This is a genomic window from Acinetobacter sp. ANC 5414 (genome assembly GCF_013004295.1).
GTDB lineage: Bacteria > Pseudomonadota > Gammaproteobacteria > Pseudomonadales > Moraxellaceae > Acinetobacter.
This window is the reverse complement of the sequence record NZ_JABERM010000008.1, coordinates 1-40,660: the sequence shown is the minus strand read 5'-3', so window position 1 is coordinate 40,660 and position 40,660 is coordinate 1. Positions and strand designations below refer to the sequence as shown.

32 protein-coding genes and 6 pseudogenes are annotated in these 40,660 nt (G+C 38.3%); 13 read left to right on the top strand and 25 right to left on the bottom strand.

The annotated features are described in order from the left end of the window. Window positions 1-214: 214 nt before the first annotated feature. The 10 genes and pseudogenes from tagF to HLH18_RS04790 form a co-directional block, all read right to left on the bottom strand. Window positions 215-721: pseudogene (gene tagF / locus HLH18_RS04835) on the bottom strand (type VI secretion system-associated protein TagF); the annotation flags it as partial. Window positions 722-770: 49 nt separating this feature from the next. Next, on the bottom strand, window positions 771-4,589 hold the full coding sequence (tssM, locus tag HLH18_RS04830) for a type VI secretion system membrane subunit TssM (RefSeq protein WP_171545964.1): 3,819 nt from the start codon (window positions 4,587-4,589) through the stop codon (window positions 771-773). Between the two features lie 35 nt (window positions 4,590-4,624). Then, on the bottom strand, window positions 4,625-6,052 hold the full coding sequence (locus HLH18_RS04825) for a hypothetical protein (RefSeq protein ID WP_171545963.1): 1,428 nt from the start codon (window positions 6,050-6,052) through the stop codon (window positions 4,625-4,627). Then, window positions 6,049-7,044, bottom strand: coding sequence for a type VI secretion system baseplate subunit TssG (gene tssG / locus HLH18_RS04820; protein WP_171545962.1), 996 nt, complete (start codon window positions 7,042-7,044; stop codon window positions 6,049-6,051). The genes HLH18_RS04825 and tssG overlap by 4 nt, the downstream gene beginning before the upstream one ends. Then, window positions 7,008-8,816: a type VI secretion system baseplate subunit TssF gene (tssF, locus tag HLH18_RS04815; protein WP_171545961.1), complete on the bottom strand. Its 1,809-nt coding sequence runs from the start codon at window positions 8,814-8,816 to the stop codon at window positions 7,008-7,010. The genes tssG and tssF overlap by 37 nt, the downstream gene beginning before the upstream one ends. A gap of 11 nt (window positions 8,817-8,827) precedes the next feature. After that, entirely contained in the window at window positions 8,828-9,304 is a 477-nt protein-coding gene (gene tssE / locus HLH18_RS04810) for a type VI secretion system baseplate subunit TssE (RefSeq protein WP_171545966.1), read from the bottom strand. A 79-nt stretch (window positions 9,305-9,383) separates the two neighbouring features. Continuing rightward, window positions 9,384-9,887 (bottom strand): Hcp family type VI secretion system effector, encoded by a 504-nt coding sequence (locus HLH18_RS04805; protein WP_086193152.1) that lies wholly within the window; start codon window positions 9,885-9,887, stop codon window positions 9,384-9,386. A 51-nt stretch (window positions 9,888-9,938) separates the two neighbouring features. Beyond that, window positions 9,939-11,420, bottom strand: a complete 1,482-nt coding sequence (gene tssC / locus HLH18_RS04800; protein ID WP_171545960.1) for a type VI secretion system contractile sheath large subunit — start codon at window positions 11,418-11,420, stop codon at window positions 9,939-9,941. Further along, window positions 11,413-11,916 carry a type VI secretion system contractile sheath small subunit gene (gene tssB / locus HLH18_RS04795; RefSeq protein WP_171545959.1) on the bottom strand — a complete coding sequence of 168 codons (504 nt, stop codon included), beginning with the start codon at window positions 11,914-11,916 and terminating at the stop codon, window positions 11,413-11,415. The genes tssC and tssB overlap by 8 nt, the downstream gene beginning before the upstream one ends. A gap of 15 nt (window positions 11,917-11,931) precedes the next feature. Further along, complete coding sequence (locus tag HLH18_RS04790; protein WP_171545958.1) at window positions 11,932-12,549, bottom strand: hypothetical protein; 618 nt, start codon at window positions 12,547-12,549, stop codon at window positions 11,932-11,934. A gap of 485 nt (window positions 12,550-13,034) precedes the next feature. On the opposite strand from HLH18_RS04790, the gene tssH reads away from it, so the two are divergent. The 6 genes and pseudogenes from tssH (at window position 13,035) to HLH18_RS04760 (ending at window position 20,245) form a co-directional block, all read left to right on the top strand. After that, a complete protein-coding gene (gene tssH, locus HLH18_RS04785; protein ID WP_171545957.1) occupies window positions 13,035-15,689 on the top strand; it encodes a type VI secretion system ATPase TssH in 2,655 nt (884 codons plus the stop codon). 62 nt (window positions 15,690-15,751) lie between these two features. Then, entirely contained in the window at window positions 15,752-16,879 is a 1,128-nt protein-coding gene (tssA, locus tag HLH18_RS04780) for a type VI secretion system protein TssA (RefSeq protein WP_171545956.1), read from the top strand. 5 nt (window positions 16,880-16,884) lie between these two features. Continuing rightward, window positions 16,885-18,246: pseudogene (tssK, locus tag HLH18_RS04775) on the top strand (type VI secretion system baseplate subunit TssK). A 15-nt stretch (window positions 18,247-18,261) separates the two neighbouring features. Then, window positions 18,262-19,068 (top strand): type IVB secretion system protein IcmH/DotU, encoded by an 807-nt coding sequence (icmH, locus tag HLH18_RS04770; RefSeq protein ID WP_171545955.1) that lies wholly within the window; start codon window positions 18,262-18,264, stop codon window positions 19,066-19,068. Window positions 19,069-19,080: 12 nt separating this feature from the next. Next, complete coding sequence (locus HLH18_RS04765; protein ID WP_171545954.1) at window positions 19,081-19,293, top strand: hypothetical protein; 213 nt, start codon at window positions 19,081-19,083, stop codon at window positions 19,291-19,293. Further along, window positions 19,290-20,245: pseudogene (locus HLH18_RS04760) on the top strand (M15 family metallopeptidase). The gene HLH18_RS04765 and the pseudogene HLH18_RS04760 overlap by 4 nt, the downstream one beginning before the upstream one ends. Before the next feature lie 50 nt (window positions 20,246-20,295). On the opposite strand, the gene HLH18_RS04755 reads toward HLH18_RS04760, so the two are convergent. The 5 genes and pseudogenes from HLH18_RS04755 to HLH18_RS04735 all read right to left on the bottom strand — a co-directional run bounded on the left by HLH18_RS04755 (window position 20,296) and on the right by HLH18_RS04735 (window position 24,150). Then, window positions 20,296-21,060, bottom strand: a complete 765-nt coding sequence (locus HLH18_RS04755) for an alpha/beta fold hydrolase (RefSeq protein ID WP_171545953.1) — start codon at window positions 21,058-21,060, stop codon at window positions 20,296-20,298. A gap of 273 nt (window positions 21,061-21,333) precedes the next feature. Then, window positions 21,334-22,114 (bottom strand): annotated as a pseudogene (locus HLH18_RS15945) (MBL fold metallo-hydrolase). 351 nt (window positions 22,115-22,465) lie between these two features. After that, window positions 22,466-23,218 (bottom strand): ATPase, encoded by a 753-nt coding sequence (locus HLH18_RS04745; protein WP_171545952.1) that lies wholly within the window; start codon window positions 23,216-23,218, stop codon window positions 22,466-22,468. Window positions 23,219-23,222: 4 nt separating this feature from the next. Further along, window positions 23,223-23,480: a hypothetical protein gene (locus HLH18_RS04740; protein ID WP_171545951.1), complete on the bottom strand. Its 258-nt coding sequence runs from the start codon at window positions 23,478-23,480 to the stop codon at window positions 23,223-23,225. A gap of 319 nt (window positions 23,481-23,799) precedes the next feature. Further along, entirely contained in the window at window positions 23,800-24,150 is a 351-nt protein-coding gene (locus tag HLH18_RS04735) for an immunity protein Imm33 domain-containing protein (protein ID WP_067724283.1), read from the bottom strand. 125 nt (window positions 24,151-24,275) lie between these two features. On the opposite strand from HLH18_RS04735, the gene HLH18_RS04730 reads away from it, so the two are divergent. Then, the gene (locus HLH18_RS04730) at window positions 24,276-24,884 is read left to right on the top strand and encodes a LexA family protein (protein WP_171545950.1); all 609 of its coding nucleotides are present in this window, start codon (window positions 24,276-24,278) and stop codon (window positions 24,882-24,884) included. A 149-nt stretch (window positions 24,885-25,033) separates the two neighbouring features. Here HLH18_RS04730 and HLH18_RS04725 read toward each other — a convergent pair whose 3' ends face one another. Further along, a complete protein-coding gene (locus tag HLH18_RS04725) occupies window positions 25,034-25,192 on the bottom strand; it encodes a hypothetical protein (protein ID WP_165541349.1) in 159 nt (52 codons plus the stop codon). Window positions 25,193-25,512: 320 nt separating this feature from the next. Here HLH18_RS04725 and HLH18_RS04720 point away from each other — a divergent pair, with 320 nt between their 5' ends. From HLH18_RS04720 to accC, 4 genes are all read left to right on the top strand, one after another. Beyond that, window positions 25,513-26,829, top strand: a complete 1,317-nt coding sequence (locus HLH18_RS04720) for a Y-family DNA polymerase (protein ID WP_171545949.1) — start codon at window positions 25,513-25,515, stop codon at window positions 26,827-26,829. A gap of 236 nt (window positions 26,830-27,065) precedes the next feature. Then, window positions 27,066-27,521, top strand: coding sequence for a type II 3-dehydroquinate dehydratase (gene aroQ / locus HLH18_RS04715; RefSeq protein ID WP_067724286.1), 456 nt, complete (start codon window positions 27,066-27,068; stop codon window positions 27,519-27,521). A 16-nt stretch (window positions 27,522-27,537) separates the two neighbouring features. Beyond that, entirely contained in the window at window positions 27,538-27,951 is a 414-nt protein-coding gene (locus HLH18_RS04710) for an acetyl-CoA carboxylase biotin carboxyl carrier protein (RefSeq protein WP_131292152.1), read from the top strand. Window positions 27,952-27,968: 17 nt separating this feature from the next. After that, window positions 27,969-29,336, top strand: coding sequence for an acetyl-CoA carboxylase biotin carboxylase subunit (gene accC, locus HLH18_RS04705; protein ID WP_171529934.1), 1,368 nt, complete (start codon window positions 27,969-27,971; stop codon window positions 29,334-29,336). A 79-nt stretch (window positions 29,337-29,415) separates the two neighbouring features. On the opposite strand, the gene HLH18_RS04700 is transcribed toward accC, so the two are convergent. Beyond that, window positions 29,416-29,898, bottom strand: coding sequence for a hypothetical protein (locus tag HLH18_RS04700; protein WP_171545948.1), 483 nt, complete (start codon window positions 29,896-29,898; stop codon window positions 29,416-29,418). Window positions 29,899-30,390: 492 nt separating this feature from the next. Here HLH18_RS04700 and HLH18_RS04695 point away from each other — a divergent pair, with 492 nt between their 5' ends. Further along, the gene (locus tag HLH18_RS04695) at window positions 30,391-31,881 is read left to right on the top strand and encodes an amidase (protein ID WP_171545947.1); all 1,491 of its coding nucleotides are present in this window, start codon (window positions 30,391-30,393) and stop codon (window positions 31,879-31,881) included. A gap of 30 nt (window positions 31,882-31,911) precedes the next feature. Here the strand turns inward: HLH18_RS04695 and HLH18_RS04690 are convergent, their stop codons facing one another. After that, on the bottom strand, window positions 31,912-33,069 hold the full coding sequence (locus HLH18_RS04690; protein WP_171545946.1) for an MFS transporter: 1,158 nt from the start codon (window positions 33,067-33,069) through the stop codon (window positions 31,912-31,914). 512 nt (window positions 33,070-33,581) lie between these two features. Between HLH18_RS04690 and HLH18_RS04685 the strand changes: the two genes are divergently transcribed. Further along, window positions 33,582-34,787, top strand: coding sequence for an alpha/beta fold hydrolase (locus HLH18_RS04685; RefSeq protein ID WP_171545945.1), 1,206 nt, complete (start codon window positions 33,582-33,584; stop codon window positions 34,785-34,787). A gap of 40 nt (window positions 34,788-34,827) precedes the next feature. On the opposite strand, the gene HLH18_RS04680 is transcribed toward HLH18_RS04685, so the two are convergent. The 7 genes and pseudogenes from HLH18_RS04680 to HLH18_RS04650 all read right to left on the bottom strand — a co-directional run bounded on the left by HLH18_RS04680 (window position 34,828) and on the right by HLH18_RS04650 (window position 40,631). After that, entirely contained in the window at window positions 34,828-35,595 is a 768-nt protein-coding gene (locus HLH18_RS04680) for an N-acetylmuramoyl-L-alanine amidase (protein ID WP_171545944.1), read from the bottom strand. Further along, window positions 35,592-35,873, bottom strand: coding sequence for a phage holin family protein (locus HLH18_RS04675; RefSeq protein ID WP_171545943.1), 282 nt, complete (start codon window positions 35,871-35,873; stop codon window positions 35,592-35,594). The genes HLH18_RS04680 and HLH18_RS04675 overlap by 4 nt, the downstream gene beginning before the upstream one ends. Before the next feature lie 59 nt (window positions 35,874-35,932). Beyond that, complete coding sequence (locus HLH18_RS04670) at window positions 35,933-36,166, bottom strand: hypothetical protein (RefSeq protein ID WP_171545942.1); 234 nt, start codon at window positions 36,164-36,166, stop codon at window positions 35,933-35,935. Next, window positions 36,159-37,350, bottom strand: a pseudogene (locus HLH18_RS04665) (hypothetical protein); the annotation flags it as partial. The pseudogene HLH18_RS04665 and the gene HLH18_RS04670, both read right to left, overlap by 8 nt. After that, complete coding sequence (locus tag HLH18_RS04660) at window positions 37,328-37,633, bottom strand: hypothetical protein (RefSeq protein WP_250852373.1); 306 nt, start codon at window positions 37,631-37,633, stop codon at window positions 37,328-37,330. The gene HLH18_RS04660 and the pseudogene HLH18_RS04665, both read right to left, overlap by 23 nt. Window positions 37,634-37,686: 53 nt before the next feature. Beyond that, window positions 37,687-38,654, bottom strand: a pseudogene (locus HLH18_RS04655) (hypothetical protein). Between the two features lie 9 nt (window positions 38,655-38,663). Further along, entirely contained in the window at window positions 38,664-40,631 is a 1,968-nt protein-coding gene (locus HLH18_RS04650; RefSeq protein WP_171545941.1) for a hypothetical protein, read from the bottom strand. Window positions 40,632-40,660 lie beyond the last annotated feature (29 nt).

Genomic DNA, 40,660 nt, shown 5'->3' with positions numbered 1-40,660 from the left:
GTGATGTACTGAAAAGGCTGCCGACACATAAAGTGACCCAAATAGAAGAATTACTGCCACACCGTTGGAAACCTGAACCCCGTTAAAACATAGCAATGGGGTTCAGCGGATGCTTACTGTTTAAATAATTTCATACCTTAATTTAAGCTGAATTGGCGTTCACTTAAAGATTGTTCTAAAGTTGCTAAACCGGCTTGAAATCCAATCAATAATTTAACTGTGAAAATGAATGAATCGTATGATGTTCATAAAATGCTGCGCTTTCCGTATTGATAAATATATGAATTTCATTACTTAATTTACCTAATTTATCCAGCAAAATCTCAGAATCACGTATGGCATGCATCTCCCGATTTTTTTGAAATAAATCAGTTAATGTCTGTTTATAGCGATATGGTGCATACAAAATATTTTCATATGGTGTACCTATTTCCAATAAATGACTGAGCACCATTGGAAACTTTCGACCTGAACTATCTTCACTAGTGATCAAGTTAGCCACCAAAAACTGGGGCTCTTGCGGATTAGCAATAAAGAAATCTAATGCAGATAGTTCTGCATACAGGGTATTGAAATCCGCTGACTGCATGGCATATTCAAGTGCTTCAGTAATCCATTGATCTATCAATTTAATTAAAGCAGACTGACCACGGGTTTTCAGGAAATCGCCATGTGCAGGACATTTACCATAATAAAGTGGCAAGGTTTTCATTTCATGCATCAAAACACTCCTGCCCTTTTTATTGTTTTGATGATTAGTCTTTTATCCATCATTGTGTTGCTCCATTAAGATCTGTTAATGGAGACATTGCATTGGCTTTAACTGTCGTTACCGCTGTCGGTGCTGCTTGAGCAGTGACAACACGTATGGATTTATTATTTACTACCTGATCAACCAACTGCATGCCAGCATAGCCTCGGCTTGAACCAATCTGTCCTGAATTACCACTAATCAAACGGAAATTCATTTTCACAGCCAAGTTCGGATTTTGTTGATCTTTCCAAATCATTTCAAAACTACCACTGCGTTGGGTACGCTGTGCACTATCAATTAAGCGGTTAATGCCATATTCACCCGGCTCATCAAAAATCGTATGAATCTGTCCTTCCAAATCTACGGCTGTAATACGCGCACCAGGAATAGATCCTTGATTTGGCCAGACAAAATTTACCCATTGTTGAATGCCATTTTTGTAAACCATTCTTTGTCCATCAATATCAATGGTATAAGAAAGTAGCTGGCTATTTTCCAAGGGATAAAATTGGAAGTTTGATTGATTCGTTGCAGCGGATGCTGACGTTGGACTCAATTCTCCTGTCGCTATTCCATTACTCGGTGCAACATAGCTTTGGAAATTCATGACAAATTGAGGATTCAAGCTCAGCCCTAAATCCTTCCAGGTTTTAGAGGTCAAGGTATAACCACGACGAATCACCAATGGATCAAGATTCTCTTTCACAAAGCGTGCAATGCTGCCATTTTCACCCAAAATTCGGCTAATTTCATGACTGGTTGCTTGTAAGCTCGCAGAAGAATTAAAGGGATATTTTTGACTTAAATTCGCTGTAAAAGGTTGATTGGCTTGCAGCATCCATAACTTATTAAGCTCATCCTGAGCAGGAATCAATAAACTATCAAATGACTGTGTTAAAGGAGTCATCAATAATTTGTGTAAAATCTGTTGATCCAGTTCATTCAGCCCAACCGATATTTTTTCATCAATAATTTTTTGAGTACTATTAAAGACTGAATTTTGATCACTAATGGTTTGCTTGACTAAAGTCATCGCTGAAGGACCAATATCCCCTGCACTTTTTAGATCATTAAACTTGCTACGAACTTGGGCAAGTGATTGCATATACTCATCTAATAACGATTTGTTCTGTTGATCATCACGCTTACGTACCATTTGATAGAACATCTGAAATTCTTTTGAAATCACGCCCTGTGCCTGATTCGAGGTTTGTTGTGCGGCTTTAGCTTCATCATGACTTAAAACTTTAGCTTTAAACCATGCCATAAAACCTGTTTGCGATGCAGCAAGTTCTGCTTGAACGACTGGATTATCCCAGCTAGTTTCTTTCGCAATATGATTGACAATAGAACGAATAGGTGAATTTTCTGGTTCGCCTAATAATTCAATATTTTTTGCTTGTTGTTTGAAATCATTGGTTTTTGCATAATGAATACCATTCAAGAATTTACGCCATTCAGCGATATATTCCTGTTTATACAGTGCAGTTAATTGCTTGCGAACCTGGTCTGGACTTCCACTAAAAGTCAGGTCATCCGATTGTGTACTGTTTAACACCCAATCCTTACTATCTGTTGGCCGATTTGCAGCCTCATCAATGGCTTTTTCCACGTAGTCCGACCATGCTTTATAAGTAAATATGCCAGGTAAGGCATAACTTCCCAGGACTGTATTTTGGCTATTTCCCCCGACTAACTGCTTCATCGTGACTGCTGGATAACGAACTGCCGCACGCATTTTAATTTCATTATAAACACGGTCACGTGCAGGCATGCCGCGAATGACAGACAATAAAACCTGGCGTGTTTGATCAACCAGCAAAGTATCCGATTCAAGAAGAGGAAATTTCTGCTCATTCGTTAGCGTCATGCTATAGGATAAAATTTGCTCTGCTTTCTGAATCATTTCACCACGCGGCACTTGCCCTCGGTTTGAATCTAGCCAGGAGCGCCAGAAGCGTGTCACTTGATCCCTTAAATGACTTGCCTCCATATACTGTGCGTTGCTCATCATCAAATAAGCCTTTAATGCATTATAAGCATCTTGAGGATTGGTTTCAGACGGCTCTAAATATTGTTGATTTTTAACGACCTGTTTTATTTCCACATTGACATGATTGGCTTTTAAGGTCGTTTCATTGCTTTTTACCCGTTGTAAATACTGGGTAATATTTTGCTGTGTCGGCAGTAAAACAATTTGCTTCACCCCTTTTAAATATTCCGCTTTTAACTTGTCACGCAACTCATTGCCTTGATACAAACCAAAGCCAAATTGTATAGGCTGATCTTCCTCAAATTGATCAAGCTGTTGCATACGTTCTTGCAAAATCAACAAAGCATTCAATTGGGTGGATAGTTCTTGTCCAGGTTGTTTTTCAAGTTGCACAACCTTGTCCAGATCAGCCTGAACATCAGCAATCAGCTGTTGATTATTACGATATGACCATACCCATAAACTGAGAATAATCGACACGCCCAATAATGCGGCAATAAATGCAAGATAACGCTGTTTCTTACGTCCCGGATTAATATGCTGTTTAACGAGATTCTTATCTTTCAAAATCACATCCGAAAATAAACCTTTCAGGAAGTAACCATGATTTTGGGCAATCGAATGGGTCGGTATGCCATTTTCACTCTCTGGGCTTTTAGATAAATTAAAATCCTGTGCGAGCTGTTCGGTCATTGGACTTTCAATCCTCCCTTCTTGCAAGGCACTGGTGAAATAAAAGCCCCGGAAGACCGGTTTAAACTGATAGGGATTTTCTTCAAATAAAGTGCCAATAAAGGTTTTTAGGATCGGTTTGAGGCTCTTAAACTCCAAAGGAAATGTCATTACACTCGGTGAGATATTTTGCGAATGATGTCGACTGAGATGTGTAGTACTTAGTCCCTTTAAACCGTCATATAAAACAGAATAGTGTTGCTCAAAAAGCTCAACGGCATTATTTGCAGAATTCGGATCATACTTTAAGGTTGCACCCCAAACTTGATCAAATTCATTAACTTCATAACATTCAAAAAAATCAGTAAATCCTGCAATCAAATCCATTTTGGAAAACACCAAATAGACCGGTGTAAAAATCTCTAAACGTTCGGTTAAGTCTTGAATCCGTGCCCTTAAATTTTTCGCCAGTTTGATTGATTTTTCCGGACTTTGGCTCACTAGCTCCGCAATACTGACAATCACGATCAAACCATTAATCGGTGCTTTAGAACGGCTTTTCTTTAATAAACTCAAAAAACCTAACCATTCTGAATGATCTTCAGTATAAACCGAATAACGCCCAGCCGTATCAAGTAACACCCCTTCGGTCGAGAAAAACCAATCGCAGTTTCGTGTCCCACTTAAGCTTGAAGAAACCATTTTTTGATGTGATGCTTCAAAGGGGAATTTCAGCCCTGAATGATAAATAGCCGAACTTTTACCTGCAGCAGGATTACCAATCACCATATACCAAGGCAACTCATATAAAGCTGCATTGCCCTTCTTATCTCCCAGCTTTGATTTACGAATCAACTGAATCGATTCCTTCATTTGCTGATTGATCAGCTGTAATTCATCTTTATCTTTCTGCTTGCCATATTTAGCCTGAGTATCGTGTTGAATGGCTTTAGCAAGGAATTCTCCTTGTTGAGCATGACGATATCTTTGAATCAGCCAATATATGCCATAGCCGATGAGTGCCAAAACATAGGTTGTGACTAACGCCCAAAAAATATTTCGGGGAATGATGTTATATGAAGAAACCAATGCCACTAAAAATGATAGTGCAATGATGGCTTTAGGATGGGTTACATACTGCCAGACATAACCTAAAATGGTATAAAACATGCGATTCTCGTTATTCTTTTAATTTCTATTAATATTTAAATGACTTGTTCTTCGAACTGATTTGATTCAGCAACCGTTTGAAAAAAACCATGGGTGAAAGCTTGATCCGTACTGTATATCATTGCTGTCAGTTCCTCTGGCAGATGCATGCCCAGCATAAATCCAAAAATTTTTTCGAGTGGTTGTGTATGACCAAAATTTTTTTTTATATATAAAAAATGATGTATTTCTATTAAAGTCTGGGCAAATATCTGGTTGTTTTTCTTAATCACTTTGATATCAGTTGCATCATCTAAAACCAGTACAAAAGGCTGTTGCTGCTGGATCTGTTCCGTGTAATTAGGCATAGTTTCATTTAGACAATTCACTAAATCATGGACATTGAGTGCAACTTTAAGTGTCTTGATGGCTTCGACATAGTTAATCTCCACATTTTGAGCGGCTACGCACCAGCTGGATGCAAATTCTGCAGCCAAATAATCATTCGACAACCCCATTTTTTCATCCAGCAATTCTTGATCAATTTCAGAATCTACATTGATCACTAATGACACTTCATGTAATTGGGTTGATATTTGACCTAATAAATCCAGCCAATTTTTATAGGAACTTTGCTGATTTATAAAATGATATTCAATGTGTATTTGCTGCGAAATAATACCTAAAGACTGCATAAAATTGAGCAGCATTTCATTGCTTGAATTCTCATCCCAAACATTCAATAAATTGTCTGATAATAAAATATGAATATTCAATCGATTTAGACGCGGTACTTGTTCAATCTGAACTTCCTGTTCATGTTGTGCTTGACCATCTGGGTCGATCCATGCAGGATGCATACGATATTGGTATGCCAATTCACTATCATAAAAAAATGCAGACTGTTTTAAGTGTTCAGCCACTTGCGATAGAATGTCACTTTTCTGCTCTAACTGGTGTTGAATTAAGGCTTTGATTCGTTGCAAACGCCCCTGCTTCTCTTCTATATCGTCATCATCGTCCTGTTGTTCCAAGAGATTATCCAAGTCGGTAATTCTGTACGACAACATAGGTAAGCCATAACCATTGGTTAGGTACTGATCCAATTCAGGACTTTTAAAGTTTTTTAATGCATTAATAATACTTTCATTTTCACCGAATGCACTGAATACCGTTGATGAGAAGATATTTAAATTCAGCCATTTAATATCTTCAACTTTTTCATTCGTTTCTGGTATTTCTTTATTCGCTTGTTCTAATAAAGCTGTTTCTCGTTGCTGTTTACGCTTTTTATATGCATGGCAAGCTTGATAAATTAAATAAGGTGAAAGCAGGATTAAAGATAAAACTAAAGGTAAAACAATAAAATATGACAATAAATCCATACTAGAGGGAGCATATTGAACATCACGCCAATAATAAATAATCGCTATGCTGACCATTAGAAAAATACTGGTAAACGTTCCCAGAATGACTTTAATCATTGCATATCCCCCAATAATGCATAACAGGTTTCTGCATTATGTTCAGCAAGTTTAGGCATTAAAAAAGCCCCCTGTGCCAAGCCAAGCTGTGAGCTGGAATTTAGGCAAAGAGACTGTATGTCTTCTTTTTTTAGAATTAAACGTAAATCCACCATTAAGGTTGGACTACACCAAGTCGACAGAATTTTTTTTAGTTTTTCACTCATTTTTTGCTTGGGTAAAAAATTGAGATAATCGGTTCTAGACAATGGACCAATTTGAATTTCTATTTTTCCGTCGATTTGTCGAATACTTTCACCACAGAAAGTATTGATACCTAATAAACTTGTGCTTAAACCGTCTAGACTTGTTTTTTGCGTATCTTCTAATTTGAATTTTTCTTTAATAAACTCTTTTATTTGAAAATCAGCTTTAAAAATACAATTTAGCATTGTCCTTAAAGCATAAGCTGTATTATTTTGCCCCTGCATTAAACCTGAAAATTCAGCGAAATAATCATCCAATTCAGATTGCTCTTGTTGCGAACTGACATAACCATTTAACGCATGCAGAATATCAAGATAATCATTTTCTTGTTCAATTTCATAACGTACCGGCAAATGATAGGTTAAGCTTGCATCTACATATTGTGCGGTGAGCTTATGATTGAACAATCCTAGAAAGTTAATGGTTTCTACTTTTTGCTGCCGGGTACTATGTTTAATTTTATGACTATAGGTATAAGGTAAAGCTCCTTGCATACCGGTTAAACCGACAATCAGATTGGTAAAATGAATATGTTCATTGTCCAGCTTTAATGTTTCAATTTCAGAAACAGGAAAGTTAAGATTTAAAGAACTGTGAAATTTAAAGTCATTCGCCCAATACTGAGTTTTGAATGAATCAGGCACATGCCGTAACAAACGTGTCGCCTGAATAAACTCATAAGCTGTAGGTGTGGTCATCAGATCATCAATTACAGAAGCTTCTTGCCACCAACGTTCTGCACGCATTGGTATAACTCCTGTTGGTTATTTGAATCACTGACAATGACATCTACATAACTATTCATCTGAACTTTTAAATTAAAAACATGACTTAAAAGCTGAGTAAATATATATAGGCTATGCCCTCTAAAAACTTGTGCATCAATGGCTAAATTGACTTTAATGCCCCGCACAAATAATGGAAAAGGTTTGGCCTCAACCAGCTTTTGGGTCAAAGAAAAATGGATATTTTTAATCGAATCGATAATGAGATGATTTTCTTTTAGTTTAGATAAATTATAGAGTTCTAAAAGTCCTTTAATATGACTGACAGCATCGTCTTTCATTAATGACAAGGTATTCAAAGACAAATGCGAGATAATGCGCCATTGTTCTTTCTTATTTTGCTCAAAATAATAGGGCTTGCTGGGTCGCTTTAATACCAGTGCGCGCCGTGCCAAATTACTATCATTCAAAGTCAGGACATTATTGGCCTGACTTAAAGCCTCATATGGTAAATCTCGATTGCAACACAATAACCTGGTACTGATAAAATCAGACTTTATGTTATGTGGCGATAAGTGTTTTGAAATAATAGAGTAGCCTGTTTCAACAGATTTATTTTGTAATTGCGTTGGACTGACACTATAGAAAAATTGAACGTCATCCTGATGATAATGGCTCATGGCGAAAAATGGAAAAATAGGAAAAGAGCTCTGATCTTGATTACTTTTTTCCCGAATCATATTCATCTCAAGGATTGAATAAACTTGATAAAATTCGGGATGATGAGCATCTGTCACCAAGGGATATTCCAATTGTTTATGATTGATTTTCTGGGGTTCTGCTTGCTTATTAAATAAATTAACCACTGGCGCTGAAAACAACTTAAAGTTAGCGACATTTAATTCAGCATAATTTCGAATACAAGCTTGATCGTTCAGATTTAATTTTAAATGAATCATCACTTCAAATTTGTTTTGATCGCCTAGTAAATGCTTTAAGAAATTTAAATTCAGATTTAGATAATTAAATTTTTCAGGAAAGCAAAAATATTCCATTAACAAACGATAGGCATGATGAGTATGCTGATCGATAGGTAATAAACTTTCTGTCTCATCAAAACCCACCATTTCAAATGGATTGGTGATTTCAATAAAATCATTCCCCATTTTTAATGAAAATCCAGTACTTTTACTGAAGACATTATCTAAAACCTGTAATGGGAAATTGGAAATTGCATCCAAATAAATCGGTAATTTTTCATGAATTAACTGTTTAGTACTTTGATTGAAAATTTCAAAACCTAAACTCAAGGTCGCATTTTGATTTAAATGCATATGCGCACTTGGATTAGTCTTAAAGTTTAAATGATTCAATGAAATAGGCAGTAATCTAACTGGTCTCGTCGTCGTAAATTCACACTGTACCCCTTTAAAACTACGCGACTTTAACGCTGTTGATTTAGGAATCTCATGAACTTCAGTCAGTTGTTTAATCTTGCTGATATCCTCAAAACTCACCACTGAACATGCAGGGAAAGGTTTAAGGTATTGAGGAAACATCACCTCGAATAATGAACGGGTAAAAATGTCATAACTGTCCGCCAGCTTTTTATCAATACGCGCAGCAACCAAGGAAAAAGCCTGAATCAAACGCTCAATATGCGGATCATCAATTTGTTCCTGATTGAGCGACAAGCGCTGAGCAATTTTTGGATATTTTTGTGCAAATTCACGCGATTGTTGCCCAAATTCTTGTAATTGCTTTTCATAATACGGTAACAGTTCTTCAATCACAGAAAACCCACTTAAGATCGTGCGGAAATAACATATTGTTGTGTTGTTGGTTTTAATAAAGCATCAAAAACAATCGGTTCAAACAAAGGGTGAATGTTTAAATAGGCTTGAATGCTTAAACATAAGGCTCCCATATTATGACCATCGAGCAACATCTCTACTTTAATTTGTCTTAACCTGGATTCATGAGCTGCAATAGACTGCTCAATCGATTGACAAATTTTGTCTCGATCGTTTGGATTAGCTGTAGATAAACCAACAAAATCGATAATCCCAAATTGCAAAATAGATTTTTTTGCTAAAGGAAAATCATCAATTAAATCATCCAATTTAGCCATGCGGCTATTGAGTAAATCCTCGAGATCAGAGGCAATAGATTCCCGTAGTTGTTGAAGCGATATTCCCTGATAATTTTTCTCAGTTTCAGGCAATAAACGCTCAAATAAAGTTGTTCTAAAACCATATGGATATAATTGATCTAGATTCATATTTTTCTTATTTATTAATATAATTATTTCATTGAGAAATAGAGGCCAACATCGGTTAGCCACTATTTTTATCACCCAATTATGCAGCGTAAGATGCTGTATTATTTGAAAGTGACCATTTCTTAGTGACTGCACCTTTTTGTGTGCCGTTAATATCTTGTTGATTATAAGTCCACTCTACTGCTGCATATTTCAAACCGAATGATTCAGTAGGTACACCTTCTTCATTTACATGTGGCGTTACGCTTGATACAAGAACATGTTTTAGTTTTATTTGAAGATATTTAATACGTTTATCACCATTTGCGCGATAAAAATCGATTTGAACTTCATCAAAGGTATAACCGGCTGAACAAGCTTCCCAAAGTTTTGGACTGGTTGCATCCAGATCTTTAACAAACAGCATATCTGAATGTTCAACACGTTCAGCAGTATGACCACCAACACTTGAAGATGTTGCAGATTTTGGTTGGCGGATATTGTGCGCCCAAGAGTTCACTTCTAGCCAATCTTTATGCTCTGAGTCACGAGATTCGCCATCAACTTTATATTTCCCTCGAAATTGTACGTATATATCTTTCATTTTTATAAATTTTCCTATTTTAATTTTAAGTTATTATAAATTGCACTCTGATTAATGAGAGGACTGAGGTAACTCAGTTACAAGTCGTAAAGAAACTGACAACTCATCCAATTGAAAATGTGGTCTTAAAAAAACCACAGACTTGTAGTGTCCAGGTTGAGCTGGGTTCTCTACAACTTTTACTGAAGCCTCACGAAGCGGATATTGTGCTTTCGCTTCTTGCGAGGCTCCATCGTCTAACAAAACGTATTGCGATAACCACTCATTTAAAAATGCTTCAACATTTCCAGCAGAGGCAAAACTACCGACTTTGTCACGCATCATGGCTTTTAAATAATGGGCAATACGAGAAACCGCCATAATATATTGAATCTGGCTAGATAAAGCAGAATTGGCATTTGCGGTATCGCTATCATATTTCTTCGGTTTTTGAGTCGATTGTGCGCCGAAGAAAGCGGCATAGTCTGTATTTTTACAATGCACCAGCGGAATAAAGCCTAAATCACTGAGTTCTTTTTCACGACGGTCGGTAATGGCAATTTCAGTTGGACATTTAAAAACAACTTCACCATCATGGGTTTTAAAAGTATGCACCGGTAAACCTTCAACCAAGCCCCCACCTTCAACACCACGAATGGCTGCACACCAACCATGCATATCAAAAGCATTGGTTAAGCGTGTTGCAAATGCATAGGCCGCATTCATCCATAAATATTCATCATGGTTTTGACCAGAAACTTCTTCTACGAAGTTAAATCCTTCAGTTGCAGTACCCTCTTTAGGATGATATGGCAGACGACCTAATACGCGTGGCATGGTTAATGCGACATAGCGTGCATCATCACTTTCACGGAATGAACGCCATTGCACATATTCAACCGTTTCAAAAATTTTAGAAACATCACGTGGCCGATCAATGTCAGTAAAAGATTCAAGTCCAAGCATATTAGGACTTGCCGCTGAAATAAATGGCGCATGTGCCGCAGCTGCAACATGAGAAATTTGCTCCAACAAATACATATCTGATGGTGTGCGATCAAATTCAAAATCACCAATTAAAGTTGCATATGGTGCACCACCAAATGAACCATATTCTTCTTCATAGATTTTTTTAAACAATGTGCTTTGGTCAAAATCTGTCGCACCCTGAAAATCTTTGGTCAGTTCTTTTTTGGTCGTATTGAGCATACGAATTTTAATTAAAGAATGTGAGGGTGTTTCCTGGCAGAAATAATATAAACCACGCCATGTAGATTCAATTTTTTGAAATTGTTCATGATGAATAATTTTGCTTAACTGGTTTGAAATTAAGGCATCAATTTCTGCAATTCGTTTATCAAGCGACAAAGTCATGTTTTCAGAAACGGTAATCGTTCCTGCCATGACTTCTTTGGCTAATTCGCCAATCAAGCTTTTTGCGCGGTCATGTTCTTCACCATTACGGGCAATACGGCTTTGCTCCACAATAGAGTCCAGCAAAGTAAATTCTTCAACATCGGTATTGGTCGCATGAGCAGTTTGCAAATTATTCATGTCCTGCCTCCGCACTTAATTTACGTACTTGATCGGTATTTTGTAAAACTTCATCTAATAAATCTTCAAGACTTTCATTATTCGAAATTTTGTTGCGTAAATCGGTTAAACGCTCCCGTGCTTCAACCAATTTACGTAAAGGATCAACTTGCTGTACTACATTTTCCGGACGGAAATCTTGCATTGAGTTAAAAGTTAAATCGACTGACATACGTCCGCCTTCTTCAGTTAACGTGTTTTCGACCTGAAAAGTTGCCCGGGGCGCAAGTGATAGAATAACTTCATCAATATTATCCAAATCAACATTAATGAATTTCTTATCTTTTAATTTCGTTTTTTCTAGTTCAGATGCCGCCGAAAAATCACCTAATACCCCAATGACAAAGGGTAATTCTTTTACCTCTTTACCCTCACCCACTTCTACATCGTAGGTCAGTTGGACACGGGGTGGACGAATTCGCTGTAATTTCTTTTGCACACTTTCACATTTAGTCATGGATGTTGTCCTATTTTAGTTTTTATTAAATGAAGCAAATGGGCTTGAACCAGAAGTTGTCGTATTGCCATTTTTTGATTTGGTTGCTGCTATCGTGTTTCGTGTAGGTGCTTTCACTGTTTTGGGTTGTGCATTGATATTTTTTGGGTGATTCACCTGAGTGGTTTTATAAGCCGAACGGTTCAAGGAAGCACTTTTATTGAAAGTGGTTTTTGAGATTTTTTTTTGTTTAATAGACGTATCCGTAATGGCCTGAGTCTTGGATGTATCAGGTTCAGGTAATGAGAGATGAATATGATCCGACAATTTTTTAGCTGCGGGATAAGTCGTTTGTGCATTCAAATAACGTACTTCATTAGAACGCATAAGCTGCAAATAACTCTCGGCAATACCTACCCCTGCAAGAAAAGCAACATCCGTAAGAGCAGTACGTTGAACATTTTGTTGACTTAAACTTTCAATCAACTGTAATGCTTTCAGATTCTTCCCAAGTTGTTGATATTTTTGTGCAGCTTGAATCAATAATTCATTTTGCAAGGCAATATTTTTCTTATTCTTTTTATCGCATATCTGGCTATAAATATTGAGTAAGTCTTGGTCAGTTTCGCCAGTAACTAAAGGATAATCTTTCATACACCCTTTTTTTAGTTCGACCGGCTTTTGATTAGCAAAAGTAAATTGACTCACCGAGATCATTACAATCAAGGGGATAAAAAATATATTTTTATTCAAAAGATGCCTCTAGATTATTCTAATTTTAAATTTTATTGTTTATCTGAGTTAAATCATATTCCGTGATTTTCTCAATTTAGCTTAATTTTTATGACTTCAAATCAACGTTGCGAATTTAACAAAAAATAACCACTTCAAGTCAACAGGAAATTAACAGTAACCTGCACCATTTGTCATGATTTATTGTTTATTTATGTAAAAGCACCTAATTTTTATCAAATATTTTTTAACATTTCGAAAGAAATGTGTAGAATGTGCCAGATGCTTTAACACATAAAAACATAAAACATTGTTTTTAATAATAAATTTATAAATATAAGTTCTGATCAATTCAGGATTGAAATAAAAATAAAAAATGATTGTTCTTTTAGAATGTTGAGTGACATATGAATAATTTAAAAATTTTGATCACAAAATTATCTTCCTGTGCCCGCCTGGCACTGGAAAAATCTGCGAATACGTGTATTTCTCAACACAATTATGAAATAGAAATTGAACATTTCTTTTTAGAACTTCTACAGAATGCTTCAAAAAATGATTTACAGTTGTTATTAGAAAAATACAAAATTTCTACTGATGGTTTAATTGATGATTTAAAAAACAGTATTTCACAATTACCTAAAGGCAATGCACGAACCCCTATTTTTGCAAAATCAATTGTACGTCTATTAGAACAAGCTTGGTTGTTGGCTTCGGCAGAACAAAAACCACTCATTCGTAGTGGGCATCTACTGGTCGCATTATTGACTACATCTGATCTTTATCAAATTGCAGTCCGTGCTTCCAGTTTATTTGCATTGTTCCCGATTGATACCATGAAACATAAGTTCTTAGAGGTATGTTCACACAGCGTTGAGCAAGAATATGAACAAAATGAACATCTTCAAGATGCAACAATATACCAACAGCAATTAGAACAAACATCGAAAAAAACACCTGCTCTGGATCAATACACTATTAACTTAACTGAAAAAGCAAAAAATGGTGCGATTGACCCTGTGATTGGCCGTGAGTTTGAAATTCGCTTGATGCTGGATATTTTAATGCGCCGTCGTCAGAACAATCCGATTTTAACGGGTGAACCTGGAGTCGGAAAAACCGCAGTCGTGGAAGGTTTAGCCCTTAAAATAGCCAAAAATCAAGTTCCTTCTGCCCTAAAAAATGTACATATACATACACTTGATATGGGGCTGTTACAGGCAGGAGCCAGTGTTAAAGGTGACTTTGAAAACCGTTTAAAACAAGTCATTCAGGAAATTCAAAGCTTAAGCCACCCCATTATTCTATTTATTGATGAAGCACATACCTTAATTGGTGCGGGTGGTCAGGCGGGTCAAAATGATGCGGCCAATTTACTCAAACCCGCTTTGGCTCGCGGTGAATTACGAACTATTGCGGCAACGACTTGGGCGGAATATAAGCAATATTTTGAAAAGGATGCTGCATTAAGTCGTCGCTTTCAGGTAATAAAAGTTGAAGAGCCAACGGAAGCTGTAGCAATTGAGATGCTACGCGCCATGATTCCTGTAATGACCAAGCATTTTAATCTGCAAATTGATGATGAAGCGATTGTTACAGCAGTACATTCTTCACATCGTTATATGAGTGGTCGTCAACTCCCGGATAAAGCGATGAGCGTACTTGATACTGCAACCGCTCGTGTGGCACTCACGCAGAATGCTCAACCAGTCAAGCTAGACCAACTCCAAGCGCAACTGCATAATTTAAATCTTGAACGCGATATTTTGGAAAACGAGCATAAAAATCTACCTATTCATCATGAACGTTTAGAAGCGTTAGGTCTGAACATTGAATTCCTTGCATCTGAAATTATAACTACAGAACAACAATGGCAATCTGAACTTAAACTTGTTCAAAACATTCAAGCGCTTGAACACAAAGATCAGTTAGTTGAATATTCAGATCAAAATACACGCACGATTTCAGCCCTTCGTCAGCAATTGGCTGAGATCCAAGGAGTATCCCCCTTGGTTTATGAATGCGTAAATGCACAAATAATTAATGAAATTATTTCAGACTGGACCGGTATTCCTGTAGGGAAAATGGTCAATGATGAAATTAAACAGATTCTGACTTTAGAAGAAAAGTTGGCTGAACGCGTCATGGGACAAGACTATGCATTACAGCAACTGGTTCAGGGCATCAAAACTTCGAAAGCAAAACTAGAAGATCCCAATAAGCCCCAAGGTGTATTTTTATTGGTGGGTCCAAGTGGCGTAGGTAAAACTGAAACAGCTTTAGCTCTTGTTCATGAATTATATGGGGGTGAGTCTCACTTGATTACGATCAATATGTCTGAATATCAGGAAGCGCATACGATTTCATCGCTTAAAGGTGCTCCTCCTGGTTATGTCGGATATGGTCAAGGAGGTATTTTAACCGAAGCGGTACGCCGTAATCCCTATAGTGTTGTCTTGCTTGATGAAATTGAAAAAGCACATCGGGATGTTCAGGAATTGTTTTATCAGGTTTTTGATAAAGGCATGCTTGAAGATGGTGAAGGTCGTTTAATTGATTTTAAAAACACCACAATCCTGTTGACGTCTAATGCAGGCTCAAGTGCCATCATGCAAGCCTGCTTGAACTTACCTGTTGAGGAATGGCCAACGGCAGAAGAATTAATCGATCATTTGAAGCCAAGTTTATATCAACAGTTTAAACCGGCATTTTTAGGTCGTATGCGTATTATTCCTTATTTTCCTTTACATGATGAATTGCTGCTACGCATTATCAAACATAAATTGGGCAAAATTACTGCACGTTTAGAACAACAATACACAACCCAAGTTATCTATAGTGAAGATCTGATTGAATTACTACTCAGCCGTTGCACCGAAGTGGATAGTGGCGCACGCAATGTTGATAACATCCTGAATGCATCGGTATTGCCTGCTTTAGCCACACAGATTTTAGTTTGCCTGGCAGAACAGAAGCTACCTAAACAAATCTATATTGATGTTCAGAATGATGAAATTGTTTATCAACTTGACCCTGTTGCAAAAACCACAAAAAACGTATGAAGAAAACCAAAGTTATAGAAGCATAATTTTAAAAAACTTTAAAAAAATGAGAAAGGCACAACATGAGTTTAGAACTCGAAGCATTATTAAAAGAAATTTCAGATGAAGCCCCGTGCGGGATTGATTGTTCATTTTCCAATGAGTTTCATGCCATTAAGAAAGCAAAAACTCAGGATGACCTGCTGTTAGATCAGGGTGATTGGATTGCTGATCCCAAGCAGGCCGATTGGAACTTTGTAAATGTCAAAGCAACTGAATTGTTGACTGAGAAAACTAAAGATATTCGGCTATATACCTGGTTGATTGAAGCATGGTCAAATCTGTATGGTTTTGAAGGTGTAGCCAAAGGTTTGGAATTAACTCAACGGAGCTTAAGTAACTTCTGGATATTGTTGCATCCCGAAATTGAAGAGAATGATCTGGATCAACGTCTGGGTCTGCTGCAAGGACTGAGTAATCAATTGCCAGTTTTAATTAAACATATTCCTGTGGTGAATGCGTCACCTTTTTATTCTTTAATTGATTATGAGGCTTTATTACATCAACAAAATTTACGCCGTAAACATAGTGAAGAGCATGAAGATATTCAGGTGAATGCATCTACTGAGCAATTTGAACAAGCACTGTTTAATAGCTCTAAATCTTTTCAATCTCAGAATTATCAGTCATTTCTAGAAATTTTGAAACAGTGGAATATTTTAAAAGATATACTGGATGGCTTAATGGGGCTAGACGCTCCAAGTTTTGCTGCCATAGATTCACAACTGGAATCTATTCATAACAATCTGAAAAAAATATATAAAACCGATGCCTTTAGTTTACAAGCAACTGAAATAAGTCAGCCCTATTCTGTTTCAGAAACAATGAAATCTGCTAGACCCACTCAAACCTCTCTTGATTTGGCAGCGACAATGACAACAACCAGTCAGCAAGATTTTCAACTACAGTCTCAAAATCATTTGGCAAATCGACAACAAGCCATGCAAGTCTTACAAGAAATTGCTGATTATTTTCAAGCCAATGAACCGCATAGTCCGGTGAGTTATATGCTGCAAAAAACCATTAAATGGAGCCAGATTCCGTTACATGAATGGCTAAGCCAAGTCATAAAAAATGAAAATCCATTAGAAACTGTACATGAGCTTTTAGGTGTACAAAAAAATAATCATGACACAAATAACGATTGGTAAATTAAATGTTTAAAGCTGAAAAAATTCTTTGGGGCGAAGGCTTGTTTTTACGTCCACAACATTTTCAATTACAGGATGCCTATCATGAACAGCGCTTGAATCATACGATTCGTTCGACCATTCCTTTTGCTTATGGTGTGCAATCAATTCAGTTTGATGAAGTGCAATTAAGCACTCATGTCCTGGCTTTAGAAAAAGTGAATATGATTTGGCAAGATGGTGATATTTACCAGGCACCTGCTCGTGACTTATTGCCCCAACCCATTCAGCTGGATGAGTTAAATTTACGTGGTGAAGTGATGGTTTATTTGGCCTTACCAATGATTTAGCCAAATAAACGTAATGTAGCGTTTGAAGCAAGTACCCAGCCTAGTCGCTATCATTCACACCTTACTGAAACACATGATTTGTTTACCGATGCCACTACAGCAGATATTACGTTATTACGACGCCGTGCCGAATTTAAATTATTTGAATCCAGTATTGAGCCGAATCACGAATTGGATGGCTTTTTATATTTACCTGTAGCGAAAGTTAAACGTCAAAGTTCTGGAAATTTTGAATTAGACCGTAAGTTTATTCCACCAATTTTGCATATTGAAGCATGCGAAACGCTGATTTCTGGTTTAAAACGTACCTTGAATGTAATTAAAGCCAAGATTAAAACCATTCAAAGTAACAATCGTGAAAATGAGCAAAAACTGATTGAATTCCGTTCAGGCGATATTGTCTCTTTTTGGTTGGTCAATGCCTTGAATACTGCACATGCCACCCTGAATCATCTGTTGCAGTATCCGCATATTCATCCGGAACGATTGTTCTTTGAATTATTACGCTTAACCGGATCATTACTGACTTTCTCTACAGCATACGAAGTTGATCAATTGCCGCAGTATAAACATCATCATTTGCAAGAGAGCTTTTCCCAGTTAGATGTCATTTTACGTGACTTACTCGATACTATTATTTCCAATCGCTATATCAGCATTGCCTTAAAAGAAGTCCGTCCATCTTATTGGATTGGAAGTCTGGAGTCCGACAAAATTACCCGTGATACGCGACTTTATATCGCAGTTTCTAGTGGCATGATGCAAAGCCATGAACTGGTTCAGTTGGTACCACTGCGTTTTAAAGTCGGCAATACCGTGGATGTTGAACAGCGTGTAGTTGCCGCTCTTCCGGTCATTCCTTTACATCACTTAATGCAGGTACCAACTGCAATTCCAGTGCGTTCCGGTGTGAGCTATTTCGAAATTGAACCGAATAATGAACTATATCAACGGATGCTAGAAGCGGAATCGATTTGTATTTATACCTCTGCAGGATTTCAAGATATTTCGATTGAGCTGATTGCAGTGATGCAATAGTTAAGGATCATTACAATGACTATAAATAATCATGCACCTTCACTATTTGAGAATGGGCAAATTGGGAGGGGTTTGAACCCAACTACAACTCAATCTAAAGTCACCAGTGCGACTAATCTTGTCGATTTATTACATGACGGTTTCTATATTGTTTTTTTACTCAAGAATCAATATGTCCCCGTCAATGCAGATGAATTCCGTGACAAGATCTTGAATCTGTTAAACCACTTTGAAAATCAGGCGCGAAAGCTTCAATTTTCAGCAGATGATATTCATGATGCCAAATATGCCTATTGCGCATTACTGGATGAAACTATTGTCACACAACAAGATGTACAATTTTTTGAGTTGCAGAATCACTGGATGATTAGTCCATTACAGTTAAGTCTTTTTGGTTCACAACTGGCTGGCTATCGTTTTTTTGAAATCCTAGAATCACTTCGTAGTCACGGTAAAGAACGACAGGCGGCACTGGAAGTCTTTCATTACTGCATGCTGCTGGGTTTTCATGGAAAATTCAGAATTGAGTCTATACAAAATTTAAGTCATCTAGTGGCACGTGTTGGAGATGAAATTGACTTTTTAAAAGGCAAAAAAACCGCCTTTTCTCCATTTTCAGCCTTGCCCGATCAAATTAAGCACATTATTCACCGCGAATTGCCATTTTTTTGGATTTTAATCTTTCTGGCAATTTTTGCCTTACTGTCATTTATTGGCTTAAATCTTATGCTTTCAAATCAAAATAATAAATCATTGGCAGCTTACCAAAACATTATTAGTCCATCTGCTGAACAAGCATATATCACCATTCATTTACCATAAAGAAAATAAAAAATGGCAAAAGAAAAACAGACTTCTTTAAGAATATTACGGTCCACAAAAATCTACCCGCATCGTATGGAATTTGAGGAAAATCCGGTTGAACTTCCTCAATCTCAATCGGATGAATTAAGTAAAGCATTTATACATCAAGGTCAATCCAAGCCTGTGGCAAAAAGCCAAAATAAAACACCAGTAGTAGCCAAAGAAACCGCCGTGGCTCCATGATTCTTACTATCTTTATTTGTTTCATATGGATAGCTTGCAGCCTGGCGTTGTTATTTTCTTATGAATTACGCGCTAAAGTACAGCAGTATTTTTTGGTGCTTATTCCTCAAAGCAAGAAGCAATTACATTCTATCCGGCAATTTACTCAACAGTTAAATGCTGCCGCAGCTCCTGAACAGATCCAGTCGCATTGGCATTTACAGCAATGGTGGATTCTGGTTGCCGGCTTTTTTCTATTTGCCAGTATCTTGATTTTTGCTTTTACCCACCCTATTAGTCCGACCAAAATTGAAGCCGATTATTTAAGAGATGTAGATCCTCAAATTTATGCTTTGCTTGAGGGACAAATGCTTTCACCTCCGCCAGAAGTGGAAGACTCATTAGTTGAAGAAGCCATTATTGCTGCGACGAATATTGAGTCTGCTCAGCCCAGTATTCAGGCAGAGGTATTTAATCCAAATATTGAAGATGTTCATATGCAGCATTCACATGCTGATCTGACCTCGGCTGATCGCAAGTGGCACAAAATGAATCCACGTTATAAACAGCGTTTACTGATGGTGTTTAAAATAATGCAGGAACGTCATGGTTATGAAATAGTGTTATTAGAGGGTTATCGCGCAGTCCCGAGCGTCAAAATTCCTTGGCCGGTAATAGCAATATTACCCGTGCCAGAGGTTTTCAAAGTTATCATCAATTTGGTTTAGCTGCCGATCTTGCCTTTAAGCGCAATGGCAAAGTGGTTATTTCTGAACGTGACTCATGGGTAATGCAAGGCTACCAATTATATGGAGCAGTTGCAGAATCGGTAGGTTTGACTTGGGGTGGCCGCTGGAAATCCATTCAGGATTATGGTCATACAGAATATCGTATGCCAGGACTTAGAAAAACTGCTGAAATGGCTGAACAACTCACCTCTGAAGGTCAACTGCTAGCAAATAATATAAATTAATTTACAGTAGCAGCTGAATTAAATTTAGCTGCTACTTTCGATATTTGAAACTAGTTTAAGTATTTATTCATTTCATCAATGACTTGTTGAGTTTTCTCTGCATGCAACCAATGCCCGGCCTCTTCTATCACGACAATTTTGGCATGGGGAAATTGCTGCTGGATCGCAGCAAAATGTTCATTTTTACTTATATATGCAGATTTACCGCCACGAATAAACAATGCTTCTTTTTGCCAAGGCTGAATCACATCCCAATCGATAATATCCGGATAATGGTTAAATAAGGCTTCAATATTAAATAGCCATTGTCCCTTGTTAAAGGATTTCATTAAAAATTGAATCACCATTTCTTCGCGCAAATATTCACGCATGATCTGCATCGCTTGTTGTCGGCTTTCAATCTGCGCATTTTGTACCGCAAACAAGGCTTTAAAAATTTGATCGTGATGACTTTCTTGATATGCAAATGGCGCCATATCCAGAACGACCAATTGTTCTAAACGCTCCCCTGCGCTATTCGCCAATTGCATGGCAATTTTTCCACCCATCGAATGACCAATCACAGAGAATTTTTGAATATTTAAAGCATCCAGTGTTTCCAGAATATCTTGTGCCATCACGGCATAATTCATTTCGAGTGAATGGGCTGACTGTCCATGATTACGGACATCAATTTGAATCACTGAATGTGACTCATAATATGCGCGTGCCAGCATACCCAAATTACTTAAACTGCCAAAAAGACCATGAATAAATACCAGCGGTGTTTTTTCTGTAGCATTTTCATTAAGGTACATTTGATGATTGAGAATCATGAATTTCTTTCATTACTTTTTTAGATGGAGATATGTTTATTGATAATTGAGATTTAATCAATTGCCATTTTAAAAAATGTATTATTGCTTAGGCTATTTGGGGATTATAAAAATGGACATAAAAATATTCCTCCTCCTCTACAAGATCATTCAACTTTGGATAATTTTTAAAATCAAGAAATACACGCGGTTAAATTTATAACAATATATTTAAAAACATATATTTATATTCGTAATCTTACAGGATTGATTCTTAGCTATATTTAGACCTTTCTATAAAATTGGCAATTTTAGATAGTGAATGCCATTTGCTTCAGTTTTTGGAAATTTCCCGCCTCTCATATTGATCTGGATTGCAGGTAAAATCAGTTTAGGCATAGACAAAGTGGCATTACGGCGGTTTCGTATCTCAATGAATTCGGCTTTTGATATACTCTCATTAAGGTGAATATTGGTATTTTTTTGCTTGGCAATACCACTTTCACAGCAATATTCCTGACGCTCTTTGAGTAAATAATCATGACAGAGGAAAACCCGGATATTTTCATCTAATTGATAGAGCTTTTTGACTAAATCAGCAGCACTACCCTTCGGAAAAATCATAGCGAGCTGTTCCATAGTTCGGTATAAGGTATTCTCCGACAAATACCGCATCACCAATCACATAGCCTTAGACAAGCAGATGTATGCCCTGGCGTTGGGATGTTATAAGCTGCCAATTCACCAATTCTAAACTGTTCGCCATCTTCAAATAAATGATCAAATAATTGATGTGCATTTAAGTACTTGAGGTCCAAGTTATAAATTGAACCAAACGTTTCCTGCACAATCGCAATCTTTTTGCTCATTGTGATTTTACTACCTAATTTTTTTAAATACTGCGATGTTGTGAGATGGTTTGGATGAATATTAGTTTCTAAAACTAATTCTATGCTTAGGCTATTTTGATGTATATAATTGATAATCTGATCTGCATGCGTAGTCTTTGTTATCGATGACGGCGCATCATAATCCCCAAAACACTATCGATATACGTCTTACACGGCGTAGTAATCTAAAGTACGGTTAAATCTTGTTTAATTTATTGCAGATCTTTTAGAAATCCAGACTGATCCCACTCACTACGTCTCCTAATACATCAATTAAATCACTGCCTACTTCTGCTGCCAAATCAAATATATCTAATCCTGAAGTCACATCGGTATTGTTATTCTTGTCTTGTTGCTCTTGCTCAATCTATTGTACTTCAAGATCTACATCTTTTGTTTCTATTTTTTCAGAAGGTTGAATATTTTCCATTTTTATCTAAGCCTTTGTTATTGATTTCGTAGTTATTATTCAGTTTTATAAACTACATCTTATAATATACACAATGTTATTTTTTAAAGATAATCTTTAGAATTTTTTATTCTGCTGCGAAATCCTTAAGGACTTTTTCTGCAAACCACCATGGCAATTGCTGAACATCAGGATTCATTTTCAAAGTTTCTGCAGATTGAATTTCCGCAATAAATGCTGCCTTTTCACCATTGGAAGAGTTGTCAAACAAATAAGTTCGATCACTAGCATCTACAGCCTGCATGAGTAAGTCCATACTACGGTAATAGCGTTCAACAATCTTTTGTTCCGGTACAGGATGTCCACCCACACTGACCCGATATTTAACTCGAGCAATATTAATCATCGGATCAACAGTCGACACATAGTACAAATAGGTTTTAAAACCCTGTCGTTTGGCTTCTTGTAGAAATTCCACTTTGGAAATATGCGACATCACCGTTTCAAAAGTAAAACTGATCTTTAAGCGTAAAAATTCCAGGCGAATATAATCAATAATACGTGCACAGAGATAGGAATCAATTTCCGAAGTATCAAACAGAATGTTCCCACCATCTAATAGAACAGGCTCAGTTGTTAGTAAAGGAATCAACTGTCCAGCATGCGGACGTTTTTTCTGTTTTAGGAAATCAATTAAAGCTTGTGCTTTTAAATCAGGATGATAAGCCATCAAATCCAGTTGATAGCTCGCCTTAAGGTTTTGTTCTAATTCATCGGCATTTAAATAAGCCCCAATATGATGGGGCAATAAATATTCTTTGACTGTACTCTTTCCAGATCCATTAGGACCGGCAAACATCCTTATTCTTGGTTGAGGCATTCAGTTATACAGCTGCCTCTTGTTTTCTCTTGCGTTTTAAGACTTTAGGAAGATGATCAACGCTCACATAAGCCTGAGATAAGTCATGAATCACGGTTTCTTGTCCATTGACTTCGCGTTGTAGCAGTTGCTGTTCTTTTGCGTAAACGACCGTCGCTACCGAACATGCTTTATCAAAGGCATGACGGAATGCATGTATAGCAAGTTTAGGAATCATATCATCCTCATATTTGCCTGCTTTCATGATGGTATAAGCTGTCATGGAACAACTCCCGTTACACAAGGTCTATTTCTATCTCATATTAACATAGTACAAATAATTGTCTATTTATACACCAACATAGAAATGTAACGAATGAGCAGATGGATTCAAAATTTAATCACGCGGTTTCATTCAAAGCGATTAAGTGACTTAGTGTGACTTATAGAATCACTTTAATCATTCCAGAAGTATTTTTAGAAGTCTTAATCCATATTTTAAACATTGTGACTTTTAGATCCAGATACTTAAAAAATAAAAGCCACTTATATAGTGGCTTTTATCGTCAATGAGAACAGCTTACTTTTATTTAAGCCTAAGGTTAGTCTTCTTTCCATACATCTTCATAATCTTCACGATCAATCATAAAGCGGAAACCTTCAGCCAAAGCCAGGTACGGAAGTACTTCAGGCAAAATATCCTGTAACTCTCGAACAGTCATGGTTTGAAAAAAATCTTGACCCTCACCCAGTTCTCCACCATAGATGAACCAAGCAACATTTTCTTCTGTTTCAGGCTTTTTACGAATCCCGACAATCGGTTCTTGATTTAATGTCTCTACCGCAACTGCAACAACATCATCACCACTCACTTTGATATAAGCAGAATCAAATTCCTCACACAATAGCTTTTGCTCTGCAATTAATTCTTCTAAGGGAGATTTCTGGTTCATGGCTTATACCTTGGTAAATTGAGCGGAATAGTGCATTTTATCCTAGATCATAAATAGGTAGGCAATCTTTTTATTTTCAGTGTTTTTTGTTAATCTTGAAAAAGTTACAAATTCAAGAAACAATAATGAAACTTAAAGATCAAGAGATAATAGAACATAGTCACGGCGGCAGACGTAAAAATGCCGGGCGAAAAACCCAATATCAAGAAAAAACGGTGGTCATGCGTGTGCCAGAGTCTAAAGTGCTGGAAATTAAAGCATGGCTACAGCCCAAGCCTGAAGATGATCGCATCAAAAACATTGAACTGCATCCAATTCAAATCCGAACACAATTAGATATTCCTTATCCCCTTGAATCGGTTGCCGCAGGTTTTCCGTCTCCTGCTCAAGATTACACAGAAGACTTTATCGACTTAAATGAATATTTGATTCATAACCCCCTCAGTACATTTGTATTGCGGGTAAATTCTTTGTCGATGAAAAATGCAGGTATAGACATAGACGACCAGATTCTAATTGATCGTAGCTTAAATGCGGAACACGGCGATATCGTTTTAGCTTTAATCAATAATGAGTTCACCGTAAAACGGCTGATGAAAGAAAAACAAAACAATGCTCCAGCTAAGATCTGGTTAAAAGCAGAAAATCCGGAATATCCGGATATTTATTTACATAGTGAAGATCAATTAATTATTTGGGGAGTAGTGACCTGTATTTTAAAAAAATTACGCTAATAAAATTATATAAGTGCAATAAAAACCGGTCTTTTTCTTTATCAATGAAAGACTCTAGTAAAATACTCAGTGTTTCATTGCAGCAAAGCAGCAAACATTTACAGATAGACAAAAGCCCCAAGATCATCTTGGGGCTTTTTGTTTAACACTTAGCGTTGCTGAGGATTTTTTTGCTGCTGTTGATTAGGTTGTTGCTGTTGTTGCTTACCAGTTTGTTGCTGCTGTTGTTGCTGTTTGTCACTTTGTGGGTTGTGTTGCTGTTGTTGACGTTGATTTTCGTTTTGTTGATTCGGTTGTTGATTAGCCATTTTCATATCCATCCTTTAATTGTTAGGGATATGCCGTACTAATTACGACTCTTACTAATCTAAAGGATATTTCCGTTTCACCAACCCCCAAACTGTATCGACTTAATTCATTGTAATATTCAAAATATTAATCTATTGATTTGTAGTAAGTAACCCTTGCATGGTTTTACGCTATTAACCGGAATTACACTGAAGCTTACACGAGGTTAAACCTCCTCATCTGATGCCCTATTGATTATTCACAATTTTTTTAATTTGAGTTTTTTTAAACATCTCTTTATTCTTAACTTGATAACGTTACAAAATCAAGATTAAAAATAATGAAAGAACAACTGTTTGCTTTAATAGATATTAATAACTGCTATGTGAGCTGTGAACGCGTATTTAACCCGCAGCTGAATAGAAAACCTGTGGTTGTACTCTCCAACAACGATGGTTGTGTGGTTTCCCGCAGTAATGAAGCCAAGGCTTTAAACATTGGCATGGCGATTCCATGGTACGAAATTGAGAAAGAAGCTTTGCAGGCGGGTGTAAAAGTATTTTCAAGTAATTATGCTTTATATGGGGATATGTCACGGCGCTTCTTTTTAATCCTAGAGCAATACTTCCATATAGATGATCTGGAACCTTATTCAATAGATGAATGCTTTATCCGGTTAACGCCTTATGCAAAAAATCTGGATATTCAACAATATTGCCGTGATTTGATCAGCACCATTGATCAATGGATTGGCCTACCCTGTTGTATTGGAGTTGGCGCGACTAAAACCCAAGCCAAACTGGCGAATCATTTTGCGAAAAAAAGAACCTGTTTTAAGTCACTGTGCTTTTTACCTGATTTAGATTTATGCAGTTATGAGAGCTTGCTTCAAGAAACACCTGTAGCAGATGTTTGGGGTATTGGTCGCAAAATCAGCAAACAACTTCAAGATTATGAAATTTATAATAGCTATGACTTAACTTTTGCCAATGAACAGCATCTAGCCAAGCAGTTCTCGGTGGTCATTGCACGCACCATTCGTGAGCTAAAAGGTCAATCCTGTATTGCCCTGGATGACCCGGCAATCCATTCAAAAAGAATCCTGTCCTCCCGCAGCTTTGCTTCAGCCTTAAGCGAAAAGTCCATCATAAAACAAGCTGTTACTTTCCATGTAAACCGTGCTTATAAACGCTTAACTGCACAACAGCAACTTTGTGCGTGTGTGCATGTGGCGCTGTATGAAAAAATACCCAACCCACCCTATAAAAAGAGCACCTCCCATGCATTGGGTCTGGAATATGCAACTGATGATTTACTCACTTTAAACCACGCAGCATTAAAGCAAATAGATGTTTTATTTAAAGAAAATAAAAAGTATGTCAAAGTTGAAGTTATGCTTACTGCACTGCATTCCAAACAACAGCATATTCATGACTTATGGCAGCCATTAGAACTGATTCAACAGCGTGATAATTTGATGCAAACCTTATTAGAAATGAAGCAACGCTACGGCGCCGATTGCATACAAGTCGGTTACCATTCCGCCAGTCAAGCATGGCAAATGAAACAACATCACCGGTCTCCACGTTACACGACCTGTTGGCAAGAACTTCTGACCATCCATGATTCAGCAATGGCTGTTACAGAAAATAAATGAGCTGTTTTGGTCAATTCAGTTTACAATGTAAAAAATAGTAATAATTATAAAAAATGTCATTTTTTAACATTGCCAATTCCTTGCAAAGTTTCCATTATATAGCTCAGTTTTGACACATAGCTTCCGCATTGATTCAAACAGTTCATAATAAGAATGTGGAAATATATGCCATAATACGCAAACTTTGCTGACATCTTGCAGGGTAAAATTGCAAACTTATAATTGGAGCAAGCTGAATGAGCTCGACCATTTTGGTTATTCATGGACCGAATCTAAATTTGTTAGGAAAGCGAGAACCTGAAGTTTACGGATATCTCACCCTAGAAGATATTAACAAGAAGCTCATCGCTCAAGCTCAAAATTCATCTCTTTCGTTAGACACTTTCCAAAGTAACTGGGAAGGTGCAATTGTAGATCGAATTCATCAAGCCCAGCAAGAAGGCGTACAGTTCATCATTATCAATCCTGCAGCATTGACACATACTTCTGTTGCAGTACGCGATGCCCTTCTTGGTGTCGCAATCCCTTTTATTGAGGTTCATTTGTCGAATGTGCATGCTCGTGAAGCATTTAGACATCATTCATATTTATCCGATAAAGCCGTTGGCGTAATTTGCGGTTTAGGTGCTCAAGGCTATGCCGCAGCACTGGATTATGCCATCGAAAAAATTCAACTTTCTACGCAATCATAATTAGGAATACTGTCTCATGGATATCCGTAAAATCAAGAAACTCATCGACCTGATGATTGAATCTGACTTACAAGCGATAGAAGTTAAAGAAGGTGATCAATCCATCGCCTTAACTCGTCGCAATCCAGTGGTTGCAGCAGGTGTTCCAACCATGCCTACAGCTGTAGCAGCACCTGTTGCAAAAACGCCACGTGGCGCTGTAGAAACTTCACCAATGGTTGGTGTGTTCTATGCTGCACAAAGCCCTGGTGAAGCACCATTTGTTAAAGTGGGTCAAACCATCTCTGCAGGCGACACTTTAGGCATCATTGAAGCCATGAAAATCATGAACCCGATTGAAGCAACTCAAAGCGGTGTGGTTGAAGAAATTCTGGTTAAAAATGGTGAAGTCATTCAGTTTGGTCAACCACTTTTCCGCTATCGCGCGTAAAACCACGGGGATTTATAATGTTGCAAAAGGTGTTAATTGCAAACCGTGGTGAAATTGCTTTACGCATCACCCGCGCTTGCAAAACTTTAGGAATTAAAACGGTTGGTATTTATTCCGATGCCGATAAAGACCTCATGCACCTTCGCTTTGTGGATGAAGCAGTGTGTATAGGTCCGGGTGCAAGTAGTGAAAGCTATTTGAATATTCCAGCCATTATTACTGCTGCTGAAATCACTGGTGCAGATGCCATCCATCCGGGTTATGGCTTCTTGTCTGAAAATGCCGAATTTGCGGAAATTGTCGAAAATTCAGGTTTTATCTTCATTGGCCCACGTCCAGAACATATTCGCTTAATGGGGAACAAAGTTTCTGCCATTATTGCAATGAAAAAAGCTGGTGTACCAACCGTTCCAGGCTGTGACCATGCTGTAACCATTCACAATGCCCTTGCTGAAGCAAAAGAAATTGGCTTTCCGCTGATTGTTAAAGCGGCATCAGGTGGTGGTGGTCGTGGTATGCGTATTGTTGAACGCGTCGATACCTTACTTGAATCTGTTCAGGCTGCACAGCGTGATGCTGAAATGTGGTTTGGTGATGATACCGTTTACATGGAACGTTTCCTGCAAAAACCTCGCCATGTTGAAGTGCAGGTTTTGGCAGATGGTAATGGTCATGCAATTCACCTGTATGATCGCGACTGTTCTTTACAACGTCGCCATCAAAAAGTATTAGAAGAAGCACCTGCTCCAGGCTTACCGGAACAGGCGCGTGCCGATATTTTAGAAGCCTGTGTCAATGCATGTAAACTTATGCAATACCGTGGTGCCGGTACATTCGAGTTCTTGTTTGAAGATGATGAATTCTTCTTCATTGAAATGAATACCCGTGTTCAGGTTGAGCATCCAGTGACAGAAATGGTGACTGGTATCGACATTATTGAACAGCAACTGCTGATTGCGGGCGGTCTTGGTCTTAACATTGAACAAGCTGATGTTGAATGTCATGGTCATGCGATGGAATGCCGTATTAATGCGGAAGATCCAAGCAACTTCCTGCCATCTCCTGGGAAAATTGAGCATTATTATGCTCCAGGTGGTGCGGGTATTCGCTTAGATTCTCATATCTATCAAGGCTATAGTATTCCACCTTACTATGACTCAATGATTGCAAAACTCATTGCCCATGGTAAAGATCGTAAAACTTGTATTGCGCGTATGAAACAAGCATTAGAAGAAATGATCTTAACTGGAGTTAAGACCAATATTCCTTTACATAGGGATTTAATTCTGGAAGATGAGAATTTCTGCGATCAAGCTATGGATATTCATTATCTTGAAAAGCATTTGCTGCAAAAATTAGAAGGTCAGCAAAAAGAAGCTTCTTAATACGGACTTCTTAAATAAAAAAACCGCTCTTAATGAGCGGTTTTTTTATATCTGAATTTTATAACTTGGTTTTTAGCGATTAAGGTAAAACACGGCGTAATGTCGCAAAACATTGTTCTGCTTTTTCATTACTACAAAAGTTAATGGTCGATGGATTTTTCCACTGCACAAAATACTGGGAAATCTCGCCTGTTTGATCTTCCTGAAGACCCGAGCAATCTTTTTCATTATTGTCATACTTTACCTGTAAAACCAGTGCAGGTAACAAAGTACGTTCCTCTTGGGATTGCTGATAGTCATAAATGCCTGATGACCACTCTTGCCCACTTTTTATAATGACATTGTTATTACTTTTAAAATTATAATATTCAATACATTTTTTATTATTGGCAACTTGCATTCCCCATAAACCCACAATTTCGGGACGAGTTGTGACACGAATAGTATTTGAACTTTCTGTTTCAGTTGTGTCAGCTTCTGTTGCCACAACTGCTTTATTGTCATTTGCCATCGTTACAGATGAGCATAATATAAGTAAAATTGTTAGATATGCGTTTTTCATACAGAAGTTCAAGGCTAAAATTCTCTCTCTATAACTTAGCATATTTTTATGAAAAACCAGTATTTATCACCATATTACAACAATATATTCATTCATTTTTATCTGAAAAATAGCAATAAGATAGTGACTTGAAAATATTAAATTATTCATTATAAATCTGAATAACAATGATCTACTTCATATGACCTCTAACCACATCCTATATTTTTATTCATGATCAAAATATTCCTATTTTATTTTTTTGGATAGAAAATTAAATTTTTAACGCTTAGGCTATATTATAGAACAATAAAATGTTGCCCTTCGTAAACACTGATTGGCTCATCTACATACCCTTCTATACAGCAACAAGCCAACGCTTTTCTGATTATCAAAGTTGATCAAACACTTTATCAATCAAAAGCTTCAGGCTAAATCGGGTCAGTATTGCTTCTTGATATAAAATCCATTACAACAACTAAAGTTCATATCAAAAACAAAACAAGGACCTTAATGAATCTTTCTGAATATCTACAATATGACGGGCTAGGATTGGCCGAATTGGTTGTAAACAAAGAAATTTCATCTTCCGAATTACTGAATTTAGCATTAGAACGTGCAACCCATACCAATCCAAAATTAAATGCCATTATTATTCCAATGCATGACTATGCACAGAAACGTACTCAGCAAGAATTAACCGGTCCTTTTGCGGGTGTGCCTTTTTTAGTGAAGGACTTATTTCAAGAATATGCCGGCTACCCCACTTCATATGGCTGTAAAGGCTTAAAACGCATCAATCATATTTCTGAACATAATTCTGAAATTGTGAATCGTTGGGAAAATGCCGGCATTGTTACCTTTGGACGTACAAATACTCCAGAATTTGGCATTAAAGGAATTACCGAGCCTGATGCCTGGGGAACCTGTCACAACCCCTGGAATTTAAAACACAATAGTGGCGGTTCTTCAGGCGGTTCCGCATCTGCGGTTGCAGCAGGGATTGTTCCGATTGCCGGCGCTGGAGATGGCGGTGGTTCTATTCGTATTCCAGCATCGTACTGTGGCTTATTTGGTTTAAAACCAAGCCGTGGACGTACCCCTTGGGGACCACAAATGAGTGAAGCCATGCATGGAGCCGCTATTCAACACATCCTCGCAAAAACGGTACGCGATAGCGCAGCAATGCTGGATGCGACCCACGGCGCTGAACATAGTTCTTTATTTAAAATTGAACATCCTCAAAGTAGCTATTTAGACGCCATGCAACATCCGCCTAAAAAATTAAAAATCGCTTTTAGTACCCATTCACCTATAGGCACCCATGTTTCTAAAGATGCGATTGCTGCAGTTCACCATACAGCAAAATTATTGGAGTCATTAGGTCATACTGTGGTGGAAGATACACCACCAATTGATGGCATGGCGCTGGCCAAAGATTTTATTACCACCTGGTTCAGTCAGTTTTCTTATATCCTGGACCAGATTAAACAACAACATCAGGCAAAAGATAGTGATTTTGAACTGGATTCACTCGCACTTGCTGCCTTCGGTGGGCAAACCACGGCAATTGAGTATATTCACAACCTGAATAACTGGGGTGTCTATGCTACGAAAATGAATCATTTTTTTGATCGCTATGACTTATATTTAACCCCTGCAACCGCCACTGTCGCACCTAAAAATGGGGAAATTAAAATTCCCAACTGGCAAAAACCGATTTTGAAAAGCCTATTAAAACTTCGTAAAGCCCATTTACTGGCTCAAGGAAAATTGGTAGATCAAATTGTCAAAGAAAATCTAAAATGGGTTCCTTTTACACAGTTGGCCAATATTACCGGTCTTCCTGCAATGTCTGTTCCACTCTACTGGAATCAAGACAATTTGCCTTTAGGTTCACAGTTTATTGCTCCCTTTGCCCGTGAAGACTTATTACTGCAACTCGCAAATCAACTTGAACAAGCCCAGCCTTGGTTTAATCGGTACAGTGAAATTCAACTGTAAAATAAGCACACAATATTTGAGCTTTTACTTTTAGGCTTGTTGGATCTGTTTCGGTAGCCATCGAACAAACAGCAAGCCCATTAAAGTTGAAAGCCCTGCAATCATAAAAACCATCTCGCCAGAGATCAGTTGCCAATATCTCCCTGCCAAGATACTGCCTATAGCTACACCCAAACCCCACATGGTGCTATACATCGCTTGCCCACGACCTTGTTGCCCCATTGAAAAATTCTGAAAAATAATGCGCATGGCAATCATATGAAACAAGCCAAAACTAAATGCATGAATGGTTTGTGCTAAAAACTGCGCAATAAATAAATTGGGTAATAGACCAACCACAATCCATCTTGCTCCGGTCAGCACCAGGCACAGGCTCACCAGACTACGCCAAGAAAATCGAGTTAAGAAAATATTGGCAAAAGCGAACATGATAATTTCAGCAATCACGCCAACCGACCATAAAAAGCCGATTTCAGTGGTACTAAAACCAATTTGATGCAAATAATTGCTATAAAAACTATAAAATGGTGCATGAGAAAATAACAACACAAATTCAATTGCAAAAAACGCAGCCACGATAGGTCGTTTTAATATCGGTAACAGTGGTTCTAATTGCGGCTGTGCGTGCGGTGCTGCATTCGGCTCTTTAATGCTAAAGGACCAAATAAAAGCCAGAAATGCAATACACAGCAACATGACCGGTAACATTGAAATCGGTACAATTTCCAATAAAGCTCCGATGCCAAACACAGCCACAATAAAGCCTATAGAACCCCACTTTCTCACTTTGCCATACAATTGAGTTCGTTTTTCACCTAACCAGAATAAAGTTACCCCTTCAAATTGCGCTAAAATTGCATTTTGAAAAAAACTAAAAATAAGCATGAGTAAGGCGACAGATTGGAAAGTATTTGGAATCAGGAAAATCATGAACCAAATACAAGCCTCCATCCAGGTTGCAATACGCACCAACAGCATTCTTTTGCCAGATTTATCGGCAATCCATCCCCAAATAAACGGTGCAAAAAATCGTGTCACAATCGCAATGGAAGATAAAAGCCCGATTTCTTGATAATTAAAGCCCTGATCCTCAAGATAAAGGTTCCAAAAAGGCATGAAAGTTCCTACTATTGAATAGTAGAAAAAGTAGAATCCTGACAGTTTATGTTGGATTGGCAAGCTTAGCATTTAGTTGCATTCCATTGTATTTTCAATAACTTAAAACATTTAATAGTTGCATCACATTGCATAATTTTGCCACTAATTGCACTTCAATAGTCTACAAATCTGTCTACAAAAATTAAAATAAATATTTTTTCATTTTTTGTAGACTACTAGTAGGTAGCCCCCAATCATACTGATTTTATTTTAAAAATTTATAAAAACAGAATCGAATGCACAAAATATTGTCATGATTCATGATAGTCATTTTAAAGGAAAGCTTGTTATGGTTGTGACATTACAGGGGTACTCACCACGTTAACACAACAAAATCTTCTCAATAAGAATTCTTGTGCTCAATGAGCAATGTAAGGTCATGTCACGCCAGAACCTAACGTAGAATTACTTTAGGTGGGAAGTTTTTTGACGATAGCCTATTAGAAATATTATGAAATTTTCAGAATAAATTATGATCAGATCTAATGGTAAAAATACTGATATATTTAAAATTAGATTTATAAAAAATGGAGTACATTCTCGTGATTAAAATAAAAAATCATATGCTGAAGATAGTACTAAGTTGTATTTTCTTAAGTTCTGCATCTGTAATTGCCTCTCCACCAATCTCCTCTCGCAGTACAGCTCAAATACCTACTGTAGCGGGTACAAAGCCAGGTACTTTATTATCTATACAACCACAACAAACAGATTTATTTTCAAATGCATCACAACGATTTTTAATTACCTACCGTAGTCGCGGAATACAAACAGAACCAATTGTAGCTTCCGGATTTATTTTATTACCAAAAGGGAAAGCACCAAAAGGTGGCTGGCCAGTTTTAGCATGGGCTCATGGTACAACAGGCGTTGCTGATACCTGTGCTCCATCAGGAGATTATGTGAATGGACCCGTTCACGTTTATCAGCAAATAGTAGCAAAAGCTTTAAATGCTTGGCTTGCTCGCGGATATGCAGTAGTCGCACCAGACTATCAGGGTTTAGGTACACCAGGCGGACATCCATATATGAATGCTCAGAGTCAATTGCATACTGTAGTTGATGCTGTAAGAGCAATACATCTTTTAAAACCCAATCAACTAAGTAATAACTGGTTTGTCATGGGACATAGTCAAGGAGGTGCTGCTTCTCTTGCTGTCGCAGCATATGGACAAAAAGACGCACCTGAACTTAATTTACACGGTGCGGTAGCACTTGCGCCCGGCGGTTACCAATATGAGGGAATTGCTGAATATGTAGCAACTCACTCTCAAATTGATACAAGTGTCGCGGCATTTTTTCCAATCGTTCTTCTAGGTGCCGAAGCTGCAGATCCTAACCTTGCTCCAGAAAATTTAGTTAGCCCAGAAATGGGGGATATTCTTAATTCTGCACGTAGTCGTTGTTTGTCAGAATTGCAATCTGATCTAAAGGCAGCGCCTAAAACAGTTTTTAAACCAAATGTAGATTTGGCACCTTTAACAAATTATTTAAAAAAGCAGTCTATTGAAAATATGACACCTACCGTGCCAGTTCTACTTGTACAAGGTGAGAAAGATCAGCTTGTAGATTACCGTGGCACTTATGCTTACTATCAGCAAGTGTGCACGAAGCGAAAACCTATCGCGTTTCACCCAGTCAAAAATGGAGATCATCGTGACTCTTTAAGACAAAGTGAATTCCTGATTGGAAGTTTTATCAATTCAGTTGAACAAGGAAAATCTTTAAATACCTGTAGCGCAAAATAACAATGGAATGGTATAGCCCTCACTTGAGGGCTTTTTCAATTCACTTTGAATACTTAATCAATACCATTGCTACAGCTTTTGCAGCAGTCCAATACTTCGCATTAAATTGTGCCAACTCGGCTTCATTTGAAATAAATCCAAGTTCCACAATCAAACCGCCATTACTGATAAATCCAAGTTTTCCACGTGCTGACTGACTTTGATCAATCCAACCATTATCGCCACGCAACCGACTGCCAAAAACATTAGCAACCGCCTTGGATAAGTCTTGTGCCAATTTCTTATCTTTCGGTAGAGCAATGGTTTCAATGCCATTCGCATGTTTTGATGCTGCGGCATTCATATGAAATTCAACTGCTACAGATGAGCCTTTGATGAGCTTAATGGCTGTGCTTAAGTCTTGGTTAAGTGTGCCCACCCCATCCGTTTTATATTGAATTCCTGCTTCAGATAAATAATGTGCCACGGCATTACGGAACTGAGCAGCAAGATCAGCTTCTTTAAATTTACCATTCACCGCACCGGGATCGGAATTGCTATGCCCAGCTGTGACTGTGACAAACTGGTTTACGCCATGTAATTCAGGTTGCTTTTTAAGTCGAGCAAGCACCATGGCCACACCAACAAAACAACCTATCCATTCCGCGATATTTTCAGGAATCTTATTTTTAAGCTCTTGTGGGATTAGGTTCCAGATATTAACAAACTGTTCTGATAATAAAATTAAGGCATAAAAAAAGGCGCTAATTGCGCCTACTTGTACCGACTTGAGTTTCCAAGCCTCTTTCCAGTTATCGATTAGTTTCATTTAATACTCCAATTTCCTGATTGACGTCTAAGCCATGCTTCAATAAATGTGCTTCCCAAAATCCCTAAAGCCGATGCAATTGCGATCAAGGCTAATGGGTTAATGTCTGGTATCTGCAATACAATTGCGCCTGAAATTGTCGATGTTGCAGCGCCTAAAATCGTGCGCCCAATCATCAAGCGCCATGTCAGCTTTTCATCTGAAACAAGCAGCTTTGCAAAGCAGATACATGCCCCAATCACAATGAGTAGCAGTAAATTTTTTTCATGCTCTTGCATGAATCCCCCTAAATTTTGGCAATAAAAAAGCACCTGAAGGTGCATTGTGTTGTTGAAATTTAAACTTCTATTTGCGAATACTGTCCGGTTGGTGCTGGTCGTAAAATTACCTGATTGGCAACAAATACCCGTGCACCTAAATTGTAGGTTGTACCTGAGGTACAAAGTACTGGACCAGACCCTCCGTCGATCTGCACCCGATATTCTGGATGATTGACTGAGGTGATAGTGCCAATGTATTCAGCATGTGTTGGATTGAGTAGCTTTCGCAGTTCAAACAAAGGATTACTCACGGCTGATGCGCTCCACAGTAATGGTTTCGTTTACCTTGTTATGTGAAAAACTACCACTCACCCCACCACCGAGCATTAAATGCGATAGTTTTACCCGGTAGCATCTCTCCTATTTCTTGGCTCACTGGAATATCTGCAAAAGTATGTAGCTCCTGAATACTTGATTTAATAAGTTCAGCTTTTCCGTAACTTGCACCAGACACCACGTTAAACAATGGCCCTGTAACTGTTCCAAGTGGAACATCACCAGAAGTTCCACGCTGCATCACCTTTAGGCTCTCACCGCTACGGCTATTCACTACTGTAATAGCATTGAAGTCAGCAATATATTCATCGTTCTGCTTGATGGTCTGCTGCATCACCACGCTTTCAGGTAGCAGGATGTCATAATCATCAACAGTTAGAGAATCCCAATAGCCTTTTTGGTAGCGGGGTAAAATGCTCAATGTATTACCTGATTTCCGGCTATAGATAAAACCACCGCCCGCATCAACTACCTGTTTAATGGCATCAATTGGCGCAAGTTCTGCATAGCTCAGGCTTTCTGTTTGCACAATCCAGCCTAACTCATCAATCAATTTCCAATCCAAAGCGGTATTGGGCTGAGCTCGATCAAGTTCAGCCTGCACCAGTTGAACAGAGGTACGCTCATTATCCTGAATAAATGAGCGTGTTGGTCCGTACTTGTCAGAATTTAATGCAGTCACACTTCGACCAGGGTAGGTATATAAAACACTGGCAAAGCGACGGGTTTCCTCTGGATCTTCAAGCAGAATATGATGCTCAAAACCATTGATCATGACTTTCAGAATCACTGGCTGCCCATCAATCGGCTGAAGCTTGTCTTTTTCAGTATGAGAGACTGTGATTGAGTAGGTCCAACACCACTGTGATCGGCTGGTGCTGTATATACCATCGATGACTTGGATTTTTTCACCAGTATCCAGTCGCTCAGCTGTTAATGTATTCACGATATACCACCAGTTTCTATTCGGTAGTGCAGAAATACAGTCATCTGCACCAAAATTTAAAACAACATTGTGTGAATCAACTTCATTGCAAAGGCAGATGAAATTAAGGCCTGTGTTTCCTTTATATTTTGGGATTTCGGGCTTAGGCCACGGCAAAATCGGGTGTTTGCGATAATGAATTGCTTTGGCTTTATCCCAAGGTAAATGTGACTGAATTGGTTGTGACTGAATCAATCCAGAATTCCCCGTTATTCACAGATGGAAGTGCACCTGAATCAACTTTTAAAACACGATCTGCTAGATAACCATGTGCACCACCATAAGTGAAGGTAACCTGATTGCCTGAGACCATCACACTCGATACTGTTTGCACGTTATAGCCTAACGCAAGCATCTTTTTAAAACGATCTGGAAACAATGCTTTTGATCCAGCACAGAAATCCAAACCAATGTCCGAAAAATCAAATAATTTAGTTTGCGTCTGCTTCATCGCCATTTTTATTTACTCATAAAAAAGACCGCATAAAGCGGTCATATTTGATTCAGATTTTAGACAACGCGGTCAATATCGCCACGTAGCATGATTTGGAATTGATCAGAGATAGCAGCTGGTTCGGATTGCTTTACGGTTCGAATCACCCATACCGGGAAGTTTGCAGCAATCGTATTGAAGCGCAAGACATTGCCATTTGCCCAACCTATCCCCCAGCCTTCTTTTTTAATAAGGAAGTAAGGAACACCGGTCACTGGATTAAGCCAAGAATCTCTGAATCCAGTGGAATATAGGTATAAGCTACAGCGTTATAACGAACAGATGAGGAATCCACCCAAACTGGGACATTGATATATGTGTCCGCTCCTTCCTGATATTCCAGCAACGGGTCATACCAGTTATTCGCTTCAATCTCTGCTCGGTTAGCTTCGGTGATTTTGGTTTTGGTGTAAAATAAAATCGTAACAAAACCATTGTCCCAATTGACCTGACCATGCGCCTGACTGGTTTCAATCCCCCCATTTTCATCGGCGGTCAGTGTCAGTTGCCCGTGTGCAATGGTCCCCACTACCACAGTTAAAGACTGTGGACGGATCGGCATGATCGGTGTTCTAAAGCTGATTTTATTGACTGGCGGGAGATCGGTTGTTGTGGTTAAGGATTCCAGGCTAATCGTGTTATCTGTATTCGGTGTCCATGAGTCAATTTCAACAATACCTGTTCCGTACTGAATCACACCAGACTGAATCCCGCTGTTATTGGCGGGATCCACATTGCGATAAAGCAAACCGGCGCGATCCAAAAATGTGTCAGTACCAACCTTGAATCGTGCTGAACCTATCAAAATCTGTTCATCAAATCCAGAAGATAAATCCAGCTTGAGCTTATTTGCGGTAATTGTATGTGTTGCCGAGTTAGATCCTGATGTATCACGATATTTAACTTTCACATCGACAGCATTAAAGGCTTTGAGTTCAACCTGTTCACCTTGAATACTGGATGCTTGCGGAGAGTAAAAAGACATAATTCCTCGCTATGCTGACGCATAAACAGTCATTGGTGTGTAAGCAAACACAAACTTGTTTGTAGTGGATTGTGGTGTCACTTCAATTGCGCCAGTAGCATAAATAATGCTGCCCTGTACTTGACCGCGACTATTTACCAGATTGCCAACTGTAGAATTCACTGGTACATCTATTAGTGTTGCAGTTCCTGAATTTGATCCATCGCTACTTTTAACCGGAATACTCAACTCAACACTATTAGACTGAATGGCTGATCCCGTACCAATCGTAAACACTAGTTTTTGGTTAGCATCTGGTGCAACATCGGTTTTGGTTTGTTCAATCGATGTGCCGTAGTTGTAGACTACTGAGAAGACTGTGCCTTTTTGCGGCAATTTATCTGGAATAATCTTACCGATACCGGTTGCATAGTTAATTCCACCTGTCGCATCACCGGTAAACTTACCTTGAGCATTTGAAGTCGCTGTTTTAACTACCCCTTCAAGAGTCCAGTTAATAGTGATACCTGGTAAAACACCTGCACGACCTAAATCAAAATCAAATGAAGCTTTATTTACGCTCAAGTTTGATCTTATAAAAGTGACAATCGGTGTACCCCAATTCAATAGGATTGGAGTATCCACGTCAGGTAAAGCACCAGTGGTTAAGAGCCATGAACCAGTTTCATAGTTAATCATGCCCGAGCCAAAGGAAGGACTGGCAGCCTTGAGCTGTCCTGATCCATCATCCTGCAAGGTATAAAACTTGCCCTGACTCATGTATGAGATCGACAAAGCACCAGGTGCTGGAATAGGAATTAAAATCCCTGTCCAGTTGGTGCTTTGGTTATTCTGAGTCACTGGAATGGCATGGCTTTGATAATACTGATTCGGTGCGGAAGCTGGTTTAAATGTGATATCAAGATTCACTGTTCCAGTTGATGCAGATGATGTCCACTGAATCAAGCCACGCTGATAATCAATCATTCCGACTTGTGTGCTTTGGGTGTTCTTTAATAAGCCACCATGATCGGTGATTGCCTGACCTTGCAAGGTAAAAGACACGCTTGATGGAATAACCGCTGAGCCAATATAAAGATTCTGACTAACCCCAATAGTTATATTTGGATAATTGACTGTAATGACTCCTTCGCTGCCTGCTACCAACACCACACTTTCACCAGCAGCATTCACATCAATGATCGGGGTTTCAGTCTGAGCAGATGGAATCAGCTGCGCAAAGATGCTTTTGGCATTAACAGTAAATTCACCAAGATTCGCATCAGATGCTAATGCAGTAGATGAGTAATACAGCCCAGTATCAGCAACGATGGTATCGCGGATAATGGTTTTTGATTTTTCACCGTTGTACCACTGACGTGCTGACAAACCAACAAAATCAACTTCAATCGGATCGCTCAGGGAGTAGGTCGCAATCTTATAGTCAATATTCTTATTATCCACCACTATAATCGCAGTACGTGGTTCAACCTTGGTGATCCGCACATATTGCTCACGCTCTGTAGCTTTGCCTTCATCACTAATCAGAACAATGGTGTCGCCCACCGAAGACTCTGTTTCTTGAGGAAACATAGCTACCTGTAATGACTTCATGCCTTTCCAGTGTGTATCCAGCGGGGTGCCAGCAATCTGACCGCCTTTGGCTAGGTAGTTTTCCACCCGATTTTGTGCAGACTGACGTTCATCGGTCCAGTTCTTGGTGCTGAATAGCAATGCTGAGACGTTTGGGTCTTTGGGAAGTTCAGAGATAAAGACCGTTGCACCCATTAATAGATCAGTGTCTTCAGTTATCACCGCCGGGAAAAGTTTACGCATGGATACATCACCCATGGTTCGATCCATTTCAGATACATCATTAAACAGGTTATTACTGATACCATCTTGAACTACAACGCCAGAGTATTTACCACCGCCATCCGAGTTGTCAGTCAAGCGTTCAGACTTGTAAATTACTAAATCTTTGGTTTCAATCGCCATCGTTTAACTCCGTAAAGCGTAAGGTCACG

Bases quoted from the DNA above. Each gene is read 5' to 3' on its own strand.
- tssM (WP_171545964.1), bottom strand. From the start codon at position 4,589: ATGTTTTATACCATTTTAGGTTATGTCTGGCAGTATGTAACCCATCCT.
- HLH18_RS04825 (WP_171545963.1), bottom strand. From the start codon at position 6,052: ATGATTAAAGTCATTCTGGGAACGTTTACCAGTATTTTTCTAATGGTC.
- tssG (WP_171545962.1), bottom strand. From the start codon at position 7,044: ATGCGTGCAGAACGTTGGTGGCAAGAAGCTTCTGTAATTGATGATCTG.
- tssE (WP_171545966.1), bottom strand. From the start codon at position 9,304: ATGAATCTAGATCAATTATATCCATATGGTTTTAGAACAACTTTATTT.
- HLH18_RS04805 (WP_086193152.1), bottom strand. From the start codon at position 9,887: ATGAAAGATATATACGTACAATTTCGAGGGAAATATAAAGTTGATGGC.
- tssC (WP_171545960.1), bottom strand. From the start codon at position 11,420: ATGAATAATTTGCAAACTGCTCATGCGACCAATACCGATGTTGAAGAA.
- tssB (WP_171545959.1), bottom strand. From the start codon at position 11,916: ATGACTAAATGTGAAAGTGTGCAAAAGAAATTACAGCGAATTCGTCCA.
- HLH18_RS04790 (WP_171545958.1), bottom strand. From the start codon at position 12,549: ATGAAAGATTATCCTTTAGTTACTGGCGAAACTGACCAAGACTTACTC.
- tssH (WP_171545957.1), top strand. From the start codon at position 13,035: ATGAATAATTTAAAAATTTTGATCACAAAATTATCTTCCTGTGCCCGC.
- tssA (WP_171545956.1), top strand. From the start codon at position 15,752: ATGAGTTTAGAACTCGAAGCATTATTAAAAGAAATTTCAGATGAAGCC.
- icmH (WP_171545955.1), top strand. From the start codon at position 18,262: ATGACTATAAATAATCATGCACCTTCACTATTTGAGAATGGGCAAATT.
- HLH18_RS04765 (WP_171545954.1), top strand. From the start codon at position 19,081: ATGGCAAAAGAAAAACAGACTTCTTTAAGAATATTACGGTCCACAAAA.
- HLH18_RS04755 (WP_171545953.1), bottom strand. From the start codon at position 21,060: ATGATTCTCAATCATCAAATGTACCTTAATGAAAATGCTACAGAAAAA.
- HLH18_RS04745 (WP_171545952.1), bottom strand. From the start codon at position 23,218: ATGCCTCAACCAAGAATAAGGATGTTTGCCGGTCCTAATGGATCTGGA.
- HLH18_RS04740 (WP_171545951.1), bottom strand. From the start codon at position 23,480: ATGACAGCTTATACCATCATGAAAGCAGGCAAATATGAGGATGATATG.
- HLH18_RS04735 (WP_067724283.1), bottom strand. From the start codon at position 24,150: ATGAACCAGAAATCTCCCTTAGAAGAATTAATTGCAGAGCAAAAGCTA.
- HLH18_RS04730 (WP_171545950.1), top strand. From the start codon at position 24,276: ATGAAACTTAAAGATCAAGAGATAATAGAACATAGTCACGGCGGCAGA.
- HLH18_RS04725 (WP_165541349.1), bottom strand. From the start codon at position 25,192: ATGGCTAATCAACAACCGAATCAACAAAACGAAAATCAACGTCAACAA.
- HLH18_RS04720 (WP_171545949.1), top strand. From the start codon at position 25,513: ATGAAAGAACAACTGTTTGCTTTAATAGATATTAATAACTGCTATGTG.
- aroQ (WP_067724286.1), top strand. From the start codon at position 27,066: ATGAGCTCGACCATTTTGGTTATTCATGGACCGAATCTAAATTTGTTA.
- HLH18_RS04710 (WP_131292152.1), top strand. From the start codon at position 27,538: ATGGATATCCGTAAAATCAAGAAACTCATCGACCTGATGATTGAATCT.
- accC (WP_171529934.1), top strand. From the start codon at position 27,969: ATGTTGCAAAAGGTGTTAATTGCAAACCGTGGTGAAATTGCTTTACGC.
- HLH18_RS04700 (WP_171545948.1), bottom strand. From the start codon at position 29,898: ATGAAAAACGCATATCTAACAATTTTACTTATATTATGCTCATCTGTA.
- HLH18_RS04695 (WP_171545947.1), top strand. From the start codon at position 30,391: ATGAATCTTTCTGAATATCTACAATATGACGGGCTAGGATTGGCCGAA.
- HLH18_RS04690 (WP_171545946.1), bottom strand. From the start codon at position 33,069: ATGCTAAGCTTGCCAATCCAACATAAACTGTCAGGATTCTACTTTTTC.
- HLH18_RS04680 (WP_171545944.1), bottom strand. From the start codon at position 35,595: ATGAAACTAATCGATAACTGGAAAGAGGCTTGGAAACTCAAGTCGGTA.
- HLH18_RS04675 (WP_171545943.1), bottom strand. From the start codon at position 35,873: ATGCAAGAGCATGAAAAAAATTTACTGCTACTCATTGTGATTGGGGCA.
- HLH18_RS04660 (WP_250852373.1), bottom strand. From the start codon at position 37,633: ATGGCGATGAAGCAGACGCAAACTAAATTATTTGATTTTTCGGACATT.
- HLH18_RS04650 (WP_171545941.1), bottom strand. From the start codon at position 40,631: ATGGCGATTGAAACCAAAGATTTAGTAATTTACAAGTCTGAACGCTTG.